The following is a 44,480-nucleotide window of genomic DNA, read 5'->3' on the forward strand; positions in this document are numbered from 1 at the left end:
AGGCCTCCCGCTAGCGTTCATCCTGAGCCAGGATCAAACTCTCCATTGTAAATAATTTCGTGTGAAGCAAGAGCTTCTGTTTTTTACAACTTCGAATTTCCTATAGCTCCATTATTCAAGGATTGACTTCGTTATTATTCGGCTATTTGTTTCTTCTGTTTATTTTATAATTTCAAATGAACTTCTCATCTTAGCAATACCTCTCGGTATTTGCGGTTGCAAAGGTAATACTTATTTTTTAACTGACAAATTTTATTTCGAAAATTTTTAAGTCTTTATTTCAATAAGCCAATCTTACTCTCACTCCCAAATTCCTCTCGGAATCGGGTTGCAAAGGTAATACTTATTTCTAAACTCGCAAATTTTATTTTAAATAAATTTTTGTCGCTATATAAGCCCTTATGTCAATTTCAACACTACTCGTCTTTCGTATTGAGGTTGCAAATATACGCCTGCATTATTCGTTTTTCCAAACATACTTTACATTTATTTTACATTATTTCCTTAAGTGATTGGTATAACGCAAAATATTTTTTGAAAGTTTTATCAAATAGCTAAATTTTCCATACAAAAACTCAAGTTCAATCTAGTAAATGGATACTTTGTGGTTGTGAAATCAAGAAGAATTGTAGCGAAAGTGGAATCAATTATTAAGTATATAATATAAGATTCATCTAGAAATCGGGAGATTTATTGGAGAATACAATAAAATGATCAATTTAATCTATCAAACGTAGTGTGACTTGCTCAGTTTCCCCATATCGCTTTAAGGTTTTAATGTTTCCGTTGTGGTCATAACTTAATTGCTCGTTGTAAGTTCCTGCAAACGATTCATCTACTTTCTCTTTACGATAAAAGCGAGCAAAATTCTATCTCCGATAAAGAAATAAAGGATTTACTAAAACTGATAAAATAGCAAAAGGCAAACCGAGGTTTGCCTTTTGAGATATTGTGAATTTATTTTACTTGTAATCTGATACACTACCTTCCTTAATTATTTATAGGATTTTTATTTTTCCATAATTCTTTATAAAGTTTCGGGAATTCATTTTTAATATTTTTATTAATATTTTCATAATGTATACCTGAATTTAGTATGGAATAATATGATTTTAATTCATTTTCACTCAAATCTTTAAGTAATATAGACACATGATTTCCACCTAACTTTTTAGTTATTATATATATATAATAAGAATGTAAATAAGCAGATTCTCCATCTAAAAAATTAACATCTAAAAAGATAATTTCTTTAAAAGATAATTTGTCTCCTTTTAAACTATTATTAACTAATGTACAATACTCTATATCATGCTCATACATTTTATCTAAGACAATCTCATCTATTTTTATAGTTGAATTTTCACATTTTTTAGGATAACAATTACTGACAAAAAATATAATAAAAATTAATATTTGTAATAGTTTCATAATAAGATTTAATTAATTGGATCTAGTATTTTTGGACTTGATTAAGTATTCTATTATTATGATTAATCTCTTTACAATTAAAAAATGAAAGTAAACTGATTAATAATTTTATTGCTTTCTTCATATTATTAATTTTTAATCCATTTTGTTGGATCTCCAGACGATTGTTTTATTTTATGAGGTTGATTAGGATTAATACTTATTCCTATAACTTTCATGGTGCCATATTTAGTTCTTGTAGAAAAAGGGTTAAACCTTTGTCTACCTTGTCTATCGGAAACTTCAGTTTTTGAAATTGTATCCATTATTTGATTAATAACATTCCATTCTAAATTTCTATCACTTGAGCTATCTGAATTACATAATGTGACACATCCCCAGCTTTCAAGACCTAGATGTAGTCTAAAATTACTTCTATTAGTTCCATCCTTTTTTTGGGAATTTTGATGAGTATCATCATATCGAAAACTATCTTGTGGATCTAATCTGTACCAGTCATCATGTTTTCCTCCTTTATTATCTAGAATATCATATTCTCCATTAGGTACAGGAACTTGTAGACCTCCTGTATTAGGATGATTAGTTCCATTTTCGTCACCTTGATTGATATTTCCATTTTCATCTGCAATCCCTCCACTGAATACTCCTTTTATTACTAAAACTTGATTTGCTATAAGTTTACCCTTTTTATCTCTAATTCCTTTTACGTTGTAATCTTTAGTGGAAACATTAACTGTTTTTAATCCTTTTCTATAATTATCCATATCCATAATCGATAACTCCCCTGTTTCTGCATTATATGATATTCTAACTTCTCTTCCATCAGGATCGATATAATTTATAGGATTATTTATTGTATAATTATATGGAGTTATTGAAGCATACTTCTCTGCCAGTGGGTCGATATTGAACCAACGTCCTATAGCAGGGTCGTAATTCCTGTTACTCCTTTATTTAAATCTTTGGTTAGATTTCCGTTAACATCATACGCATAATCATTCCCAGTTTTATTGCCATCATTAAAACCTAAAGTTGTAGATGAATCGGTTACTTTCTGTAATTTGTTACTTTTATCGGTATTTTCATAATCATAAACTAAATCATCTATCAAACGAGGTGTGGCTTGCTCGGTTTGTCCATAACGCTTTAGGGTTTTAATGTTTCCATTGTGGTCATAACTTAATTGTTCGTCGTAAGTTCCTGCAAAATATTTAGCTGCTCTCTCTTTACGATAAAAGTGAGCAAAATTCTATCTCCGATAAAGAAATAAAGGATTTACTAAAACTAATAAAATAAAAAAAGGCAAACAAACGTTTGCCTTTTTCTTTATTGTGAATTTTGAATTAGAATAATTTATTTGGAGTATTACCAAGATTCAGGTATAGGAAGTATTGAATATTTAGAAGATTCAATACTATATTTAGAATCATTAGGAGATTGTTTATCAATGTATTTCATTGTCAAATAATTGGAAAACATCAGAATAGCATTAATATTTAAATTTGAATTTAAATATTCAAAATTATTCAAAACATATTTATTATTTATAACAATAGATTGAATAGAGTTATAATCTTTAACAAAATGTTTTCTATCTAATTCATCTATAGTGATATTATAAAAAATTTCTTTAAATATTTTAAAATCATTTTCTGAGAGATTAAAAGAGTATCCTCCTACTTTTTCATCTGGATAATAAACATTTGCTGTTATATTTCCTGTTGAATCAATATTCAAATCATAGGCATATTTATGATTAATTAAAAAATTAGTCTCTGGAGGATTTTCACTTATAGAAATATTATTAAAAATAAGATCATTTTTTTTATTTATATCGTACAATTTATAATTCATTTCAGTTTTATTCCTTGTATAATTTTTCAAATCTACAGTCCGATTTTCTATTAGATTATTAAACATAAATCCAATCTCATAAATAGAAGAATTATCATCTTTTATTAACCAATAATAACCATCATTTAAATTATATGAATAATACAGATTATTATCTTTTTTGTAAATATTCAACAGACTTATTATTAAGAGTAGCCCCAATACGAAAGCCATGAGCTTTAGTATTAATTCCTTTTTCAGATACATTTAGATTACTTTTTTGATAGTATTGTTTTAAAATTGGAGAAATATTATTATCCCTTGCAGAGCCTGAAGCTTTTTCGGTAAAATGATCAATCCAGCCATTGACATTATTTTCAGCTGTTATTTTATAACCTGATTCGTTTTTTAAAAAATTGATAACGTCTTTATCGTAACCACTACTAAAATCTAACTTTCCATTATCTACATAATCTTTAGATGTAGGAAGTATATGTACAAAACTTTCATGACCAATGGTAACCATTGCATCAGAAACGAAATGATTAGTAGTGGAATTATTGTTTCCTATAGCCATATTAAATTGTAGTCTGCCATTTTCCATTGTATGTCCTCCATCTCCAGAAGCAATATCAGATTTAACATCCGTTGTAACTTTAATATCGATTCCAGCTTTATGATATTCTCCATCTTTATTAAATTTAACACCCCCAATTTCATCCCCAGCTTTAGCGTATTTAGCAAAAAAATTGTAACCTTCTTTTGTATTCACAAAATTTCTCATTGCTATTTTATTCTTTTCATTAGCTGTATTATTAAATTCCGTTGGATCAATATGCTCAGGAGCCATCCCATCGGGATCTATGAAGAAGACAGGATTATTAAAAGCGTAGTTGTAAGGAGAGTGACGTCGCATTTGTTCCGAGAGCGGGTCTATGTTAAACCAACGTCCTATTGCAGGGTCGTAATTTCTTGCTCCGTAGTCGTACAGATTTAGGTTTAATTCATCTTGTAGTTCTTTACCATTGTATTTGTACTTATAATTTACAGACCCAGATGTTGAACCGCCTGGAGCTGCTAATCCTATACCAATTTCAATTAAATCACTCTCTCTTACAATTTCTCTTGTTGCACTTCTCGTATATCCTTTGTGTTGTAAGCCAAACGGATAATAATGATCTTCGTTTACGGTTTTTAATTTATTGTTGACATCGTCCCACGCATAACTTACGCGTACACTCGCTTCACTCGGGTCATTTCACGAAAAGCTTTATCAAAGTTTTTCGCTCATGAATCTAAATGATCTGTCAAATTGTACACATAGTTATACACCACTGTTCCTGCTGTTATCGCATTTACATAGCCTTCTGTTGTTGGAAAAAATTGTAATATTGATTGATTCCCTTTTCCTGCTGCTAGAGAATACTGAAATCCATTTATATAATACGTTCCTTCTGCATTTGATAACAAATGATTCTGTACATATTGCTAACTTTACGCCATACGCATAACTAATCTTATCTCCTCCGCGACAATCTGGCTCGTTCGCTAAAAATGTTTACAAAACATTTTTTAACGCTCCGCCCTCAAAGAACCTCTGTTGGTAAATTTAAGAAATTATACGTAATTCCGGTTATCCCTTTGTTTAAATCTTTGGTTAGATTTCCGTTAACATCATATGCATAATCGTTGCCTGTTTTGTTTCCATCGTTAAAACCTAAAGTTGTGGATGAATCGGTTACTTTCTGTAATTTGTTACTTTTATCGGTATTTTCATAATCATAAACTAAATCATCTATCAAACGTGGTGTGGCTTGCTCGGTTTGTCCATAACGCTTTAGGGTTTTAATGTTTCCGTTGTGATCATAACTTAATTGTTCGTCGTAAGTTCCTGCAAAATATTTTATCTACTTTCTCTTTACGATAAAAGCGAGCAAAATTCTATCTCCGATAAAGAAATAAAGGATTTACTAAAACTGATAAAATAACAAAAGGCAAACAAACGTTTGCCTTTTACTTTATTGTGAATTTGTTTGTGAATAATATATTGTAGTCTAACAATACTTCTGATACACTACCCTACCATCTTATTTTTTTACAAGTAATTTGATTCAATATTGAATCAAATTTTGTCTTATTTTCTAGTAAAACTTTTTGATATCCAAAAGAAGAATAATCATTATTTCTTATTTGTTTCCAATATTTTTCATTGTATATACCTTCTATTTCATCATTGCCTAATAAAGAGAATTTATGAATTTCTTGATTATAAGTGCTATCATCCATAATTGGATACAAATCTATAATATTAGGAGTAAAGAATAATTCTTCTTGATGATTGTTTATTAATATAACGGCATCAAAATCTTCATTTTTGATTGTTTTTTTATCAAAATCACGTTTACTAATATTTAATGAGCACTCATAAGATTTTAATGAAATTATAGTTTTTGAATTACACCCTATAAAGATTAGAAAGATAAATAAATATAAATATTTCATAATTAACGATTAAAAATTGAAAATGTGTTTATCATATATTCAATAAGTGGTCTTGGATTTGTGTTGTTATTTAATAAATTAACAGGTCCGTTGCTAGTATTATATTGAGATCTAGCCGGAGCTCCTAGAGAATTTCTTAATTGATTTTCAAAATAAGTAGCCCTCCATTCTCTATCAAAAAGACCATCTGTTTTACTTCGAGAAAGTAATCCAAAATTTGAATCCAACCCATGAAATAACTCATGTCCTAGATTTGTAGTCGGATTAAAATTTATACCCTTGGTTGTCATCAGACTACCTGCTAATTCATTTGTTGGAGACCAATAAATTGTTCCTCCAGAGCCTATAGATAGTCGATTTGTGGATAATATAGCATCTCGATTACTTTTACCCATATATTCCCAAAAAGAGGCATTAGCCATGCTGTTAGGTGTATATTGATTTTTATCACCATCAGGGTTGAAAGTCGTATTCGTTATTGAAAAATTATTTGTAGAACTTTGTAGAAGTGATAACATACTACTACCTTCTTTCGTTGTAGATATACTGTTTAAGCTATTTACAGCTGAATTTAAATATGAATTAGTGATTTTTAAACTACCGTCTTTTTTTATTTTAACCCCCTTTCCATTATATGCAGAACCATCTGCATTTAAAAGTTTACCGTTTTCATATAGAACTTTATGTTCATTTTTATTTCCAAAAGTAATCCATATACTATCTCCTTTTACATCAACAAAACGAATTGGATTATTTGCAGCATAATTATATGGAGTTAAATTAGGGTACTTTTCAGCAAACCTATCAATTTTATTAAATCTTCCTATTGCTGGATCATAATCGCGCCATCCATACGCATAGGTATTTAGGTTTAATTCATCTTGTAACTCTTTGCCGTTGTATTTGTACTTATAGTTAGCAGAACCAGAAGTATCTCTTGTATTTATTTCTATACCAATTTTAACTAAGCTATTTTCTCGTATAATTTCTCGAGAATTGCTAGTATATCCTCTGTGTTGTAAGCCAAATGGGTAATAATGATCTTCGTTTACGGTTTTTAGTTTACTATTTACTTCATCCCACGCATAACTTACGCGCACATTTCCCAAATGATCTGTCAAATTATACACATAGTTATACGCCACTGTTCCTGCTGTTATCGCATTGACATAACCTTCTGTTGTTGGAAAAAACTGTAATACTCCATCTTTGTACTGAAAACCATCTAAATATTCAGTTTTGTTTACTTTTGTGCCGTCTGTTACAATTTTATTCAACTTTACACCTACTGCATTGTAGGCATAATTAATCTTTTTGCTTCCATTCCAAAGAACCTCTGTTGGTAAATTTAAGAAATTATACGTAATTCTGGTTATTCCTTTGTTTAAATCTTTGGTTAGATTTCCGTTAACGTCATACGCATAATCGTTGCCTGTTTTGTTTCCATCGTTAAAGCCTAAAGTTGTAGATGAATCGGTTACTTTCTGTAATTTGTTACTTTTATCGGTATTTTCATAATCATAAACTAAATCATCTATCAAACGTGGTGTGGCTTGCTCGGTTTGTCCATAACGCTTTAGGGTTTTAATGTTTCCGTTGTGGTCATAACTTAATTGTTCGTCGTAAGTTCCTGCAAACAATTTACCTACTTTTTCTTTACGATAAAAGCGAGCAAGATTCTATTTCCAATAAAGAAATAAAGGATCTACTAAAACTGATAAAATAACAAAAGGCAAACCGAGGTTTGCCTTTTGTGGTATTGTGAATTATTTCACTTGTAATGAATATGTTGTAAGATAGTAATACCTCTGATGCGCTACCAGACCTTATTACTCTTCTTTAAATAATAGATATCCACCATCATCTCTTTTAGATATCTTAAATTTAGAATTTGAAGGTACGATATATCTATCTTTTAAATTTGGAAAATCAACATATAAATAAGGTGATATATTATTAAAATTATAAGAATCCTTAATTTCGAAAACTATTTTATTATTTTTAATAAATATTAATAATGACTCTTGATTACTCCTTGTGTTATTATATTCTACCCCAATAATTTTACTAATTTCTTCTTTATCTGCTTCGGGATAATTCTCACTATTAAAAATATATAATTTATCCCATTCAAATACAAAACAATCTTTTAAATTAAAATAGCACTTTTTCTTTTCTTTACATGAAGAATAATAAGAATTTACCGAATTATAAAAGTTATCTTTTCTATTCTGGCAATTGATAATAAAGAATAAAATAAATATATAAAATAAAGTTTTGATGATATTATTTATCTTTTCCATTATCATTTAGTTCTGTTATTCTGTTTCTTAAATCTTTCCAATCTTTTTCAGATAAATTTGTTTTTGTTACATTAAAAGTTCCATCTTTATTTTGTTTAATGGTATATAAACCTTCAGTTTTAAAAATATCTAAAATTGTTAATGCAAGTCCTTTTTTTGTAGCAAAACTTCGCTCCTCGCCATATTTTCTACCTATTTGATTATTAAGTTCATCAGCAATACCATCAGCTTGTACGATATTGTTTATATTATTTTTATTAGAAATATCAATAGTAGTTCCTTCATGAGAATCTGCGACACTTTTGGCCGTTTCTGCTCCGTATTCTTTAGTCATAATTGCACTCCATAGAGCGTGTCTATATGCTCCTCTATCACTTCCTCTGTCACTATCTTCGGCGATAGGGCCATTTCTCTTCAATACAGCATCTTTTGCATCTTTAGATGCTCCTCTTGTAGCAAAATTATTTGCTACAACTCTTGCACTATTTGACCATTTCCAAGGAGATCCAGCTCCAAAGGCTTCTGATAAACTATATTTTGATGTATTGTGTTGTTTCCATTCGTTATAAGCCTTATTATTTCCAGCTTCACTTTGAATATCTTTATTTGTGGTAGGTGCTCCTTCTAAACCTTCAATCTCTATTTTCCAGACAGGATTATTATGAGCAAATTGATAAGTACTAATATTATAGTAGTCTTCAGAAATAGGGTCAACACCAAAGAAGCGTCCTATAGCAGGGTCATAGTTACGATATCTGTAGTTGTACCAATTTAAGCCAAGTTCATCTTGTAACTCTTGCCCATTGTATTTGTACTTATAATTTGCAGAACCTGAACTTGTTCCTAAACCAATACCTATTTCCACACTTCCAATTCCTCCTGTAATATCTTTAGGTGGTTTGTCGTATCCTTTATGTTGTAAGCCAAATGGATAATAATGGTCTTCGTTTACGGTTTTTAATTTATTGTTGACATCGTCCCATGCATAACTTACGCGCACATTTCCCAAATGATCTGTCAAATTGTAGACATAGTTATACGCCAATGTTCCTGCTGTTATTGCATTGACATAACCTTCTGTTGTTGGAAAAAACTGTAACACTCCATCTTTGTACTGAAAACCATCTAAATATTCAGTTTTGTTTACTTTTGTGCCGTCTGTTACAACTTTATTCAACTTTACACCTGCTGCATTATAGGCATAATTAATCTTTTTGCTTCCATTCCAAAGAACCTCTGTTGGTAAATTTAAGAAATTATATGTAATTCCTGTTATTCCCTTGTTTAAATCTTTGGTTAGATTTCCGTTAACGTCATACGCATAATCGTTGCCTGTTTTGTTTCCATCGTTAAAACCTAAAGTTGTAGATGAATCGGTTACCTTCTGTAATTTGTTACTTTTATCGGTATTTTCATAATCATAAACTAAATCGTCTATCAAGCGTGGTGTGGCTTGCTCGGTTTGTCCATAACGCTTTAGGGTTTTAATGTTTCCGTTGTAATCATAACTTAATTGTTCATCGTAAGTTCCTGCAAAATCTTTAGCTAGGTTAGAATAATTCGCATTGGTTAATCGATTTAAACCATCATATTTGTAATCATACGAACGTAAAAACGAATTTTCTTGTGTTAACCAAAACGTTTGTGAAATATTTCCATTGAATAATTCTTGCGTATTATGACTTGCTTTGGTTTGATCTTTTGTGTTATAATTTATTTTATAAGCAAAAAGATCTGTTCCTAAATTTGTAATATCATTTATTTGCGTTAACCAACCTCTGATGTTGTAGTTATAATCAACCGTTTGATAAGGTGAAGTCATCGTATTTCCTACTTTTTTAGAGGTTAATTGACCAATATTATTATAATTATTTTGTGTCAAAACTTCTACTTTACCACTGTTTATCTGATGCGTATGTTTGGTTAATCGTTCAAATTTATCATAAGAAAAAACTTCTGTTACTTTTAGAGGTGCATCCGTTTTTAAACGCTTGTGCGTCGTGACAACTTGTTTGGCTTTTCCTCTAAAGTCTAATTCACTTTCAACAATTGTAGAACCGCCTAAATAATTAATTTTATAAGTTTTTATTGGACGTAAATATTTATTATCATAAAATGTGTAATTATACTCAAAATTCCATCCATTATTTTCCCAAGTTCCTAGACTACGCATTACAGTTAATGTTGGTAAACCTTTCAATTTACCTCCTGTCACAATGCTTTGTCCTAAAGCATTTCCTGCAAGCGAAACTCCTTCTTGCGTCATCGGATAATCATCGTAATAATTAACCGTTAATACATGATTGTTATAACCAAAACCTGCTTCGTTATAGTAAATTATGATGTTGTCTTGTTTGTAGCCAGTTGCATCTCTACTGACATTATTATTGCCTAAATGATCATTTATTCCTGCTTGAATCTGATCTCTTGTTCGACCTTCAGCTTCCCATGTTTTTCCTGTTATAGCTACTCGTCCAAATCTGTCGTATTTAGTGAATACCCAATAATTTTCATTGCGCATGTTTTCATCCTGTACTCCAACCAAACGATCTTGTTTATCGTAAAGCATATATTCCCAACCTTTTCCAGGGAGTTTTTTCTCAACTAATCTGTTTTTATCATCGTAACGGTATTGATAAGCCAATTCTTTTAACAAAGAAATATAATTCAAAACATTCGTGCCATTGTTAACTAATTCCATCAACTTTGGTGGTAAAACACATGCTAAATTCCCATAAATATCGTACACATAATAGGTATTGAATTCTTTGCCACCTGTTTGAATTCTTTTCAAAATTACTCGCCCTTCTTTGTCCTTAAACTCAATAATAGGCTGCCCATTTTCGTCTGTCGTCGTGGTTTTATACAACATTCCATTCTGATAAGCACCTGTTATCGTTAACGAAATATTGTTACCTGAATTGGTCAAGGCTTGATTAATCCCAAACATCAGTACATTGTCTCCAGAATTAGTTTGGTAATCAAAACTTATCGCTCGATTCGTATTAACATCCCATGTAGCTCCTGGAGCGCCTTGTTTTAGAACTCTATTCAATGGTGAATTTTCGTACTTTTTTTGGCTATACACCTGAGCTTCTGGATAGTCTGTATACGTAACTGCTTCAGTATACGAAAGATCTCCTACAACTCCTGGCAAATATTCCCGATCGACACGACCAAATCCATCATAAGTTACTTTTGTTGCCAAACTAGGATTAATAAACTCCATTCCTACATTGCTAAAACCCGCCATAGATAGACCTGCTTTAGGGCTTACAATACTTAGTTTTTCTCGTCCTAAGCCATCAAAATAAGTGATTTTATTGATGTATTGTTTTGCTGATGTATTAGCTTTTGTGGTATCTGTTGTTGCTTCTAATAATTCTTTCGTTAAAATGTAATTTTCAGTCTTTGTTTGCGCTTGTCCCACAACGTTAATTCCTAACATTGCAAGAAAACTTAGTATTATTTTTTCATAAAAGTGTTGCATAAGTATGTTAGGTTTAAGGTTGTTTGTAATTGTATTCAAACGTTTTAATCACTTCATTTTTCTCATTTACAATTGATTGTAAACGATTGGATGAATCGTAATTATAAAACTCGCTCTGTCCATTTGGGCCTGTAATACTTGTTACGCCAATTAATGGTTTGTAAGTATAAGAAGTAAGCATTGCGTCAGGAATTAATGTTCGAATAGTCGATTGTTCTGCTACAGTCAAAGTTCCGCTTTGTATTTTAGTTAGATAATTTGCTAATTTACTTGTAGCATTAGCAAACGTAGATCCTTCAATCTTAGCTACTGGATATTGTCCTCCATACCCCCAAATAATCGCAACAGGAATACCGTTTTCTAAGGTATATTGCGTTAGATTACCTTTTGCATCGTAACTGTTGTACGTTATTTTACGGTCGTTCACAGTAGTATTTTTACCTTTTTTAGCATAAACAAACTCAGGTAAAATTAAATTTCCACTTGTTCCAGGAAAATATTTATACAATGTTCGTTGTTCAGATAAAACTGTAAGTTCATTTATAGATTTTGTAATCACAGGTGTAGCTATCATATTACGTTTTACCATCTCCTGCATAATCTCACTTTGTTCGTAATCGCTTACTAAATCTGGTGGATATTGATATTCTGTCGTTAGGGTTTCGCCTTTGGAGTTTTTAGTAATTACACTTGTTGGATATAAATGTTTATAAGTTGGGGAATAGTGGTTTTCTGTTGTGGTTACTATACTGCCATTTGGAAAATAATCTGTGGTTGTTGTTCTAGTATTTTGTATCCATGTGTTATCTATTGAAAAAAAAGCATAATCAAATTTGGCTAATACAAATCCATACTCATCGCTTATTTTTGTAATATCTAGACCATATTCTATCCCAGAATGATTTGGTAGTGCACTTGATGAAAATTTATTTAAAAATCGGTCTTCATTATAATCATATATAGTTTGTCTAACTTTTGTATTTGCATTGTTTTTTAGAATTTCCTCTTCAGTCTTTCCTTGTAAAAAAGCTTCATTACATATAGGATATATAAAATTTGATGTTCCATAACCATCAAAACGTGTAGAACATCCACTATTATTAAATGTTGAAAGTTTAGTGTAATTTTCACTCTCTTTTTTTAGATTTTTATACGTTTCAGTCACATATTTGTAAATAACAGATTTCCCGTTAATTGTATTCGTTTGCCATCCAGGATTATTGGTAATAACTCTTTGTTTTCCTCCTGTTTCTGAATTACCTTTAGTAAAATATGATGTATAAAAGGCTCTAAATCTATTTTCTCCATATAAAACACCACTCTCTTTTGTCGTTTCTGGATTTGTATATTCATAATTACGAGAAATTTTATTTGAATAACTATCGTCCAAAGTAATATTTTTAACTCGTAATGTTCCAATTTTTTCATTATGTTCTGGAATGTTAATATAGTCGTTTTCATTCCAAGAAAAAGAAGCAAAACATTCTACAGGTTCCCATGTTAATGGATCTTGCCCTTTTTGAATAGACATTCTAAAGCTTTTATCTTTCAAATCAATATTCGTGAGAAAAGGGCTTTCACCAATAGTATACCGATAAGGTGTTGTATAAATATTTTGATTTGTAGATTTATCTATTATTGATAATTTACAATTTCCTATTTTTTCTATCCCTGAACCGTCATCATTGTCTCCTGTAAAATCTAGCCCAGTATTAAATATTTTTAAATCTTTTACATTAAAATCTATATAAGGCTGAGTATCTCTTGTTGTATAGGTTACTGTATTTAAAATTATATTATCCTCTTGACTTTCTTCCATAAAATATTGATCAGCTTCATATTCTATAGATAAAAATCCTCCTGTTGGATAGTTTATTTTTTTTAGGTTTCCTATAACTCCATATTCAAAATTAGCTTTTTTATCAGCTCCTCCATAAACAGAGGGTTTCCCCTTAAAATCAGAGATTATTGTAATAGGAATTGAAGTTGTTTGTCCAATTTTACCATTATAAACTCCCCAATAGTCTTGAGCAAAAGAGAAGCGATTAACCAAAGGATGATTTTCATAATACTCTAATGTATATTTTTGATTAGATAAGACTTCTTTTACTTCTTCTAATTTTAAACGCTTATCAATTCCTCTCAGTAACCTATTGTCAATCTTCCTCATTTGTTCTTGAATATCTTGATGAATATCAAGCAATGATGAAGCAAAATAATTTGTGTTTTGATTTAGTTTAAAATTTTTAATAATACTATCTTGATTATTTTTCACTAAAATTTCCTCTAGAAAAACTTCTCCTGGCAAATCTTGTCGTTCTTTTTTACTATTATTTGCATTATAATTAAATTCAATTACATTATTCTCGTACTTTATTTTTTTCAGTACTGGTTCATTCGATGATGTATAAAATAAACAAAATGGATTAATAGTTGGTCCTGATCCATCTGAAGAAATATCATGAGAATAATCAATAGCTTTAATCTCATCTATTTTTTTTGTTCAGAAAAACCAGTTGCGAACATTGTTCTACCAAAAGATTCATACTCATAAGAAATTACTTTTTTATTTTTTGTTAAAATTTGTCCTAATGTATAAGTAGAATTAGACACTTCACCAAATACGGAAGCACAAGTATTATAACTATAACTTGACATAGGATTAGAAAACAAAAATTCATTTCCTTGATCGTCTATAATTGTTATTGTTCCATTTGTTTTTTTTATTTCAATTGGATAATATGGTATCGGTATCCCTCTTAAATTTTGAGAATCTATTATAAACTTACCAGAATAATTCCCTATACTGTAAGAATAGATGTCAGGTTTATATTCTTCTAATGGTTCAGGTGTATTTCCAGATGCATTTTTCGCTTGTTGATAAGATAAATTATTTGCACTTGTTGCATCATTTGGAAAAAATGTCCCTGGATCAAAAATTTTTCTTGTATCAAACTTATCTCTTGCCCCTACAACTTGCATTGTTAATGAAGGTCCTGCATTAAGATTCCATCCTAAACCAACTCTTGAAGCTATTTCATCTACTTTAACACCGGCTGTTGAATAATCTAGTTGTATAGGTATACTTAAGCCGTCTACCTGAATTGTGTAAATAGGGATATTAAAGTTTGCAACCCCTGTATAGCTACCTTCAGGAATGTCAACGAATTTTGCAAAAGCATATGCTTCAGGTGTTTTAGGATATAAATCTATATTATAATTATTACTATTTTCTCCTATTATAGCCTGTCCAAACACACTTCCTGAAGCTAATAATAAAAGTGAAACTACATTTTTCTTCATAATTACTTTTTAATAATTTTAATAGATTCAGTTTGGTTGTCGGTGTTGATTTTTAGAATGTAAACACCAGCTGGATAATTACCTAAAGAAATAGGTGTTGAACGGTATTTCACCTCTTTGGTTTGTAAATGTTGTCCTGTTAAATTGTAAACTTCAATAACCGCTTTTTCAAACTCTTTGTTGATTAAAACATTCACAAAATCACGTGTAGGATTTGGATAAGCTTCGATATAGGTACGTTTTTCTTGCGAAGATTTATCGCCTAATTTTACCAAATAAAAATCGTCTTGCCCTTTTGCTGCACTACCATTATTCGAATTTCCTACCAATAAATACGAACCATCACGCATTGGAATCACTTTTTCTAAATAGCTAAAACTTTCATTTTTTCCAATCTCTTTTTTCCAGCTTTCTTCGAAACGATTATCAAAATAAAAAGCCAGGTATTTGCTCTCTAATTGATTTTGATTTGTAGTACTTTTATGTTTATAACCGATCGTATTTGCAGTGATTAGATAATCATTTTCAAGTGGTAAAACGGAATTAATCTGAATAGAAGATTTAAATTCTTTCGACTTTTCATTCGAAAATGAAAGATTTTCATCTAATTCAACTAGTTTTAATTCGTTTTTTGCTGAATAGCTAAATGCTAAAGTTATTTTATTCTCAGTAGAATTCAACGAAACTAAATTAGATTGTTGATCATTTTCAAGTGTTTTTTCTTGAATAATTTCTCCTTCTTTATTTAATTCAACAAGCCAAACACTACTTAAATAATGACTATCTTGAGATTTTAATTCACCTTTTTTGGAATTTGAAATACCTCCAATTAAATAACCATTCTTTGTTTCAACTATTGTTTTTAAGGCCTCTTCTTGCTCTCCACCAATTGTTTTTTCCCATAAAACAGTTCCTTTTTCATCTAATTTAATGATCCAAAAATCATTGGAACCAAAGTTGTCTTGTGATTTTATGTTTGATTTGGGAGAATCAGAATTTGCACCAATTAAATAACCTTTATCAGTCGTTCTAATTACCGTTAAAGCCTCATCATTGCCTAAACCTCCAATTGTTTTTTGCCATTGAATAGTTCCTGTTGGATCTAATTTTATCATCCAAACATCCATTATACCAATAGCTTTTTCGGTTTTATCACCAGATTTTGAAGAATTGGAAGAACCTACTAGCAGAAAGCCTCCGTCGGGAGTTGTTATTGCTGATTTCAATAAATCGTCTCCATCTCCTCCAAAAGAATTTTGCCATTCTTGATTTCCATTTTCATCCATTTTCCAGATGAAATAGTCTAAACCTCCTTGATTTTTCTTTTGAATATCACCTGTTGCATCAGAAGCAGAACTTCCTAAAATTAAAAAACCATAATCAAGTGTCGGTATTGCATGATAGAGATATTCTGCTTGTTCGCCTCCAAATGTTTTTTCCCACAAAACATCCTGCTGTGCAGAAATTGTAAGCATAGAAAATAGGGAGAAAACTGAGAGTAAAGTTTTTCTCATATATATTAGTGTTAATTAGTAATCGAATATACTACTTTTTTCTGTAAATGATTGATATTTAATAAAAACCCAATATTCATCTAGACCTTTATCTTACAAAGATCCATCAATTATTTTTCAAAAAATTACGGTTTCTCGTAAAAGATAAATCTAAAAATGAGATTGTATTTTACAGAAATGGAAATAAAAAAACTATGAAGAATTTGAGAAAATTAATTGTTTTAGATGTTGCATGGAGCAGATTTTTTTTCCAAATACTGAACTGATTATATTCTATAAACAATGTTATGAAATATAATTATTAAAATTTGTAGTTTTGATAGTGAAATTTAATCACTAATTGGTACATTTTTATGAAAATAAAGCGTTTGAATCAAAGTTATTTAATGTATTCTTTTGTCATTTTTGGACCAATCGTACTATTCGTTATGGTTCCTATAATCATCTTAGCTGATAGAGATTTTACTTTGTTGCTTTGTCTGATTATGTTTTGCATAATTTCTGTATCTCTTATATCTATTTTTGGATACCTTCGTCTAAAAAAGAACATTCATCTATGCAAAGTTATATTAGAAGCTGAAGGGCTTAAGATTGATAATGTTATGTATCACACAGATCAAATAGAATTGATAACAAGTATCGGACTTCGTAATGCAATTAATAAATATTATCTGTACCTTATTGAGATCAAAATGGTGAATGGAAAGTTTTACTATTTTTTAGATAGACCTATGAGTTGGACGTTTAAATCTCCTAGTATACGTTTATTAAAAAAGCATGCCTTGTTATCTTCAAAGGTAAATGATAAACAAATAGATAAAGATGGGTTTTCGAGTTTATACCAATAACCTAGCTTTTTCGAGTTTTAAATACATCTGCCTAATGTCTCAGATTACAATTGATAGTATGCATTAACTTTTTCCGATTGTAAATTCAACTATTCAACAGATAATATACAATTCAATAGTCTATTGAAATAATTTTCACCAATTATTGATATTATTCGATTTTTCTAAAATTTCTTGTATCAGCTTATTAAAATGATTCTCTAAACCAGTTATCGCATCAGGATAATCAACTTCATTCTTCTTATTGTAAATAGAATTTTTGTTTTTGTTCGTTTCGTTCAACACAAGATATTCATAATATCCAGTATTTGAATTCCATTTTCTTGCTTCGAAAGAAGGTCGATTAATTCGTATTTTATCATCTTTAAAGAGCATTGTAATCGAATAAGACAAATCATATTCGATAGTTGATTTACCTATTTGCAAATAATTTGTTTTTTGCTTTACTGCTAACGATTTTGGTTCATATCCATTGATTGTTATACTTTCATTTTCAGCTAAACTCAATACTTCTTTTGGATCTTTGTACATACTCGATAAAGCTGATAATACATTTCTGTATAACTCATTCTTTTTGGTATTGGGTTTATCAATTACAATATAATCTGTCTTGTCTTTGGATGAAACAAATCCATTTGATGTTAAAGTGAAATATTGTGCATAGCTAAATTGTGACAAACAAACAATTGTAAATAAAGTATATAAAGCTTTCATATTTTTTCGTTTAAACACTAATTTAAGAAAAATGCTTCATATTTTGAATGAATAACTAACAATCAATGTGTTAAAATTTATAAATTAAGGATGTATTGTGTCAATAGGTTTTATATAAAAAAAGTTAATAAAGTCTCCTATTATTCTATTTTAATGTTGCACAACTGTTATCCTTACAATGTAGATTTCGTTTTGTTATTTTATTGGTGTGCAAATTTCAAGTAAAAATCCATCAATATCTCGAATATAACTAACTGTTTGTCCCCAAGGTTTTTGAATTGCTTCTTCAGCTATTAATGCACCAAGCTCTATCGCTCTATCAATGACTTTTTGAACATCATCTGTAATCAATGCTAATTCTATTCCAAAGGGTTTTTCTAATTGGGAGCTTTCAATAAATCCGTTTTTTAAATTAGAATTTGCTAAATCTTTCGAAACGAATGAAATTGTAGTTTCTCCTGTAGAAAGTTCGCCATAATCATTTTCGGGTGTTATAAATTTTCTATTAAAACCAAATGCTTTTTCATAAAATTTAATTGATTTTTCTACGTCTGAAACGTATAAGATTGTGTATCCTAACTTTACCATTTTATCTTGTTTAATTTGTTGATTTATGAACTTGCTAAGTTAAAATCCTTTGCTAGTTTAGCAACTATAAAATAGTTCATTTTATTTTTGTTTTCTTCCTAATACAACAACTTTTTCTATCCATTTATTTCTTACTTCTGGTGTAGCTGTTTTTACGACACCAATATACGTTACTCTTACTGGCTTTATTCCACAAAATTCCAATGTTGATTTTTTTAATTGGTTTACACTAGGTCGTCCATACACTAACCAATAATACCAACTAGGTTGGTCAAGTGTAGTAATAATATGAGCAGTTTTACCTTTTAATAATTTGTCCCACCAAACAGAGTTCTCTCGGTATTGAAAAGCAAATCCTGGTAAAAAAAGTCGGTCTATAAACCCTTTAGTAATGGCAGGAAGTCCACCCCACCAAACTGGATGTAGCCAAACCAAATGTTCTGCCCATTTAATTTTTTCCCAAGCCTCAACCAAATCAGGTTCTAATTCTGTTCTTTTTTGATAACCAAATTGGAGATTTGGATTGAATTGTAAATCTGCAATTACAATTTCTTTTACTTCTGCTCCTGTATTTTCTGCACCTTTTTTATATGCTAATGCAATTCCGTTATTGAAGGCATCTTTATTGGGATGCCCATTGATAATTAATATTTTCTTACCCATTTCTTTTTCTATTTAAAGTACAAATATCTTCATTGGATATTTACTTATATAGGACATTTGTCTAAAAAGAAATTTCTCGTCTAATACGACTTAAATGCCTTTGTGAAACTCCTAAATAAGAAGCTAAATATTGAAGTGGAATCTTCTCTATATATTCAGGTTGATTTTTTAGTAAGTCAGAATATCGTTGCGAAGCATTGTTTTTTTGTAGTTGAAATATTCTTTTTTCAAGTTCAATGTACTGTTTCTCTGCCATTAATCTTAAAAATCTCACCCAATTGGGACTTTGATTTGCTAAAACATCAATTATACTTTTAGGAATTGTTATCAATTCCACATTAGTAATAGCTTGAATGTTTTCTTCGGTAGATAGCTCTGTGATAAATGAAGAATATGCTGTCATGAAATTATTCGGAAAAGTAATACAATACGTTATTTCTTCTCCTTTATCAGAAACATAATAGGAACGCAAAGTTCCACTCAAAACAAAAGCAACATCTTTACAAGTCTCTCCTTCCCTAATAAAGTAATCTGCTTTTTTTAAGTTACTCTTTTTTCCTACACTTTTAATTTCTTCAATTTCTTTATCTGTTAAAATATTGATTTTTTTGAGATAGTTTTCTAACATTGACTCTAAGATATTGTCAATTAATAATTATTATAAAAATGAATTCGAGATTGTATCAAACTCATTTTGTTCTTTTACAAAATTATATCAAATTATATTGTCTCACGCAAAAAATAACAAACCAACTTAAATTCATTTTTTCACTTACTTTCTTCGACAATCCTTCGACCGTTGTTCGACTGTTGTTCGACAAAACATACTTTTTCTCGAACCATTGTCGAAGGACACTCGAACAAACCCCGAAGAAATAGACTATTTTGTCTTTCAAAAAAATAGACGACAAAATAAGAGATATACCTTATTGTAAATTAGTAAAAAAATGTGTTTTTCTTCTTCATTAATTCATTTCAAGGATATTATAAATAACATATGTTGCACAATATCAATTTGTAAATATCTTATCCTAGATAAACATTTAGGTTTTATATTTTTTAAAACTAAAATAAATAAACACAGCACTTATAAACATCAATATTGATGCTACTAAAAATGGAGCACTTGAAAATTCAAAAGGTGCATGTTCATGGGTGAAATAATAGAATAAATTAGTCATAACAGGAGGTCCAATAATAGAAGTTACGCTTACTAAACTTGTTAATGCACCTTGTAATTTTCCTTGCTGATCCGAAGGTATACTTTTACTAATTAAAGACGACTACCAAGTCAATAAAAAAGGTTATATAGAAAAGCCCTGGTATGATTCTATTATCAAAAAACAGATTAAAAAACACAACGATAATATGATTATTATGTTAGTTATTAAACTCATCTCCTCTATAATACTATTTTCTTATCTTTATAGAAGAGGCGATTTACTTCTTATTTTGACCGTTTTGAATACTTCTATCCAACGGTAAAATGCTTCTTTCAGATCTGTTTAAAATACAAAACCATTTATTCAAAACGACACTTGTTTAAAATCAGTATTTTAACCTAAAAAATATTGGTAGATAATTTCGATTATATTAAGTATCCTAGAAATCTATAAAATTGATCATCTACAAAACTGCATTATTATTAAATGTATAAAAAAATTCTACTCAGTTTTAATCCAAGTAGAATTTTATACTTACACTCTTTATGCTACAGAGTTTCTGGTTTAACCAAACTAATTTGATTTAGATATTACCAACATCACTTCTTCAACTCTATCAGAAGAAAATATCAAATTATAGCACTCTCAAGTACCCTTTTATCTCTAAAAATTATTTGTTTATCGGTTTGATTATTTTAATTAGTAAATTGTATAATATCCACCATTCTTTTCTCATATTCACCATCCTTCTCTTATATAAATGTCATTGTAATCTAATACTTCTAACAACTTTCCATCTCTATAATGTTCCAATTTTAAACTACCAGAATCTTTAGATAATGAATCACCAACTGATAGTTTTTCCTCACAATTAATAAAAGGACAACCAATTGATTTATTATTACCAGAAATAATCAATCCATTATGTTGTTTTTTGATTCTATATATAGAGTCAATTTTTTCATGAAATTCATCTGAAATAATCATATCCAAAAATATCTCCTTATTTGTTCGTTTATCTGAAAAGGTTATATAACCTATATAGCTAAACAAACCTAATAAAGGCAATAATAATACAGCTAATAATATCCACCATTCCTTTTTCATATGACTTAATTTTTACCGTTTAATAAAAGTTAAATAATCTGAAATTGGATCATTAATTTTCTTACAAAAATTCTCTACATTGCAAATGATAATAGAATCTTTCTTGTACACATACAGTTTTAACTCTCCTTCTTTTTTTATTACTGTATCTCCTTTGTTTGTATATTTTATTACTCCATGAAATTGTCTTGTATAATCTTTATAATTTGACGATTGATTAGTGATAGAATTAACTCCTTCTATCTCGAGTATTGAGGTTTGTTTTTTTATATTGGAAACAATGATGTTACAATAATCTTTTCGTATTTTTTTTTCTCCTTCCTTACAAATCTTATCCATATCTGTACAAGAAAATATGAGTAATAATAACAAAAAAGTATATTTCATATTGGTTTATTTTATCGTTTTATGAAAATTAGATAATCTGAAGTTGGATCATTAATTTTCTTACAAAAATCTTCTACATTACAAATAATAATAGAATCTTTCTTGTACACATACAGTTTTAATTCTCCTTTCTTTTTTACCACTGTATCTCCTTTCTCAGTGTATTTTATTACTCCATGAAATCCTCGTGTATCATCTTTATAATTTGAAGGTTGATTAGTGATAGAATTAACTCCTTCTATCTCGAGTATTGAGGTTTGTTTTTTTATATTGGAAACAATGATGTTACAATGATGTTTTAATCGTATTTCATTATTTTCTCTACAAATTTTATCCATATCTGTACAAGAAAATATGAGTAATAATAACAAAAAAGTATATTTCATATTGGTTTATTTTATCGTTTTATAAAAGTTAGATAATCTGAAGTTGGATCATTAATTTTCTTACAAAAATCCTCTACATTACAAATAATAATAGAATCTTTCTTGTACACATACAGTTTTAATTCTCCTTTCTTTTTTACCACTGTATCTCCTTTCTCAGTGTATTTTATTACTCCATGAAATCCTCTCGAATAATCTATATAGTTTGAAGGTTTATGAGAAACAGGATTTACACCTTCTATCTCAAGTATTAGTGTTTGCTTTTTTATATTGGAAACAATGATGTTACAATAATCTTTTTGTAAATCTTTTTCTCCTTCCTTACAAATTTTATCCATATCTGTACAAGAAAATATGAGTAATAATAACAAAAAAGTATATTTCATATTGGTTTATTTTATCGTTTTATAAAAGTTAGATAATCTGAAGTTGGATCATTAATTTTCTTACAAAAATCTTCTACATTACAAATAATAATAGAATCTTTCTTGTACACATACAGTTTTAACTCTCCTTCCTTTTTTACCACTGTATCTCCTTTCTCTGTATATTCTATTACTCCTTGAAATCCTCGTGTATCATCTTTATAATTTGAAGGTTGATTAGTAATAGAATTAACACCTTCTATCTCGAGTATTAGTGTTTGCTTTTTTATATTGGAAACAATGATGTTACAATGATGTTTTAATCTCATTTCTTGACTCTCTTTGCAAATCTTATCCATATCTGTACAAGAAAATATGAGTAATAATAACAAAAAAGTATATTTCATATTGGTTTATTTTTAAAATTTAACTCTACCATGTACAGTTGTATTTGCTGTAGATCTTTCTACAGAAAATCCTTTAGTTCCATATCCTATAGAATATGTTTTTTCTCCAGTATCTGAATACCCTCTTTCATTAGACGATTGTGAATAGCCTAAATAATAATTCCCTATGTTAGCATCTGTAGATAAGGATGTTCCTTGCATAGCATCTATAACATTTTTAGGAGTTTCATACCTATCAACAAACCCCATACTCGCACTTCTTCCAACTCCAAATGGACTACTTGATATTCCAACTCCAAAAGATCTATTTGTTGCAAAAGCAAATTCTCCATTTCCCATTATTAATGAGCCTGAAAATCCAAAATTAGCCGAAAAAATATTACCAGAGACTCCTACATTGAATACAACAGCATCAGGATTATATGGTAAATATTTGGGGTTGAAATTTCCTCTTGCTCTTTTAGCAAAATCTACTAAACTATTTCCTCCTCCTGTTCCATTAAAAAATTTTCGAGAAGAATGATGAGTCCTTACATTAACATTATATGCTCTAGAGGTCTCACCTGTCAAATAATCTACTGTCTCTTCTGGGACATCTAAATCAGATTGTTCATCAAAAGATGAAGGATTATTCTCTCCAGCAGTTACTGTTACCTTTCTATTCGTCGAAGTAGTTCCTCCATCAGAATAACTTTGATAACTAATCGCCCCAGGATGAGTAGCTAAATCGAACGTAATCCCTCCTACTCCAGAACTTACTTGTGTACTCTCATTACTCCCTTCATTAGTTGCTCCACTAGGATCTGCAAAATACACAGGATTATTATCAAAAGCGTTATAAGGTGATTTATTATAATGAATAACAGGATCCTGTACCATCCAACGGGCAAGAGCAGGATCATACATACGTAAATTCATATCGTACCAATTCATTCCCAAATCTCTCTGGAATTCAGCACTTCGTGCGGTATGTTCGTTAAAAGTTTATTTAAACTTTTTTCTCCATAATCATTATAATGGTAAGCGTAACTTTCGTTACCAGAATAATCCTTACGAACTACACCAATATCAATGAACCTCAAAGCAGGTTATAATAATCCTAATAAATCCAATAGATATGCGCCTCCTAAAAATAATATACAAAACATGACAAGACCTATAAATGCATTGAAGAACTCCTTGTCAATTAAATAAGATTAATTTTTAGTGTTTTTTCAAATTTAATTATCCAATAGATGTCCTATTTCCCAATCTGAAAATGGATTGTACATAAAAAGTAGTTTACCATCACTTTTCTCTACTTCAAAATTTGGATTTTCAAATAAATCAAATATTTTTTCAATAGACATATTTAAAGGTTTATCAACAATCTTGAGCTCACATGGTTTATTTATATTTTGAATTAAAATATTATTTTCATTAACACTTGTTATTTCTTTTATCTTGAATTCATTATTTAATAAAATAGGATTCGAGAATGTTTCTAATTTGCCTCCTCCTTTTATATTAATTAAAGTTTTTTGTTTATCCAAAATTATTTTATCTTCTTTCCTTTTAAAAGAAAATTCATCATAAGAAATTAATCCTATTTTTTGATTGGTTCTATGTGATAAGAGAACTATCCTTAAAAGTTCTTTGTACCCAAATTTTTTATCAAATTTTTTAAATTGATTTTTGGAACCCATTATAATAATAGAATATTCTTTATTTTTTCTAATCTCATAAAAATCAAAATCAGAATTAAAAAACACATCTTTAATTTTAAATTCAATATGGTTTGGTATTGAATCATTGTAAATTTTTAAATAATTCTGTCCATCAACATGGTATGACAAAATAATGAATAAGAATACAACCTTTTTATTTAACCACTTTAACGCCATTCTCATTGATTTGTAAATTTTTAATATTTGTTGATTGACCCTCATTTGATTTGATCCAACCTTTGGATTGATATTTTGGAATTGTTAGATCTCTACCTATATTACCATTTGTTTCTACTTTATTAGAAATAGTACCATATTTTAAGGTAGTTCGATCTCCATTCATAAATACATCTATATTATTTCCTATATTTCTTGATAAGAAATCAGCAATGGTACTACCTCCCCATGCTGCATTACATGATTGAAATACATAATTTTTTCCATTTTCTATATTACTACCTAAACTTATTAGGTTTTCTATATTATTGTTTACAACAATATTACGAATTGTACCATTTTCATAAGCATAAATATCTGAATCAATTACCCAATTATTTAATATACTTTCTTTATCCGAGCTCAAATACACTCTATATTCACCTGTACTAGGTATTGTTCCTCCATGTGTAATAAGTAACAAATTATTAATTTTCAATCCTTTTATAGATTCCAAAGCTTCATCTGTATTATCAACATTATATACATTATAACCTGATTTGCCCCATGACTTTTTATCAAACTCTCCTCCTTCTGTATCTGTATAAGTAAAATTAAGTATTACATTGGTTGTACTTTTTCCTTGTATTGTAGTCTCTATAGCACTTGTCCGAGCAATACTACTATATGGCACTCCAAAAGCCAATTTAGGGTCAGGAGTATCCCCACCTCCTTCTGTATCAGCTCCACTTGGATCTGCAAAATACACAGGATTATTATCAAAAGCGTTATAAGGAGATTTGTTATAATGAATAACAGGATCTTGTACCATCCAACGAGCAAGAGCAGGATCATACATACGTAAATTCATATCGTACCAGTTTATTCCCAAATCACTCTGGAATTCAGTTCTTCATACGGTATGCTCGTTAAAAGTTTATTTAAACTTTTTTTCTCCATAATCATTATAATGGTAAGCGTAACTTTCGCTACCCGAATAACTCATACGTTCTGTACCAATGTCAATAAACCTCAAAGCAGGTTATAATAATCCTAATAAATCCAATAGATATGCGCCTCCTAAAAATAATATACAAAACATGACAAGTCCTATAAATGCATTGTAAATGTCTTGTACAATACGGGTATCTTCATTTGTTTCAGTTAAATCTTCTTTTGTTAAACGTTTATTAAAAAATTTTAAGAAATAATATCTGGTATTTACCCCTAAAAATCGTATCATAAATCTTACTAAAATTATTTCAAATAGTACTTCCATTTTTATTTATTTTTATTTAAGCCATTACCGAGTTTAATTACTGGTACCCTATATAGCTAAATAGACCTTATAGAGGCAATAATAGTACGGCTAATTATCCATCGTTCTTTTTCATTCACCATCCTTCTCTTATATAAATGTCATTGTAATCTAATACTTCTAACAACTTTCCATCTCTGTAGTGCTCCAATTTTAAACTACCAGAATCTTTAGATACTGAATCACCTATCAAAAACTTATGTTCCCAATTTGAATAAATTTTATATTTTTCATCATTTCTTTTTCCTTTAATAATTAATACATTATGATCCCTCTTCTCTTTATAAATGTTATTTATACTATTATGAAAAGTTAAATTTTTAACATTATCTAAATAGATTTGTTTTCTTGTTCTTGTTTCTGTTAAATAATTGAATGTTCCTATTCCTATTATTAATCCCATTGGGAAAAGTATTATTATAATTAATATCCACCATTCTTTTCTCATATTCACCATCCTTCTCTTATATAAATGTCATTGTAATCTAATACTTCTAACAACTTTCCATCTCTATAATGTTCCAATTTTAAACTACCAGAATCTTTAGATAATGAATCACCTATCAAAAACTTATGTTCCCAATTTTGTGGTAAAACTATACGTTCATTCTTAGAAGCCACTGTATATTGATTATGATTTTTTGTTTGATGATAAATTAATTCTATTCGTCCATGAATTATATCTTGTTTAACAAAATCTAAAAACACTTCCTTATTTGTTCGTTTATCTGAAAAGGTTATATAACCTATATAGCTAAACAAACCTAATAAAGGCAATAATAGTACAGCTAATAATATCCACCATTCTTTTTTCATATGACTTAATTTTTTTATCTTAATAAATATGTATGACTGTTTTGGTACATCGCTCCTACTTCAAACTTTCCGCTTGGTCCTATACTTACCGATTTTTGTATATAACCTCTATTAATAGTTGATTCACCAAAGTTTGTAGGATTCATTTTACCACTACCCAATCCTGTTTTTTGAGAATCAATACTTCCTCCATAATTATAACCTACACCAGCAACAGGAGTAGTAAGTCCTAAACTATAAGCAGAACCTTCTCCTTCCATATCTCCTATATTAAATGCATTTCCATTTGTAGTCTCAATAGTTCCAGCATCAAAACCAAAACCACCTCCCCAGCCAATATTCCCATTAAATGAGAAAAAGAAAGCTGATTTACCAAATGTATCTTTTACTCGTCCAAATGTTACTCCAAAGCCTCCCATGAAAGCAAAATTAAAGTTTGCTTCCATAAAACTTCCTTTTCCCCAATTACCCCATATTTGATAAGCTTGTCTTACTCGATCGTTTAGTAACGAATTCAATTCTCCATACTTTTTTATAAAAACCTCAGGTAAATCTATAGATCCTTCAGGAGAATCAGGATAATCAGAATTATTAGAAACTTGTTTACTTAAAATATCTTTAGAACCATCTTTATCATTTGACTTAGAAGTATTTATTGCTCTATTACCACTTGTGGTATCTCCATGTACCGACCAATATTCTATTTTAGATACACCTGCTAATTGTCCTGCTGTTACTCCAAACCCCATCTTAGTATCTGCTATTCCATTTCCTCCATCATTACTATCATTACTCCCTTCATTAGTAGCTCCACTAGGATCTGCAAAATACACAGGATTATTATCAAAAGAATTATATGGTGATTTGGTATAATGAACAACAGGATCCTGTACCATCCAACGGGCAAGAGCAGGATCATACATACGTAAATTCATATCGTACCAATTTATTCCCAAATCACTCTGGAATTCGTTACCGTTATAATGGTAGGCATAACTTTCGTTACCAGAATAATCCATGCGAGCTACACCAATATCAATACCTGGTAATGCAGCAGCTTTGGGATAAGAAATTTCACCATCTTCTAAATCTCCTATAATTTTCCCTCCTTCGTATCCAGAGTGCTGTAAACCATAAGGATAATAATGATTTTCAGCAATTGTTTTCAGCTTATTTTCATTTTCATCCCACGCATAACTAACACGTGTATTTCCTAAATGATCTTTATAATTATAAACGTAACTTAGTTTTTCGGTATTGTCTTTTACAATAACATTTACATATCCCTCAGCAGTTGGAAAAAATTGTAGACTTCCGTTTTTATATTGAAAACCTTCTAAATAGTCTGTTTTTGTTATGGTTTTATTTGTTCCTTGGTTTACTTTAGAAACTTCTTTTCTTATCTTTTTTCCTGTTGCATCGTATACAAATGTTATTGTACTACCATTTAACCAAAGAACTTCTGTTGCTAGATTGAGGTGATTGTATTTTATATCTACAATATCTTTGCTATTATCTTTTTTCAGATTTCCGCTACCATCATATTCATATAAGACACCTGTTTTTGTCGAACTAAAACCAGATGGATGAACAGATAAATCTGTCACATAAGAGAGTTTGTTGGAGTTTGAGATATAGTTATATCGCAAATTATCAATAACAATTGGAGTAGAACCATTTTCTGTATCGCCATTACGCTGCAATGTTGTAATATTTCCATTATTATCATAAGCAATATTCTCATTGTAATAATTTTTTGAAAAAATTCCAATCCCTTTGTAAAAAATAGCATCTGTTAGTTGATTAACCCCATCATAACTGTAATCATAGCTTCTTAATGTATTATCTGAAGAAGATTTCCAAAAAGTTTGACTGATATTTCCATTGTATAAACTTGTAGCTGTTTCTGCTCGCCTTGGTCCATATTTCAATTGATCATAACTTATTTTGAAAGCAAAAAGTTTTGTCGCATCCGATAAAGAAGCATCTACATTGTTAATATCTGTCATCCATCCTCTAATATTGTATTTGTAATCAATATCTTGTAGAGGATTTACTTCTGTGTTTCCTATTTTTTTAGACTTTAATCGGCCTAAATCATCATATGTATTAACAGCTAATGTTTCTATTTTCCCACTATTAATACGGTGCGTATGTTTGGTTAAACGTAATAAAACGTAATAAATCATCATAATCAAAATGTTCTTCAATAATTCTTTCGGAATCTGATGAGTTTGGTTTCTTATGAATCACTTTACTATCAGTCGGTTTATCGACATAGTTCAGTTTAAAGAAACTTTTTGTATAACCATTTTCTGGATAATGAATTTCTGTTGCAACAGAACGTAAATAATCTTGATCATAAAAATTATAGGTTTTATTCCATGTTGTTGTTCCTAATATGTTTACAACACTAGTTGTTCCTAATCCTTTCAGTTTTTTTGAAGACGGATCATTTACAATGGTATGGTAAACACCTGTTGGAAATGTAACTCCTGTATTTTCGTACGTGTCATAATAATTTACAACCAACACCGTCATGTCCTTCTTTGGAAATGCAGAATTGGTATAGTGGATATTGCTTAGCCCATTGTTCTGAAAACTAAGTAACGATTTTTGTTCAAAATTAACCGTAGAAGAATCTAATTCCTCCTGTAAAGTAAGTCGTGTTGCAGATGATGTATGTAATCCAGAATAAACAACTCGTCCGTATTTATCATACTTAATAAAACTCCATTCTTTTCCTTTTTGATTAGCTGACTGTGTATAAACTACCCGATCATTTTTATCATAAACAATCGATTCCCATTGTTTATTAGGTTCCATTTTTTGCACCAAACGATTTCTTGAATCATATCGGTATTGATACCCTAAATTATCTAATAAAGTTGTTGTTATCGTACCTTTTTCGCTTAAAAGTGGTGGCAAAACATAGGCTAGGTTTCCATATACATCATAAATATAATAGGTATTTAAAGCAGTACCATTATTTAGTTTTCGTTCCAATACAACATGACCTTCTTTGTCTATGTATTGTTCTGTTAAATTATTTGTATTCCCATCTGATGATTTCCAATTTTCGTTACGAAGAATATTTTTATACAACATATTTTGAGCATACATAGTTGGAGTAGCTGTTAATGTACTGATGTAAATTTTTTCGTTTGTATTATATGATGTTATTAATTCAAATTTCTTTACGCCATCAGAATTTGAATTTAAAGCATACTCGTAACGAATTTCATGACCTCCATTCATTTTCCAATTTTCACCAGGAGATGATGTTTTTAACTTTCTTTGGAGAGTACTATTTTCAAATTCTGTTTCAGCATACACATAATTTGCATCTGTACCATATAAATTTAACCCATTGTAATAACTTTTGACAGAAGATTCATTTAGTCCTGTTTGGAACGAAAGAGTAGAAGAAACTGCCATTGGTAAATATTCCTTTGCTTGTCTTCCTAACGAATCGTATTGGGTTAAATTAACCAATGCTTTAAGGCTTGGATTAGATGATTTTGAAATCGTTTGAATTTCTCGTCCTAATCCATCTAAATATTTAATGGTCTGAATTTTCTTCGTACAACTTGCATCCACACAAACCGATTCCATTGTATAGTTTTCTGACTTTGTTTGTGCAAATAAACCAATCGGAAATAAACTAAAAATTAAAATAAACTTTCTCATTTGATTAATTCTTATAGTTATATTCATTTGATTTGATAACTGTTTTCGTACCATTATCATCCTCTTTCATAGCATTCAATAATCGTCCATACGCATCATAATTATAATAAATAGATGTTCCGTTAAGATTAATCATTTGCGTAACGCCTTTCAAAGGTTCATATATATAACCTGTTACCATAGCTGAAGAAGTGCTCGAAATCAAATTTTTCAACTTCGTTGTTAATATTGCATTATCTGCTACATCTTCTATTTCTTTTATTGTTGCTGATGATAAATTAGAAAGTTTTTCTCCTTCTATTTTTGCTACTGGATATGTTCCTTTATACCCCCAAATAACACTTGTTGTAACATCTTTTATTGTATACTGTGTTAAATTTCCATACGTATCATATGCATCAAATGATATTTCTTTATCAGTTGTTGTATTAGTTGTGTTAATAGGATTATTTCCTTTATTAACATAAACAAATTGAGGTAAAACTAAATTTTTAGTAGTGAATTTACCATACGTACTTTTTGTTTCTTCTACCTTAATATTTTTAGTCAGATTAGTCGTCTTCTTTGTAATAGGCGCAGAATGAATATTCATGTCAATTAAATCCGACATATTTACTTCAGCAGGATGATCCAACGGATAAGTTGTTTCCTGAACTATTTTTTCATTTCGACTATTTAACAAACTTACTTTCCAAGGATAAGTATGTTTTGGAGAAGAATTATATTCGTATGTCTCTTCTTTTACTATTTCTTGTCCATTCAATTTTTCTATCGTCGTCTTTTTGGTAGGCCTTATCCAATAGTTTTTAACAGAAAAAGTATCAAATATAAAGGGACGTTGATCTGGTTTAGCTCCATATTTTAATACAATACCTACATCTATAGTCTCTCCTCCATTGTTATTACCCAACCACCCTTTGTTTAATTGTGTACTATAGTCATGTTCATAAATTTCTTTTCTTACCCAATCTCCAGATGCATTAAAATCAATTACTTCTTTCAATTATCCATCCATTGGCCAAAAAAGCTGAATAACATTACGCGGACGATACCCATAATTATTATAATGATCATTATCAAATTTATATTGCTTTTTAAAAGTAATCCCTTCTCCTTTATAAATTTCTTGTACATATTCATACCCAACAGCTTTACCTCTAACTGTAGAAGTCTGCCATCCTGGATTATTAGTGACAGAAAGTTTTTGTAAGTAAGATGTATAAAACGTTACTTCATCTGGTTTAAATGGAATTTCATCATACACAACAGGATCAAAAAATGACTCTCCAAAATTTCTACCCGAAGATTTTCCTGTAATCGGATTTTTATAGGAAAACTCTCTTGTGATAACATTTCCTTTATCATCCTTCGATTTTAAACTTTTTATTCTTAAAGTACCTACAACCCCCGTATCTGAGGATTCTTTTGGTATTTTTTCAATTGTAACAAACTCTGCTTCACATTCATAATTATACATTGTCGCTGGAAGAATTGAAATCCTATAATCTCCATCATTTACATTTGTTGACCAATTACTGTATTTATCTGATTCAAAAATAATCGAATTATTAGCTAAATTTTTAATCTGTATTTTACACCCTCCTACTGCGCTCGGTTCATTTTGTTTACCTATTACTTTAAATGTTCCGCTTATTCTTTTTTCAAAATTTTGGTTTATACTAAAATCATACTGCAAATTAGAATCTGTACTTATATAGCCTGGGTAATCTATTATTTCATAATCATCAGGTAGCGTAAAATCTTTCAAGAACTCATCATTTTCATATTTAATCTCTGTAAATCCTTTCGTAGGGTAAGTAATTCTTTTCAGATTACCGAGTACTCCATAAGTAATATCTACTTCTTTATTTGCTCCAGAAGAACCTATAACAAACCCTTGCAATCCAACTACATTTCGAACAGTAGGAATAGCTGTTGTATTCTCTTTCCCATTATAAACACCCCAATAATCTTGATCGTTTGAAATTCGAGTTGGATTTTTAATTCCTTCGTAGTAATCCAATTTATATATTCCACCTGTATTTTTTTCTTCTACAGAAGTCAAAAATAAGCGGTAGTCAATTCCATTCAGATAGTCTTTATCACTTGAGTATGTTTCAGAAGATTGAATATATTTATAGTTCAATTCATAATTTCGAATAATACTTCCTGAATTATTTTTAACTACAATTGTTTTTAAAATTTTATCTCCTGGTAAGTCTTTTCTTTCGATATCACTTCCACTTAATTTAGAGATATAGGTAAATTCTACAACTCCGTTCGGAAAATTAATACTAGTTAAAATAGACTCTTTATTTTGAGTAGTGTTATAACATGTCTCTGGAGCTAAACCAAATCCTTTAGGTAGTTGACCATTTTCATAAGTTGAAATAGGTTTTGTATGAGATACAGATGTAATATAATGAGAGTTAACATATTCATTGTAAGTATACACAATCTTATTATTGGTTGGAGTAATAATTTCTTTTATTTTATAATTTGGATCATTGTATTCAAATCCAACGCTATTATTACAAGAGTTATAGCTTTTAACCAATTCATCTTTTATGAATGTATGAAGAATCCCTTTGTCATTGTAAATTTTCATATCATCCCATGATCTCTTTATTTTATCTTGATTCATAGGCATAGGAACACCATCAATTCCATTTGCACGAACAATAAAATGCCCACCACTACCTACAATATTATACGAATAAACATCTGGTTGCAAATCTTGCGGTTTGGTGCTTCCTTGCATAATATCTAGAACCTCTCTTGCTAGCTGTTTATCATTCTCATTATGAACAGGATCGAATGTTATGTGATTTATAACAGGCCGAGTTCCTGTTTTAATAAAATCTGGAGTTCCAAAACTTGTTGAGAAAGTGAAGCTCCTATATTTAGACTCCATCCTAAACCTGTTCTTGTAGCTATTTCGCCTACTGTAACACCTTTTGTAGAATAATTTAATTGAATTGGAATTTTTGTACCATTTAAATCTATATCATAAATAGGAATTGTAAAAGTTGCTACACCTGTATAATTCCCTGAAGGAATATCAACAAATTTACTTAGTCCATTTGCTTCAGGAGTTTTAGGAAACATATCTGGTGTTAAAGAAGATGAGTTACTTAACTCAGCTGGATTAGTTTGTGCAAAAATATTTACGCTTAAAAATAAGCATAACAAAGGAATATATATTTTTTTCATGGCTTATTTTTTAATAACTTTGATAGAATGAGATTGCTTATCTACATTAAATTGTATAATGTAAATACCACTTGGGTAATTTCTTAAATCAATTGCTGTTGTACGAGAATTTATTTTAAAATCCTGTAATTTTTGACCTGTAAGATTGTAAACAGAACCTGTAGTTGGTTCTATTCCTTGTTGAATCAATAAGTTGATGTAATCAGAAGTTGGGTTAGGATATAACTCAACTAACTCTCTTTTAATTTCGGAATTTTTATTCCCTAATTTTATTATCCTAAAATCTTGATTGGAAGATGTAGAAGTGTTTTTTGAATTTGAATTCCCAATTAAGATAATAGATTGATCACGCGTCTGAAAAGCAAATTGTAAATCATTATAACCAGATTCTTTCAATTCTTTTCTCCAATTTTCAGCACCATTTATATCCAAACTAAATATTGTATAAAATGAAGTCGGGATGATATTCTGATCTTTTTTGAAACCTTGTTGACTTCCTGCAATTAAAAAATCGTTATTCTCTAATTTAAAAAGACTATTAATTGAGAATTTATTATTTAATTCTTTTCTTATTTCACTATGTATACTACCATTTTTATCAACTTCTAAAATAACCAATTGGCTTTTATCATTTTCATTCGTTGAAATAAGTAAATTTAAATGATCATTTTTTTCGTCTACAGCATGTAGAAAGTCATCCTCTTGTGTTGAAATTATTTTTTTTCTCGATTCAACTTCACCTTTTTTTGTTAAAATAATCATTTCTACATCAAAACCATTGTCTTGTTGTATAGTTGTTTCATCGATTGAATTAGTATTGCCTAAGAGAATAAAACCGTTTTTGGTTTCTTGAATATATTTTACTTCTTCATTTAGATTTCCTCCTATTGTTTTTTCCCAAACGATATTTCCTTTAGAATCTAATTTAATGAGCCAATAATCAAAACCACCAAAACCTATTTCACTTTTATCGAAGCTTTTACCAGAATTCGATTCTCCTGCTAGCAAATAGCCGCCATCGTGAGTTCTGATCACTTGACGTAAAAAATCATTACCAGTACCACCTAATGTTTTTTGCCATTGAATATTTTTTCCAGCATCTAATTTAATGACCCAATAATCGTGAAGCCCTTTAGAATTTTCCGTTTTATCTCGTCCTTTGTCGGAGTCTGAAGATCCTGCTAATAATATTCCTCCATCTGGTGTGGAAACAGCAGCATAAAGAAAATCATTTCCTGAGCCACCAAAAGTGTGTTGCCATTCTTGCTTACCATTCTCATCCAGCTTGGAAATAAAATAATCTAATCCTCCTTCAGATAAATTATCTATATTTTTAGAGAAATTAGAACCTGAACTTCCTAAAAGTATAAAACCGTAATCAGGTGTTGATATAGCATGATATAAGTATTCAGCGTTTTCTCCTCCTATTGATTTTTCCCATAAAACATCTTGTTGAGCAGAAATAATAAGCATAGGAAATAAGGAAAAAATAGAAAGTAAAGTTTTTTTCATATTACTTATTGTTAATTACTTAAATATATAAAAAATAATTAACAATACTATATATGAGATTATTATTATTATTTTTTTTCTACCTCTCTAAAATAAAATAATTTTTAAAATATTATAACAGCTTTTATGTAAAAAAGAAATATAAAGCCTCCAATTAGGAGGCTTTTTATATTCTAGAATAACCATTATGTGAAATAGGTTACTTTAACTGCTATTTGTTTAAAACAAAATGTAAAATAAACCTATTTTTAGCTTAAACATTTAGGTTTTATATTTTTTAAAACTAAAATAAATAAACACAGCACTTATAAACATCAATATTGATGCTACTAAAAATGGAGCACCTGAAAATTCAAAGGGTGCATGTTCATGGGTGAAATAATAGAATAAATTAGTCATAACAGGAGGTCCAATAATAGAAGTTACGCTTACTAAACTTGTTAATGCTCCTTGTAATTCTCCTTGCTTATCCGAAGGTATACTTTTACTAATTAAAGACTGTAAAGAAGGTCCGCAAATTCCTCCTAAAGAATAAGGTATTAAAAAAACAAACATCATCCATCCCTTATTTGCAAAAGCAAATAATAAAAGTCCTAATCCATAAAATAACAATCCTAAGTAAATGCTTTTTTGCTCTCCTAATCTGGGAGCACTCCATCGAATCAACACGCCTTGTACCAACCCTATGCATAACCCTAAGATTCCTAAAGAAATCCCCACTAATCTTTCTGTCCAATTAAATGTATACATCGTAAAGAAATGCCAGATACTCTGAACAGCGTGAAGTCCAATATAAACGAGTACTAAAGCGAATACTAGATTAGAAATTTTAGGATGTTTAAATAAAAATTGAAGCGAACTTATTGGATTTGCACGTTTCCACTCAAACGGTCTTCTTTTACTTTTATCTAAACCCTCAGGAAGCATAAAATATCCATAGAAGAAATTCAGCAGACATAATAGTGCTGCTACATAAAAAGGCACTCTGGCTCCATAATGCCCCAATAAACCTCCTAAAACAGGACCTATTACAAATCCTAAACCAAATGCAACTCCAATTAATCCGAAATTCTTTGTTCTGTTTTCATCCGTTGATATATCAGCAATATAAGCACTTGCTGTAGAAATGCTAGCACCAGTTAGTCCTGCGATAACACGACCTATAAATAACCATTCAATAGAAGGTGCTAGAGCTAATAAAATATAATCGATAGAAAAACCAAAAAGGGAGATTAATAAAATCGGACGTCTACCATATTTATCACTAAGATTACCGACTATAGGTGCAAATACAAATTGTGTAAATGCATAGGCAAAACCAAGCCAACCTCCATATTTTGCTGTTTCACTAATGTCACTATGAATAAGTTCGCTTATCAGTTTCGGAACAACTGGAAGTATGATACCCCAACCTATTATATCTAATAACAGCGTAATAAATATAAACCCAACTGCTGCTTTTTTATCTGTTTTTTTCATAGGATAAAAGTAGTCAGCCTTGCCAAACAGATAATTGACGATTTAATAGGTTTTAAGTACTATTTCTAACGTGTTTTTGGATTAATTTAAAGCATCAACTATCCTACTATATTATTCCTCCTCTCGATATAACTTTGGTGATATACCTGTATTCCGTTTAAAATATCTACAAAATACACTCGTATCTGTAAATTCTAATTCATTGCTAATTTCTTTTATCGATAAGTTTGAAGATTTGAGTAATGTTTTTGCATGCAACACAAGAACATAATCAATCCACTGTAAAGTAGATTTCCCAGTATTTTGTTTTAGAAAAGACGAAAGGTACTGCGTACTTAAATGTAGTTTATCTGCATAAAACTGTACATTTCGTTGCTTGTGTGCATATTTAGAAACTAAAGAATAAAAGTTATCGATAATTTCATGTGTTCGATTCTTTGTTTGATTTTTAAGTGAAGGTACATTCTGATACTTTTCAGTAATCAAATGAATCAAACTCATCACAAGATGTTTGAGCATTTCTGTTTTATGACTACTTTGTTTCTTGTCGTATACTTTTTCAATAAGCTTGATGAGTTCTTCCTGTAAAAGAAGTTCTTCCTGATCCAACCTAATTATCGGCTGCCAACGAATCTGATCATTCATTACAAACTCTCTTAAGATTGGAAATGTTGATATAAAATCTAAAGAAAGACCTATCGTAACTATCTCTGCATCTTCACTTAAAGATTTTGTTTCTATCATAATCTGTGGAGGAACAATGGCTATATCTCCTTCTTGTACTTCATATTCAGAAAAATGAATTTGAGTCTTCATTGAACCTTTTAATACAACACCTATTAACAAACCTTCAAACAGACGACTATGCTTTTTATAATTTTGATTTGCCTTATTGTGTTGATGAAAAACAACAATACCTTCTATTCTACTTGTCGTATCAAGATTATATAAACTATAAACATTGTCAAGCGTTATAAATAAAGCCATATCTACACCTATTTTTTAATATTAGAAGTATCTCACTCCTTTCAATTTCGTCATCAACCTCTATGTCTAACAAATACGATGTTAAGTGAAATCAATTTTACAAGAATAATCTATCGTCAGGTTTAGATTCAATTTCATTTATTGTTTTATTGAAATTATTATTTTGTTTCAGAACTTCAAATATTTTTTCTCTAAATCTAAGTATATTTTTTCCCTTTTCATCAACGTGCAAAGAATCCGACAAACCACCTATGACAATTGAAATATTATTTATTTTTATTGAATTTATTCCTGTATCTGGCATAATCGACAATCCTTCTTTGTTCATAACATATGTTTCAGATTTTATTGTGTCCATGTAATTTTCAAAAAATAGTTTTGCAATTTTATTTTTTTCATTTTTTGTCAAAACAATTGAATCTTTAATTTCGAAATAATCACTTTCAATAACTCCAGAATTAAGATTAAAATTATAGTCTAAGTTTGAAAATTCAATTTCGTAATTATTAAAATTTTCAGAATTAAAAATTCGTTTTTGTTTACTCTCGAATTTATTACATGAAAGTAAAAAACAAATTAAAATTCCAATTAATAGTTTAGATTTCATTTGTATATAGGATTTTTGGATTGGTTGTACTAACGAAAAAAAAGTTTAATTCTTTATCTGAAATATTGAGTTACACAACAGTTACCAATTTTAGCTGTAGCTATAATTTTTCAATGTACTTTTCGTAATCGCTTTTTTCAAGAACTTCTTTTGCTGTCAATTTGTAAATATCTTTCCAAGAATCAGAACCATATTTTTTTACATATTGGGATATAATTCTAAATCCTAACCAATAATTGATTGACTTTGGAGCGTCTGGAAAAAGTTTATGTTTATCATTTCTCAATAAAGGATTGTTTCCCGAAGAATCTGAAAAATATGATTTTGTTTTTATAAATATTTCCTTTTCATTCTTTACATACCAATCCCAATTTTCTTTTGACATATTTTCAACAGCTTCGTATTCTGGAATTTTTTTATCAAAGAAAACGTAAGTAAAATAACAAGCGAATCCCTCATCAATCGTTTGGCTTAAAGCAGAATTTCTATCAATATCATTATTTCTAAATTTTTCATAAACCAAATGATTCAATTCGTGCGGTAGTCCTTTTTCTAATGTATAAATAATGTCTATTGATTTATTATTTAATTCTAATGCAAACTGTTGCGCATCACATCCGCCAAAGCCAATCCCTGTAATTGGTGTAAACAAAATACTTATTTTGGCATTTGGTTGATAAGGAACTAAATGATTGAATCTTTTAAGATTTTTTTTGAATAATTTATTGATATTTATTTTGCTAATTATATTAGCTCGTTCAATATATTCGCTTCTATTTTTGTCCAAAATTGTTTGATTCCATCTAATCATTCCTTCTTCATTATTGAAACGATTTGCATTTTCATCTCCAAAAATTTGAGCATAACAGCTATCCCATATTTTCTTGTGTGGTAGATAAACATTATTCACAATCATTTTAGAATCGAATATATTATCCTTATGAGCAATAATTTGAGATTTAAATAAATTATGAATTATAATATTTTGAACTTTTATACTATCGGAAATTTTAGAGATGTTGTTATAATCAAAATCAATATCTTGAGCTTTTGTATTTGAAAATGAACAGAAAACAAGAATTACTAAAAGTTGGATAAATCCTTTCATTTAAATTTTGACGATTTTTTGTATAGTTGTAGATTAGCTAATTTATAAAAAAAGATTATATGAAAAGTAGTCTTAGATAAAAATGCTTAACTTTATATTATACATCTAGCACTACTTATGATAATGCGATGTTAGCTCCTCCCATAGTTAATTAGTTAGAAAAATAAGTCTTTAATGAATAAAAAATTTTCTTAACATCAGCATTTGGGAAAAATCCTGCACTATTAATACAATTAATTTCTACGATTTTCCATCCAATTTCAGTTAGGCATACATCCATTACAAATGCTTCAGCAACATTAAATTTATTCACCATCTCTTTGGCAAAGTTTATCGCATCGTTTTCTACAGATTCTTCGAAAGGTATATCCTTTAAAATTTTATAATAAACTGCATCTATTATTTCTTTTCCAACAATCCATAATCTTGCTTCTTTAATGATTTCTCTTGGTGTTGAAATTTGTATTAAAGAATTTTCATTTATTAATGGTGTATTTGGATTACTTAAAGTATTTTCAACAAAGGTTTCCCATTTGTTTTTTGTGAAAGTATCTCCTCTAAAGAGTTTTGCAAATTTATATGGTTTAATAAATTTTTCCTCATTAACATTCCAATCCAGTTTCCCTCCAAATTTTCGAATTTCAACTTGATAATTCAAAAGGTTATCTCCAAAATATTTAGAGTTTATCTCAAACAAGTGATTACCACCATAAAACGAACCTGGTTTCCAATGTGTATTTTCTTTTGCCAACATCGCAAGTTTTACAGAGCCGTAAACAAAAACATCATTACGATTTTCTTTAATTTCAAGTTTATTAATTGATGAATTCAAGTCAATTTTTTCAAATGGAATATTTAATTCCTCAAGAATTGGATAAATTCTATCAAAGTCAGGATCTTTATAAATATTAGATTGAATTAAGATATACATACAGTTTTTATATGGTTGCAGCTAATGAAAAACGCATTAGCGCATTAATCGAAGCAAAAAGTTCAATTCACACCGAAACGTAGCCAAAGCCAATTCATTGAATAAATTTAAAGAAAAAAACATATATAATTCGTTATTGGCGATGATAGAATTTATTTGAGGTCATAAACATAAGTTTCTATTTCATTTTCGACTAATGATTCGTTAATTAAGGGTTCAATTTTATCCCAAGTTCCACCTGCAAGTCCGCAACCAATTCTCGGCATATGAACAGTTGCTTTTTTATCAATAGCAAATTGTCCAACTTTTTTAAGCCCCTCCAAAATTGCTTCATAACGAATTGGTGCATTACCATTTTCGTCCTTATTAATTTTATGTTGTCCAATTAAATTAGCCACCCAAAGTTTTTCTTCTACTTGTACAAATTGAACTTGTCCAAGACTAAAATTGTCGTTTGATTTAAACCATTGTCTATATTGTTGTTCAGGCTGTTTCCATCGTTTAGTAATTGCCATTACAAAACCTTTTCCCCAACCACCAATATCATTGCAAACATGAACAATAATTTTATTTCCATTTATATGAGGATTTGTGGCATCGCCAATTATATAATACACTTTTGCCATTGAGATTCAAATTCAGTTTTAATTATAGAAAATTTTTCAAATTCATTAAATATAAGAGGTTGGTCAGCTAGAAAACCAAATTCATCTTCTATAAGTTCGTTGTTGTATTTTAATATTTTACCATTTTCATAAACTTCGATTTGACGAAGTACATCTCCATCTTCATTTGTTTCAAAGTAATAAATACAAGCTCCCCAATTTTCAGAATGTTCAACTCTGTCTTCTTCAAAATATCTTTTGTAATAAAGTTTCTTCATAGGATTTCCGCTAACGGTTCTGGGTTTTACCAAGTGGCAGTCAATCAAAAATAAAAATTTCAGTTTTGCACGAATTTAGTCAATATTCAAAGCTGTTGACTAAATTACAAAAAAAGCTAATGCTCACTGTATTGACGGCATAAAAGTACAAACGTTTAACTTAGATATTACTCCGCTATTTTGCAAAACTACATGTTAACTGTAGTTTCTTTATTTCTTTTCTGTGTCTGGCTCTTGATAAATAATGCCTCCGTTACCGATTACTTTATGATATTTCCCCTTAAAATCTCGTGATTTTACTCCAATTTTTTTAAGAATTTCTTCAGATTTAGATTTTATTTTTAGCCACTTTTCATCTTTTCCAATAAATTCATAATCCCAAATTTCGTTAGGAATTTCCTCCACTTGATTTCTAAAGTTCAAAAGCTCCTTTTTGTATTTAGATTCAATTCTTTGATTTCGAAAAACTGTCTCGAAACAAACAGGTAAAAATGCATAATCCATTTCTTCATACAATTCGGTTAGAGGATCAATCAGAATTGCTTCCATATTATATAATTCGTTAGAATTGTATGTGAAAAGAATTAAAGAGTTAATCAGGTTCGTATAATAGAAATCTACATTCTTATCGTATTCCAATAATTCGCTTTTCATAAGTCTACTTTCGTTTAACTCATTAAAAAACTGTGCTTCTGATTCTATTTTAACTTCATTTTTTTGTTTTGATTTAAAGAAATTGAATTTCATAGACTAAATTTTGTTTGAAATTACAGCTAACGAAAAAGTATTAGCTCCGTTTGGTCGTTCTTGAGCTTTTAAGTTCTTCAAAAGCCCACACTTCGCCAATACTTTTCCAGATTGTCTAAATTTAAAGAAAAAAACAAAATGAAAAGCAGCGGTAAATAAATATTGCAAATCTTTCTATTACACATTTAACCCTACTTCTGATAATACAATGCTATCTATTGCTTTTTTGAAATGTTTCAATTTTATGTCTGATTCCCATCATTAAGATTGCCAAAATTCCAAATACTAAAGTAAGCCAAGGGGTATATTCTACGCCATATTGAACAATGACTAGCCCCCCAATAGTTGTTCCAATTGTAACTCCTAAATTACCAAAAGATGTAGCTAGGCTGTTAGCAAATTCCATTGCTTCGGGAGCGGATGAGATCATGTAAGTTGAAGCATTTAAAAAACTAGGAGAATATAGAAATCCCCAAAGTGCGACAACTGCTATTGTTGCCCAAGTATTTCCTCCCGAAAAATGAAGCAAAATAGGTATAATAAATGTTCCTGACAGAAAAAACAAAGTTGTTTTCTTTACGTTTTTATTCAACATTTTACCTGAAACAAAACTAGCAAGCACTCCAACTATTCCAAATATAAACAACATATAACTGACCATTGTATTATCCATTTCCTTGGTTTTATTCAAGTATTCAGCAAAATAGCTATACATAGAGAACCAAGCAGAAATCATGAAAAAATTCATTGCTGAACTGATGATAAAAGTCGGCTTTTTCAATATTTGAATTTGGCTCCCGTAAGATTTTTTTTCCTTAACAGGCATATTGGGAAGTCCAAAATAAATGAAGCATAAGGCAATAAAACTCACCAAAGCTTGTATCATAAAAGAATATTCCCAAGTCAGCTTACTGGCAATGTAAGTAGCAAAAGGAACAGTAGTAACCATTGCTATGGCAATACCGCTGAAAACTATACTCATCAGCTCGTTTTCATTGGATTTATTCCCTTTTGAAACGGCTACGGATAATGCCATTGCAATATAAACAGGTTGTAAGAAGGCTGGTAATATCCTCACTAACATTAACAACCAAAAAGGTGGCGAAAAAGAAGAAACAACTCCTGTGATAAGGAAAATAAATAAAGTGGTGAACATTATCTTTTTTCGGTCAAAACCTGAAAACAGTAAAGTCATAAACGGTCCTGTCAGTGCAATGACCAATGCAAAAGCACTTAATAAAATTCCTGCTTTGTCTATGCTAATATTATAATATTCTGCTATTTGAGGTAAGATACCAATTACCCCGAATTCTGTTGTAATAATTCCTAAAAAACCAATACAACCAATGTATGCGTATTTCTTCATTTGCTCTATAATTTCTATTTGAGAGGGCAAAAGTATTTTTAAAACGCTAAATTTGCATTGTACGCAGTTAAATGTAGGGTACTAACAAATTTGTAAGTAATGGCAAAAAGAAAAGAAAATTCAACAAACAGTTTCAATGAAAAGCAAATTATGGAATGTGAATTAGCATACGCTGTGTGTAAGATTGGAGGTCGTTGGAAATTATTGATTATGTGCAAATTAGAAAACGGAAAATTACGTTTCAGCGAATTACGAAATCAAATTGACGGAATTACAGAACGAATGCTCACACTCCAATTACGTGAATTGGAGAAAGAAGGTTTAGTAAAGCGTACCGTTTATGCCGAAGTTCCCCCACGAGTTGAATATGAATTGACAGCAATTTCAAAAGAATTAATCCCAATCTGGCGTATGTTAGAACATTGGGGTGCTAAACATAAAGCTATAAATAAAATTCATATTGAGGAGACTGTTGGGTAAAGGTTACATATAAAGAATTGTGACTTGGCGAAGTGCGGGATTGAATTGAGCGAATGTTCAAGTTCAGACCCAAGCGAAGCCAAAGCTGTTCCATTATTTGTAAACTTACGAAAAATACGAATATGGACAGCTTTTGGCGGAATAGAAAACAATAGCGTTCAATCTAACCAAAACCCCGCATTTTGCCAAGCTGATGTTGAACTAAACCTCCGGTAGCTTTCGCTGCGATGATTTCGTACCTTAGTATATTAATATTAAACAATTGATACTATGGTAACTAAAAAAAATCTCCGGAGGAATTAAGAGCGAACAAATACATTAATCGCGCTTGTAGTGAAATTACGGGTTTTTCTGAACTTCTGCAACGTTTTCAGCGAAATATTTCCATTTTAGGCAGAAGCCAGCGTACTTTCGAGAATTATTCTCGGCATGTGGCGGCAATGGCGTTGCATTTTGGAATTCTTCCTACGGAATTAC

At 29.7% G+C, this 44,480-nt stretch carries 46 protein-coding genes and 2 pseudogenes; 2 read left to right on the forward strand and 46 right to left on the reverse strand.

Annotated features, from left to right (window positions below; all coding sequences use genetic code 11):
• Window positions 1-990: 990 nt before the first annotated feature.
• From E4J94_RS16590 to E4J94_RS16660, 15 genes and pseudogenes are all read right to left on the reverse strand, one after another.
• Window positions 991-1,431 carry a hypothetical protein gene (locus tag E4J94_RS16590; RefSeq protein ID WP_135836903.1) on the reverse strand — a complete coding sequence of 147 codons (441 nt, stop codon included), beginning with the start codon at window positions 1,429-1,431 and terminating at the stop codon, window positions 991-993.
• 128 nt (window positions 1,432-1,559) lie between these two features.
• Window positions 1,560-2,195, reverse strand: a complete 636-nt coding sequence (locus tag E4J94_RS16595; RefSeq protein ID WP_168801905.1) for a tlde1 domain-containing protein — start codon at window positions 2,193-2,195, stop codon at window positions 1,560-1,562.
• Window positions 2,196-2,306: 111 nt separating this feature from the next.
• Window positions 2,307-2,354: pseudogene (locus tag E4J94_RS17955) on the reverse strand (hypothetical protein); the annotation flags it as partial.
• Window positions 2,351-2,542, reverse strand: a complete 192-nt coding sequence (locus E4J94_RS16605; protein ID WP_135836905.1) for a hypothetical protein — start codon at window positions 2,540-2,542, stop codon at window positions 2,351-2,353. The gene E4J94_RS16605 and the pseudogene E4J94_RS17955, both read right to left, overlap by 4 nt.
• A 254-nt stretch (window positions 2,543-2,796) precedes the next feature.
• Window positions 2,797-3,459, reverse strand: a complete 663-nt coding sequence (locus E4J94_RS16610; protein WP_135836906.1) for a hypothetical protein — start codon at window positions 3,457-3,459, stop codon at window positions 2,797-2,799.
• Entirely contained in the window at window positions 3,437-4,384 is a 948-nt protein-coding gene (locus tag E4J94_RS17865) for an RHS repeat domain-containing protein (RefSeq protein WP_317129233.1), read from the reverse strand. Before E4J94_RS17865 ends, E4J94_RS16610 begins: the two co-directional genes overlap by 23 nt.
• A 167-nt stretch (window positions 4,385-4,551) precedes the next feature.
• Window positions 4,552-4,734, reverse strand: coding sequence for a hypothetical protein (locus E4J94_RS16620; RefSeq protein WP_135836907.1), 183 nt, complete (start codon window positions 4,732-4,734; stop codon window positions 4,552-4,554).
• A gap of 116 nt (window positions 4,735-4,850) precedes the next feature.
• Window positions 4,851-5,066 carry a hypothetical protein gene (locus tag E4J94_RS16625; RefSeq protein ID WP_135834090.1) on the reverse strand — a complete coding sequence of 72 codons (216 nt, stop codon included), beginning with the start codon at window positions 5,064-5,066 and terminating at the stop codon, window positions 4,851-4,853.
• A 277-nt stretch (window positions 5,067-5,343) separates the two neighbouring features.
• On the reverse strand, window positions 5,344-5,766 hold the full coding sequence (locus tag E4J94_RS16630; RefSeq protein ID WP_135836908.1) for a hypothetical protein: 423 nt from the start codon (window positions 5,764-5,766) through the stop codon (window positions 5,344-5,346).
• 2 nt (window positions 5,767-5,768) lie between these two features.
• Window positions 5,769-7,406, reverse strand: coding sequence for an RHS repeat-associated core domain-containing protein (locus E4J94_RS16635; protein WP_135836909.1), 1,638 nt, complete (start codon window positions 7,404-7,406; stop codon window positions 5,769-5,771).
• A gap of 189 nt (window positions 7,407-7,595) precedes the next feature.
• Complete coding sequence (locus E4J94_RS16640; RefSeq protein ID WP_135836910.1) at window positions 7,596-8,069, reverse strand: hypothetical protein; 474 nt, start codon at window positions 8,067-8,069, stop codon at window positions 7,596-7,598.
• Window positions 8,053-11,559 (reverse strand): DUF6443 domain-containing protein, encoded by a 3,507-nt coding sequence (locus tag E4J94_RS16645; RefSeq protein ID WP_135836911.1) that lies wholly within the window; start codon window positions 11,557-11,559, stop codon window positions 8,053-8,055. Before E4J94_RS16645 ends, E4J94_RS16640 begins: the two co-directional genes overlap by 17 nt.
• Before the next feature lie 13 nt (window positions 11,560-11,572).
• Entirely contained in the window at window positions 11,573-13,834 is a 2,262-nt protein-coding gene (locus E4J94_RS16650) for a hypothetical protein (RefSeq protein ID WP_221411303.1), read from the reverse strand.
• Between the two features lie 215 nt (window positions 13,835-14,049).
• Window positions 14,050-14,862 (reverse strand): hypothetical protein, encoded by an 813-nt coding sequence (locus tag E4J94_RS16655; protein ID WP_135836913.1) that lies wholly within the window; start codon window positions 14,860-14,862, stop codon window positions 14,050-14,052.
• Window positions 14,863-14,864: 2 nt separating this feature from the next.
• Window positions 14,865-16,376 carry a T9SS type A sorting domain-containing protein gene (locus tag E4J94_RS16660; RefSeq protein WP_168801906.1) on the reverse strand — a complete coding sequence of 504 codons (1,512 nt, stop codon included), beginning with the start codon at window positions 16,374-16,376 and terminating at the stop codon, window positions 14,865-14,867.
• A 602-nt stretch (window positions 16,377-16,978) separates the two neighbouring features.
• On the opposite strand from E4J94_RS16660, the gene E4J94_RS16665 reads away from it, so the two are divergent.
• Window positions 16,979-17,224 carry a hypothetical protein gene (locus E4J94_RS16665; protein ID WP_135836914.1) on the forward strand — a complete coding sequence of 82 codons (246 nt, stop codon included), beginning with the start codon at window positions 16,979-16,981 and terminating at the stop codon, window positions 17,222-17,224.
• 135 nt (window positions 17,225-17,359) lie between these two features.
• On the opposite strand, the gene E4J94_RS16670 is transcribed toward E4J94_RS16665, so the two are convergent.
• From E4J94_RS16670 to E4J94_RS16820, 31 genes and pseudogenes are all read right to left on the reverse strand, one after another.
• A complete protein-coding gene (locus E4J94_RS16670; RefSeq protein WP_135836915.1) occupies window positions 17,360-17,938 on the reverse strand; it encodes a hypothetical protein in 579 nt (192 codons plus the stop codon).
• 195 nt (window positions 17,939-18,133) lie between these two features.
• Window positions 18,134-18,526 (reverse strand): VOC family protein, encoded by a 393-nt coding sequence (locus tag E4J94_RS16675; protein ID WP_135836916.1) that lies wholly within the window; start codon window positions 18,524-18,526, stop codon window positions 18,134-18,136.
• 81 nt (window positions 18,527-18,607) lie between these two features.
• The gene (locus E4J94_RS16680; RefSeq protein ID WP_135836917.1) at window positions 18,608-19,189 is read right to left on the reverse strand and encodes an NAD(P)H-dependent oxidoreductase; all 582 of its coding nucleotides are present in this window, start codon (window positions 19,187-19,189) and stop codon (window positions 18,608-18,610) included.
• A gap of 61 nt (window positions 19,190-19,250) precedes the next feature.
• Entirely contained in the window at window positions 19,251-19,817 is a 567-nt protein-coding gene (locus E4J94_RS16685) for a Crp/Fnr family transcriptional regulator (RefSeq protein ID WP_135836918.1), read from the reverse strand.
• Between the two features lie 415 nt (window positions 19,818-20,232).
• Window positions 20,233-20,469, reverse strand: a pseudogene (locus E4J94_RS17870) (tetracycline resistance MFS efflux pump); the annotation flags it as partial.
• 621 nt (window positions 20,470-21,090) lie between these two features.
• Window positions 21,091-21,459, reverse strand: coding sequence for a hypothetical protein (locus tag E4J94_RS16695; RefSeq protein ID WP_135836919.1), 369 nt, complete (start codon window positions 21,457-21,459; stop codon window positions 21,091-21,093).
• Window positions 21,460-21,471: 12 nt separating this feature from the next.
• A complete protein-coding gene (locus E4J94_RS16700; protein ID WP_135836920.1) occupies window positions 21,472-21,846 on the reverse strand; it encodes a hypothetical protein in 375 nt (124 codons plus the stop codon).
• Window positions 21,847-21,857: 11 nt separating this feature from the next.
• Window positions 21,858-22,232: a hypothetical protein gene (locus tag E4J94_RS16705; protein WP_135836921.1), complete on the reverse strand. Its 375-nt coding sequence runs from the start codon at window positions 22,230-22,232 to the stop codon at window positions 21,858-21,860.
• Between the two features lie 11 nt (window positions 22,233-22,243).
• A complete protein-coding gene (locus E4J94_RS16710; RefSeq protein ID WP_135836922.1) occupies window positions 22,244-22,618 on the reverse strand; it encodes a hypothetical protein in 375 nt (124 codons plus the stop codon).
• Window positions 22,619-22,629: 11 nt separating this feature from the next.
• Window positions 22,630-23,004 (reverse strand): hypothetical protein, encoded by a 375-nt coding sequence (locus E4J94_RS16715; RefSeq protein WP_135836923.1) that lies wholly within the window; start codon window positions 23,002-23,004, stop codon window positions 22,630-22,632.
• Between the two features lie 12 nt (window positions 23,005-23,016).
• The gene (locus tag E4J94_RS17875) at window positions 23,017-23,937 is read right to left on the reverse strand and encodes an RHS repeat-associated core domain-containing protein (protein WP_246034364.1); all 921 of its coding nucleotides are present in this window, start codon (window positions 23,935-23,937) and stop codon (window positions 23,017-23,019) included.
• Window positions 23,938-24,224: 287 nt separating this feature from the next.
• The gene (locus E4J94_RS16725) at window positions 24,225-24,887 is read right to left on the reverse strand and encodes a hypothetical protein (RefSeq protein ID WP_135836924.1); all 663 of its coding nucleotides are present in this window, start codon (window positions 24,885-24,887) and stop codon (window positions 24,225-24,227) included.
• On the reverse strand, window positions 24,865-25,758 hold the full coding sequence (locus E4J94_RS16730; RefSeq protein WP_262710494.1) for an RHS repeat-associated core domain-containing protein: 894 nt from the start codon (window positions 25,756-25,758) through the stop codon (window positions 24,865-24,867). Before E4J94_RS16730 ends, E4J94_RS16725 begins: the two co-directional genes overlap by 23 nt.
• A gap of 150 nt (window positions 25,759-25,908) precedes the next feature.
• Window positions 25,909-26,145 (reverse strand): hypothetical protein, encoded by a 237-nt coding sequence (locus tag E4J94_RS16735; protein WP_135836925.1) that lies wholly within the window; start codon window positions 26,143-26,145, stop codon window positions 25,909-25,911.
• Window positions 26,146-26,260: 115 nt separating this feature from the next.
• Window positions 26,261-26,587, reverse strand: a complete 327-nt coding sequence (locus tag E4J94_RS16740) for a hypothetical protein (protein ID WP_135836945.1) — start codon at window positions 26,585-26,587, stop codon at window positions 26,261-26,263.
• 47 nt (window positions 26,588-26,634) lie between these two features.
• Window positions 26,635-27,000, reverse strand: coding sequence for a hypothetical protein (locus tag E4J94_RS16745; RefSeq protein ID WP_135836926.1), 366 nt, complete (start codon window positions 26,998-27,000; stop codon window positions 26,635-26,637).
• 14 nt (window positions 27,001-27,014) lie between these two features.
• A complete protein-coding gene (locus tag E4J94_RS17880; RefSeq protein ID WP_135836927.1) occupies window positions 27,015-29,192 on the reverse strand; it encodes an RHS repeat domain-containing protein in 2,178 nt (725 codons plus the stop codon).
• Window positions 29,140-30,690: a DUF6443 domain-containing protein gene (locus E4J94_RS16755; protein WP_135836928.1), complete on the reverse strand. Its 1,551-nt coding sequence runs from the start codon at window positions 30,688-30,690 to the stop codon at window positions 29,140-29,142. The genes E4J94_RS17880 and E4J94_RS16755 overlap by 53 nt, the downstream gene beginning before the upstream one ends.
• A 4-nt stretch (window positions 30,691-30,694) precedes the next feature.
• On the reverse strand, window positions 30,695-31,693 hold the full coding sequence (locus E4J94_RS16760) for a hypothetical protein (RefSeq protein ID WP_135836929.1): 999 nt from the start codon (window positions 31,691-31,693) through the stop codon (window positions 30,695-30,697).
• On the reverse strand, window positions 31,694-33,604 hold the full coding sequence (locus E4J94_RS16765; RefSeq protein ID WP_168801907.1) for a hypothetical protein: 1,911 nt from the start codon (window positions 33,602-33,604) through the stop codon (window positions 31,694-31,696). It lies immediately after the preceding gene.
• Window positions 33,520-33,903 carry a DUF4139 domain-containing protein gene (locus E4J94_RS16770; protein WP_135836931.1) on the reverse strand — a complete coding sequence of 128 codons (384 nt, stop codon included), beginning with the start codon at window positions 33,901-33,903 and terminating at the stop codon, window positions 33,520-33,522. The genes E4J94_RS16765 and E4J94_RS16770 overlap by 85 nt, the downstream gene beginning before the upstream one ends.
• Before the next feature lie 3 nt (window positions 33,904-33,906).
• Window positions 33,907-35,415 carry a T9SS type A sorting domain-containing protein gene (locus tag E4J94_RS16775; protein WP_135836932.1) on the reverse strand — a complete coding sequence of 503 codons (1,509 nt, stop codon included), beginning with the start codon at window positions 35,413-35,415 and terminating at the stop codon, window positions 33,907-33,909.
• Window positions 35,416-35,676: 261 nt separating this feature from the next.
• Entirely contained in the window at window positions 35,677-36,894 is a 1,218-nt protein-coding gene (locus E4J94_RS16780; protein ID WP_135836933.1) for a TCR/Tet family MFS transporter, read from the reverse strand.
• A gap of 111 nt (window positions 36,895-37,005) precedes the next feature.
• The gene (locus E4J94_RS16785; protein WP_135836934.1) at window positions 37,006-37,881 is read right to left on the reverse strand and encodes a helix-turn-helix domain-containing protein; all 876 of its coding nucleotides are present in this window, start codon (window positions 37,879-37,881) and stop codon (window positions 37,006-37,008) included.
• 97 nt (window positions 37,882-37,978) lie between these two features.
• Window positions 37,979-38,488, reverse strand: coding sequence for a hypothetical protein (locus E4J94_RS16790; RefSeq protein ID WP_135836935.1), 510 nt, complete (start codon window positions 38,486-38,488; stop codon window positions 37,979-37,981).
• 100 nt (window positions 38,489-38,588) lie between these two features.
• Window positions 38,589-39,596: a DUF2268 domain-containing putative Zn-dependent protease gene (locus E4J94_RS16795; protein ID WP_135836936.1), complete on the reverse strand. Its 1,008-nt coding sequence runs from the start codon at window positions 39,594-39,596 to the stop codon at window positions 38,589-38,591.
• 151 nt (window positions 39,597-39,747) lie between these two features.
• On the reverse strand, window positions 39,748-40,527 hold the full coding sequence (locus tag E4J94_RS16800) for an ATP-grasp domain-containing protein (RefSeq protein WP_135836937.1): 780 nt from the start codon (window positions 40,525-40,527) through the stop codon (window positions 39,748-39,750).
• A 152-nt stretch (window positions 40,528-40,679) separates the two neighbouring features.
• A complete protein-coding gene (locus E4J94_RS16805) occupies window positions 40,680-41,153 on the reverse strand; it encodes a macro domain-containing protein (RefSeq protein ID WP_135836938.1) in 474 nt (157 codons plus the stop codon).
• Complete coding sequence (locus tag E4J94_RS16810) at window positions 41,132-41,410, reverse strand: hypothetical protein (RefSeq protein WP_135836939.1); 279 nt, start codon at window positions 41,408-41,410, stop codon at window positions 41,132-41,134. The genes E4J94_RS16805 and E4J94_RS16810 overlap by 22 nt, the downstream gene beginning before the upstream one ends.
• Before the next feature lie 210 nt (window positions 41,411-41,620).
• Window positions 41,621-42,157, reverse strand: coding sequence for a hypothetical protein (locus E4J94_RS16815; RefSeq protein ID WP_135836940.1), 537 nt, complete (start codon window positions 42,155-42,157; stop codon window positions 41,621-41,623).
• A gap of 211 nt (window positions 42,158-42,368) precedes the next feature.
• A complete protein-coding gene (locus E4J94_RS16820; RefSeq protein ID WP_135836941.1) occupies window positions 42,369-43,523 on the reverse strand; it encodes an MFS transporter in 1,155 nt (384 codons plus the stop codon).
• A 99-nt stretch (window positions 43,524-43,622) separates the two neighbouring features.
• On the opposite strand from E4J94_RS16820, the gene E4J94_RS16825 reads away from it, so the two are divergent.
• On the forward strand, window positions 43,623-44,003 hold the full coding sequence (locus E4J94_RS16825; protein ID WP_135836942.1) for a winged helix-turn-helix transcriptional regulator: 381 nt from the start codon (window positions 43,623-43,625) through the stop codon (window positions 44,001-44,003).
• Window positions 44,004-44,480: the final 477 nt, after the last annotated feature.

The sequence above is a fragment of the Empedobacter tilapiae genome (genome assembly GCF_004785645.1).
Classification (GTDB): Bacteria; Bacteroidota; Bacteroidia; order Flavobacteriales; family Weeksellaceae; genus Empedobacter; species Empedobacter tilapiae.

Excerpts from the sequence above, each read along its gene's own strand:
- E4J94_RS16590 (WP_135836903.1), bottom strand. The coding sequence starts at position 1,431 with ATGAAACTATTACAAATATTAATTTTTATTATATTTTTTGTCAGTAAT.
- E4J94_RS16595 (WP_168801905.1), bottom strand. The coding sequence starts at position 2,195 with ATGGATAATTATAGAAAAGGATTAAAAACAGTTAATGTTTCCACTAAA.
- E4J94_RS16630 (WP_135836908.1), bottom strand. The coding sequence starts at position 5,766 with ATGAAATATTTATATTTATTTATCTTTCTAATCTTTATAGGGTGTAAT.
- E4J94_RS16640 (WP_135836910.1), bottom strand. The coding sequence starts at position 8,069 with ATGGAAAAGATAAATAATATCATCAAAACTTTATTTTATATATTTATT.
- E4J94_RS16645 (WP_135836911.1), bottom strand. The coding sequence starts at position 11,559 with ATGCAACACTTTTATGAAAAAATAATACTAAGTTTTCTTGCAATGTTA.
- E4J94_RS16655 (WP_135836913.1), bottom strand. The coding sequence starts at position 14,862 with ATGAAGAAAAATGTAGTTTCACTTTTATTATTAGCTTCAGGAAGTGTG.
- E4J94_RS16660 (WP_168801906.1), bottom strand. The coding sequence starts at position 16,376 with ATGAGAAAAACTTTACTCTCAGTTTTCTCCCTATTTTCTATGCTTACA.
- E4J94_RS16665 (WP_135836914.1), top strand. The coding sequence starts at position 16,979 with ATGTATCACACAGATCAAATAGAATTGATAACAAGTATCGGACTTCGT.
- E4J94_RS16670 (WP_135836915.1), bottom strand. The coding sequence starts at position 17,938 with ATGAAAGCTTTATATACTTTATTTACAATTGTTTGTTTGTCACAATTT.
- E4J94_RS16675 (WP_135836916.1), bottom strand. The coding sequence starts at position 18,526 with ATGGTAAAGTTAGGATACACAATCTTATACGTTTCAGACGTAGAAAAA.
- E4J94_RS16680 (WP_135836917.1), bottom strand. The coding sequence starts at position 19,189 with ATGGGTAAGAAAATATTAATTATCAATGGGCATCCCAATAAAGATGCC.
- E4J94_RS16685 (WP_135836918.1), bottom strand. The coding sequence starts at position 19,817 with ATGTTAGAAAACTATCTCAAAAAAATCAATATTTTAACAGATAAAGAA.
- E4J94_RS16695 (WP_135836919.1), bottom strand. The coding sequence starts at position 21,459 with ATGAAAAAGGAATGGTGGATATTATTAGCTGTATTATTATTGCCTTTA.
- E4J94_RS16700 (WP_135836920.1), bottom strand. The coding sequence starts at position 21,846 with ATGAAATATACTTTTTTGTTATTATTACTCATATTTTCTTGTACAGAT.
- E4J94_RS16705 (WP_135836921.1), bottom strand. The coding sequence starts at position 22,232 with ATGAAATATACTTTTTTGTTATTATTACTCATATTTTCTTGTACAGAT.
- E4J94_RS16710 (WP_135836922.1), bottom strand. The coding sequence starts at position 22,618 with ATGAAATATACTTTTTTGTTATTATTACTCATATTTTCTTGTACAGAT.
- E4J94_RS16715 (WP_135836923.1), bottom strand. The coding sequence starts at position 23,004 with ATGAAATATACTTTTTTGTTATTATTACTCATATTTTCTTGTACAGAT.
- E4J94_RS17875 (WP_246034364.1), bottom strand. The coding sequence starts at position 23,937 with ATGAATTGGTACGATATGAATTTACGTATGTATGATCCTGCTCTTGCC.
- E4J94_RS16725 (WP_135836924.1), bottom strand. The coding sequence starts at position 24,887 with ATGGCGTTAAAGTGGTTAAATAAAAAGGTTGTATTCTTATTCATTATT.
- E4J94_RS16735 (WP_135836925.1), bottom strand. The coding sequence starts at position 26,145 with ATGGAAGTACTATTTGAAATAATTTTAGTAAGATTTATGATACGATTT.
- E4J94_RS16740 (WP_135836945.1), bottom strand. The coding sequence starts at position 26,587 with ATGGGATTAATAATAGGAATAGGAACATTCAATTATTTAACAGAAACA.
- E4J94_RS16745 (WP_135836926.1), bottom strand. The coding sequence starts at position 27,000 with ATGAAAAAAGAATGGTGGATATTATTAGCTGTACTATTATTGCCTTTA.
- E4J94_RS17880 (WP_135836927.1), bottom strand. The coding sequence starts at position 29,192 with ATGATGATTTATTACGTTTTATTACGTTTAACCAAACATACGCACCGT.
- E4J94_RS16755 (WP_135836928.1), bottom strand. The coding sequence starts at position 30,690 with ATGAGAAAGTTTATTTTAATTTTTAGTTTATTTCCGATTGGTTTATTT.
- E4J94_RS16765 (WP_168801907.1), bottom strand. The coding sequence starts at position 33,604 with ATGGAGTCTAAATATAGGAGCTTCACTTTCTCAACAAGTTTTGGAACT.
- E4J94_RS16770 (WP_135836931.1), bottom strand. The coding sequence starts at position 33,903 with ATGAAAAAAATATATATTCCTTTGTTATGCTTATTTTTAAGCGTAAAT.
- E4J94_RS16775 (WP_135836932.1), bottom strand. The coding sequence starts at position 35,415 with ATGAAAAAAACTTTACTTTCTATTTTTTCCTTATTTCCTATGCTTATT.
- E4J94_RS16780 (WP_135836933.1), bottom strand. The coding sequence starts at position 36,894 with ATGAAAAAAACAGATAAAAAAGCAGCAGTTGGGTTTATATTTATTACG.
- E4J94_RS16785 (WP_135836934.1), bottom strand. The coding sequence starts at position 37,881 with ATGGCTTTATTTATAACGCTTGACAATGTTTATAGTTTATATAATCTT.
- E4J94_RS16790 (WP_135836935.1), bottom strand. The coding sequence starts at position 38,488 with ATGAAATCTAAACTATTAATTGGAATTTTAATTTGTTTTTTACTTTCA.
- E4J94_RS16795 (WP_135836936.1), bottom strand. The coding sequence starts at position 39,596 with ATGAAAGGATTTATCCAACTTTTAGTAATTCTTGTTTTCTGTTCATTT.
- E4J94_RS16800 (WP_135836937.1), bottom strand. The coding sequence starts at position 40,527 with ATGTATATCTTAATTCAATCTAATATTTATAAAGATCCTGACTTTGAT.
- E4J94_RS16805 (WP_135836938.1), bottom strand. The coding sequence starts at position 41,153 with ATGGCAAAAGTGTATTATATAATTGGCGATGCCACAAATCCTCATATA.
- E4J94_RS16810 (WP_135836939.1), bottom strand. The coding sequence starts at position 41,410 with ATGAAGAAACTTTATTACAAAAGATATTTTGAAGAAGACAGAGTTGAA.
- E4J94_RS16815 (WP_135836940.1), bottom strand. The coding sequence starts at position 42,157 with ATGAAATTCAATTTCTTTAAATCAAAACAAAAAAATGAAGTTAAAATA.
- E4J94_RS16820 (WP_135836941.1), bottom strand. The coding sequence starts at position 43,523 with ATGAAGAAATACGCATACATTGGTTGTATTGGTTTTTTAGGAATTATT.
- E4J94_RS16825 (WP_135836942.1), top strand. The coding sequence starts at position 43,623 with ATGGCAAAAAGAAAAGAAAATTCAACAAACAGTTTCAATGAAAAGCAA.